Source organism: Novosphingobium sp. GV079 (genome assembly GCF_003058045.1).
Taxonomy (GTDB): domain Bacteria; phylum Pseudomonadota; class Alphaproteobacteria; order Sphingomonadales; family Sphingomonadaceae; genus Novosphingobium; species Novosphingobium capsulatum.
In genome coordinates this window covers 1-57,671 of the sequence record NZ_QBUE01000011.1, presented here as the reverse complement: position 1 = coordinate 57,671, position 57,671 = coordinate 1, and the positions used below count along the sequence as shown (strand labels likewise).

Here is a 57,671-nt window from a genome sequence, read left to right as displayed (position 1 = left end):
GTGGCAAGGCCCCAGGCCTGGGCTTCGCGCAGCGAGGCGGGGGTGGCGAGGAGGTTGAGGTCTTCGGGCAGCGTCAGCTTGCCGGTATTGGCGATCATGGCCGCGGCAAGCATCGCGCGATCGCGCGCGGTGGCGCCGATCCAGCGTTTGCGCAGGCCCCATTCGTGCGCCAGGTCGCCGCGCAGGTTGGGCTCCACCGTGGCCGAGGCCATGCACAGCATCGTCGCGGCCAGGCGCAGGCGTTCGCGCCGGTCGGGCCCGTCGGTCTGCACCACGCCGGCGGTCCAGCCGGCCACCATGCTGGCGGTGTTGGGTGAAATGCCATGTTCCTGGGCAAAGGCAGAGGCGCCGGCGACCAGCGGTTCCTGCCCGCGCACGGCATCGGGCATCGCTTCCCACAGCACGCCTTCGCGCAGGCCCCAAGCCGAAAATACCAGCCGTTCAGGCTTTAGCCGGGCGATCAGCACGGCGAGCAGCGCGGCAGTATCGGGCAGGCTGGCAAGGCGCCCGCCGGAAACCCCGGCAATCGGCGCCACCGCCTCTCCCTTGCGCCGCGCCAGGGCCTTGGCCAGCTTGAGCGCCAGCGCAGGATCGGCGACATAGCCGTGCGGATCATCGATCGGAAAGCGCGTTTCCACCATCATGTGGCGGGCAAAGGCGCGCAACGAACCGCCAACGAGATAGAGCGTCTGCCCCGGCGTGGCTTTCCATTCCGCCTTGGCCAGCGCCTTGGTGATCTTCTGCCCGAACGCGCGCTGCCCTTCGGCGCGCAGCGCGGGCAGGCGCAGCGTGCCCAGCGGCAGGCTGACCCCATGGGTGCAGCGCTGCCCGTCCACATCGACCAGTTCCAGGCTGCCGCCGCCCAGATCGCCGACTACGCCCTTGGCTTTGGGGAAGGCGCCCAGCACGCCGTGCGCGCTGGTGATCGCCTCTTCCTCGCCCGAGAGCAGGCGCGGGGCAAAGCCCAGCTTGGCGATGGCATCCAGAAAGGCCGGACCATTGCGCGCGTCGCGGCTGGCGGCGGTGGCCACCACGTCGAGTTCGGTCACCCCCTGCAGTGCCAGGATCGCCTTGAACCGGGCGAGCGAGGCCAGCGCCAGGGCCATGGCCTTGGGTGAAAGATCGCCGCTTTCGGCCACGCCCTTGCCCAGGCGCGCGGTCACTTTCTCGTTGTGCAGCACCTTGGGCGCGCGCAGCGGCTGGCCATAGATGACCAGGCGCACGGTGTTGGAGCCGATATCGATAATGGCGCGCTTGGGCGCTTCTTTGCCACGGGACAGGCCAAATGCCATCGCGCCGTCAATCGACCGTTGCGCCACCGCGCCGCAGCGCCAGCTTGGGCACCTTGCGCCCCTTGGTAAGGGCCGCGCCGCGGCCCGAAAGCGAAGGATTGGTCATGAAATAGCGGTGCACATTAAACGGTTTCTCGCCCGCGTCGGATCGACACGAAACCCGCTGATAATCGCCATCGGCGTGCAAAGTCCAGCTTTGCTCGGTATCGATGAGGTTGGCCAGCATCACCTGGTCGAGGATCTGGTCGTGCACCGTGCGGTTGCGGATCGGCACCAGCACTTCCACCCGGCGATCCAGGTTGCGGCTCATCCCGTCGGCCGAAGAGATGAACACCCGCGCGCGCCGGTTGGGCAGGGCGCCGCCGTTGCCGAACGCCCAGATGCGGCTGTGCTCCAGAAAGCGGCCGATGATCGATTTCACCGTGATCCGTTCCGAAAGCCCGGGCACGCCGGGCCGCAGGCAGCAGATGCCGCGCACCACCAGCGAAATGTCCACGCCAGCCTGCGCTGCGGCATAGAGCCGCTCGATCAGGCGGCTGTCGGTCAGCGCATTGAGCTTGGCCCAGATCGCGGCGCGCTTGCCCGCGCGGGCAAAGGCGATCTCGCGCTCGATGCAATCATACAGCGTGCGGCGCAGGCCGATTGGCGAGATGGAAAGAAACTCGGTGTTCTTGGGCTCGACATAGCCGGTGATGAAATTGAACAGCTGCCCGGCATCGCGCCCCGCCTTGGGATCGGCGGTGAAGAACGACAGGTCGGTATAGATGCGCGCGGTCACCGGGTGATAGTTGCCGGTGCCAAAGTGGCAGTATGTGCGATAGCCATCGCCCTCGCGCCGCACCACCATCGAAACCTTGGCGTGGGTCTTCCAGTCGACGAAGCCATAGATCACCTGGACCCCGGCGCGCTCCAACTGGCTCGCCCAGTGCAGGTTCTGCTCCTCGTCAAACCGCGCCTTGAGTTCGACCACGGCCGTGACCGACTTGCCCGCCTCGGCCGCCGCGATCAGCGCGGCGATCACTGCCGATTGCTTGCCGGCGCGATAGAGTGTCTGCTTGATCGCCACCACATCGGGATCTTCGGCGGCCTGGCGCAGGAAATCGACCACCACGTCGAAACTTTCGAACGGGTGGTGGATCACCAGATCCTTTTCGCGGATCGCGGCAAAGCAATCGCCATCGTGTTCCAGCACGCGTTCGGGATAGCGCGGGTTATAGGGCTCGAACTTCAGTTCCGGGCGCGGCATGTCGACGATCTGCGACAGGCCGTTCATCGCCAGCAGGCCGCGCGATTTCACCACCAGCGCATAGTCCAGGCGCAGCTTGTCGCGCAGCAATTGCTCGGCCGTGGGATCGAAATCATCCTGCAACTGCAGCATGATCACTTTACCGCGCCGCCGCCGCTGGATCGCCGTGCGGAAATAGCGCACCAGGTCTTCGGCGTCTTCCTCGATCTCCATGTCGCTGTCGCGCAGCACGCGGAACGTGCCCGAACCCTGGATGCGAAAGCCGGGAAACACCGTGGCGGCGTTGCGGCGCACCAGTTCCTCGATGCTGATCCAGCCGCCATCGTCGGGCAGCTTGACAAAGCGCGGCAGCGCCGGCGGCACCAGGATCATCTCGGTGACCGGGTCATTATCGGCCACCCGCACCATCGAGAACAGGATGCCGGTGCCCTGGTTGGCGATGAACGGGAACGGGTGCGCCGGATCGATCGCCTGGGGGGTAAGCACCGGCATGACATGCTCGGTGAAATAGCGCGCCAGCCAATCGGCCTGGTGGCGGGGCAGGGGCTTGTCGCCCACCAGGTGGATGCCGGCGTCGGCCAACAGGTCTGACAGTTCGCCCAGCACCACGCGCTGCGCGCTGACCAGGTCTTCCACGGCGCCGTGAATCTGCTGCAACTGCTGGGCCGGGCTGAACCCGTCGATCGAAACCTCGTCGATCCCGCGCCGCACCTGGCCGGCGATCCCGGCCACGCGCACCATCATGAACTCATCGAGGTTGCTGCCCGAGATCGACAGGAAGCGCAGCCGCTCCAGCAGCGGATAATTGGTGTTCTGCGCCTCGGCCAGAACGCGGCGGTTGAACATCAGCCAGCTCAACTCGCGGTTGAAATAGCGCATCGGCGGTGGACCCTCGGTCAACGCGGATAGGGCCTGCATCGGCAGCACGCCACCCGGCGCTGCGCTGGTTTCTGCCACGATTGCTGTCCTGCTTGGTGTTGTTGCGGTCCCGCGCGCCATCGTTCCGCTTTGCTACTCTTGTATGACAAGCACGATGTTAGAAACGGGCAGCGGCGCCTTGGCAAGTGCAAAGCGGCCCTGTCAGGAAACGTTACAAGCCGTGCGTTAATCTCTACTCGTTTTGTCGAGAATCATGCCCGCTTCGCCGCCCGCCCGCTCGTCAGCGGGCGTCGTTACGCTAGATTGCGAGAATGGCCCCGGTGAGTCGCGTGCCCAGGCGCGCGCCCACGGCCGATCCGCAGCGGGCTGGCCGCGCATGCCCAAGCCCGCTGCGGACTCTGGTTGTTAATGCATATTATCAAATGCTTGGTCCGCGTTGCTGGGCCGGGCCTGCTGGTGTGCGGGTCAGGCGTAGCGCCGTTCATCGTGGCGAAAGTTTCGCTATCCGGCCTCCAACAACTCGTTTAATGTCTATCGTAAAAGTTGAGTATAAGAAGGTGGCAACAGGCACCTCGCCACGGCGGGGCCAAGACCCAAGCCTTTGCAAGAGAGAGCCGATGTCCATCACACCTGCCAATGCAGATCTGGCCGCCCGCGATCCGGAACAGGCCCGCCTGATCGAGCAATCGCTCGACAGCGTGCGCGAGGCCCTGGCCGGGCTGCGCTATGGCCATGTCGGCCTCACCGTTCACGAAGGCCGCGTCGTCCAGATCGACGTGACCGAGAAGCGCCGCTTCAACAATCACTGATCCGCCAGAATTTTCGATCACGCCAAGCAATCCATGGCGGCACCACGGCTCTGGGGAGGGCCGCCGGTCATGGCAAAAACCAACAACAGACCATGCCGCCACCCGCCACGGAACCCCTCCGCGCGCGTGATCCGGCATGTCGAAAGGGATATCAGCATGCTCGTTCGCGCCCATCTTGCCGCGTCGGTGGCTTCCGCCGGCCTGGCTCTCGCGCTCGCCGCCCCGGCCCATGCCGCCGATGCGCCTGCACCGGCCGACGCCGCCAGCAAATCTGTGCCAGCCGCTGCCCAGCCGCCGGTGGATGACAGCATCGTCGTCACCGCCCGCCGCCGCGCCGAAACCGTGCAGACCGTGCCTTTGGCTGTCACCGTGGTGGGCGGCGCGCATATCGATGCCGCCGGCGCGTTCAACGTTGGCCGCCTTACGCAGTTGACGCCCACGCTGCAGTTCTATTCGTCCAACCCGCGCAATACCTCGGTCAATATCCGCGGGCTGGGCGCGCCGCTGGGCCTGACCAACGACGGCATCGAGCAGGGCGTGGGCGTCTATATCGATGACGTATTCTATGCCCGTGCCGCGTCCTCCACGTTCGACTTCCTCGACGTGAGCCGCATCGAAGTGCTGCGCGGGCCGCAGGGCACGCTGTTCGGCAAGAACACCACCGCCGGCGCGCTCAACATCACCACCCGCGCTCCCACGTTCGAGCCCGAGGCCCGGCTGGAAGCGACCGCCGGCAACCTTGGCTTCGTCCAGCTCAAGGGCGCGGTGTCTGGCCCGCTCAGCGATACCCTGGCGGTGCGCCTGGCCGGCTCGTTTACCGAGCGCGATGGCACGATCTACAACGTCAAGCAGCGCCAGTGGATCAATTCGCAAGACAACAAGGGCGCGCGGCTGCAATTCCTGTGGCGCCCGTCGAGCACTGTCGAAGTGACGCTGGCGGGGGATTACAACAAGCAGAACCCCAATTGCTGCGCGCTGGTCTATGTGCGCACCGGCGCCACGCAGCGCCCGCTCAACCGCCAGTACGCCGCGCTCGCTGCCGCGCAGAACTATGCCGTGCCCAGCACCAATCCGTTCGATCGCGTGACCGACGAAGACGTGGCCCTGCGCGCCAAGAACGAGGTGGGCGGCGTGTCGCTGCGCGCCAAGATCCAGACCGGGCTGGGCACGATCACCTCGATCACCGCGTGGCGCTATTGGGATTGGGATCCGTCGAACGACCGCGACTATCTCGGCCTGCCGATCACGACCAAGTCCAACAATCCCTCGCACCAGGACCAATATACCCAGGAACTGCGCCTGACCGGCGAAACTGGCCGCTTCAACTATACCGTCGGCGCATTCGGCTTCTATCAGAAGATCCACACCACCGGCATTCAGCAGCAGGGTCCGGCGGCGAGCAAGTTCCTGATCGCGCCGAGCAATGCGCTGTCCAACGATCCCAGTGTGCTCAACGGCCTGACTTCTGCCAACGACATCACGCTCAAGAACACCAGCGCGGCGATCTATGGCAAGTTCGGCTACAAGCTGACCGACACGCTGTCGATCCAGCCGGGTGTGCGCCTCAACTATGACAAGAAGGACGGCATCTACAATTCCACCGTCACTGATGGAAACGGCGCTCTTGTCACGTTTGCCACCAACAACACCGCGCGGCAAAAGGCCCAGCTGGCCGTCCTCGCACCGCAGTATTTCGTCGCCAATTTCAGCGATTGGAACCTGTCGGGCGACGCGACGCTGGCCTGGGATCCCACCAGCGACGTCCACGTCTATGGCACCTATGCGCGCAGCTTCAAATCGGGCGGCATCAACCTCAACGGCGTGCCGGCCAACACCGATGGCACTCCGCTGCTGCAGTTTGCCACGATCAAGCCGGAACGCGTCAACCACTTTGAACTGGGCATCAAGACGCAGTTCTGGAACCGCAAGGGCACGTTCAACGTCGCCGCGTTCCGTACCGATATCAACGACTATCAGGCGCAGGTGACGAACTACACCGTGGGTGCGCTGCGCGGCTATCTCGCCAATGCCGAAAAGGTGCGTACCCAGGGTGTCGAAGTCGATTTCGCAGTGCGGCCGAGCGAGCGGATCAGCCTCTATTCCAACGCGGCCTACACCGATGCCAAGTATATCCGCTTCAAGAACGCGCCCTGCGCGCCCGAGCTTTCGGGCGGCACGCAGAATGTCGATGCCAATGGCAACCTGATCGGCACGCCGGCCGCGCCGGGCACGCCGGGGATCAGCCCGCTGTCGTGCGACATTTCCGGCCAGGTGCTGCCCGGCGTGTCGAAGTGGTCGTTCTCCTATGGCGGCGAAGTCAACCTGCCGGTCCAGGCGTTCGGCGGGGAAGGGCAGGTCTATCTCGGCGTCGATGGCAACTATCGCTCGCGCTTTTCGTCCAACCCCACCCCTTCGGCCTATACCTGGATCGAAGGCTATGCGCTCACCAACTTCCGCCTGGGCGTGCGCCGCGAGGGCCGCTTCGATATCTATGGTTGGCTGCGCAATGCCTTTGACACGCACTATTTCGAGCAGCTCGCGGTCGGTTCGGGCAACACCGGCCTGATCGTGGGTCAGGTGGGCGATCCGCGCACCTATGGCCTTACCGTGCGCACGCAGTTCTAAGCGGCGCGCGGGGGAGCGGGCTTCGACAAGCTCAGCCCGAACGGAAACCAAGGGAATTTCTCCAAGGTCCGTTCGCCCTGAGCCTGTCGAAGGGCCTATCCCGAAACCCTAGCGATTGCCGTCGATGAAATCACCCAGCGGGCCCAGCACCGAACCTTCGCCGCGGTTGCTGCCCCCGCCGGGTATGGCAGCGGCGACGACGCGGCCGGCCAGGCGGGCAAAGGGCAGGGACTGAATCCACACTTTGCCCGGCCCGGTCAGGCGCGCAAAGAACAGGCCTTCGCCGCCAAACAGCACGCTGCGCACGCCGCCCGCGCGCACCAGGTCGAAATCGATCGACGGGGTATAGGCGGCCAGGCACCCGGTATCGACATGAAGCTGTTCGCCCGGGCCAAGCTCGCGTTCCACCAGGGTGCCGCCCATCTGGACAAACACCCAGCCATCGCCATCCAGCCGCTGCATGACAAAGCCTTCGCCGCCAAACAGGCCGGTCATGATCCGGCGCTGGAACGCGATGCCGATCGATACGCCGCGCGCGGCCGCCAGAAAGCTGTCCTTCTGGCAGATCAGCGTGCCGCCCAGGTCTGACAGCTTGAGCGGCAGGATCGTGCCCGGCACAGGCGCTGCAAACGCAACGCGTGCCTTGCCATGGCCGTGGTGGGTGAACACGGTGGTGAACAGGCTGGCCCCCGTGACCAGGCGCTTGCCCGCCCCCAGCAGCTTGCCCATCAAGCCGCCGCCATCGCCGTCGCTGCCATCGCCAAACACCGTGGTCATCTCGATCGCGGCATCCTTCCAGACAAACGCGCCAGCCTCGGCCACGGCGCTCTCGCCGGGATCGAGTTCGATCTCGACGAACTGCAGGTCATTGCCGCGAATGGCAAAGTCCACGTCGTCGGCGACGCCGGCGCGGCGGCTGTGGCTCCAGGGGCTGCTGCTCATGGGAAATGCGGTCTCCTGATGGCGCGGGGCAGGGCGCCCACGCGCGGTGACGCAGCGAACCATGACATGGCTGCAACGCACGCTCCAGCCTGGTTCGTCGTGATGACGATGGCGGTCGATCGGCGACATGCACCGGTTGGATCGCACCTGATCCGGCATGGATCGGCTGGGCATATCAAAAGCCACAACCGCCTGTTATAGACAGCGCGGGTGGCCAAGAGGATGAGGAGATTTTCGCGGCATGAATGACACGTTTTCGCGGGGGCTGTCGCCAAAGCGCTATGCCCTGAGTGCGATCATCCTCCACTGGTCGATCGCGGCGTTGCTGCTGTTTCAGGTGTCGCTCGGCTGGCGGCTGGAAGACCTGCCCAAGGGCACGGCCAGCTTTGCCGGCTACCAGTTTCACAAGTCAGTCGGCTTCCTGATCCTGGCGCTCAGCCTCGCGCGCCTGGGCGTGCGTCTGGTGGCGCGGCGCCCGGCACCGGCCGAAGGCGCGCCGGCGGTAAAGCTGCTGGTCAAGGTCGTGCACGTCCTGCTCTATGCAGTGATGATCGTGGGCCCGCTGTCGGGCTGGATCATGGTGTCCACTTCCAAGATTCGCATGCAGACCATGGTGTTCGGTAAGCTGCCGATGCCCAATCTGCCGGTGGGCCATGCCTGGCACGAGCCGGCCGAAACCATTCACGGCGCGCTTGGCCTGGTGACGCTGGGCCTGTTCGCGCTGCACGTCGCTGGCGCGCTGCGCCATCACTTCATGGGCGATGATCTGCTGGGCCGGATGATCCCGGCCAATACCCGCCGCGGCCTGACCATCGGCGTGATCGTCGCGCTGATCGGTTCGGCAGGGGCCATGGCGCTTGCCAAGGTCTGGCCGTTTGGTGGCCCGGCGGTGGCGCCGGTTGCAGCCGCGTCGGCTGATCCCGATGGCGATGAGTCAGAAGCGGCCACCGATATGGCCAGCGATGCCGCAGTTCAGGCGCCGGCCAGCGCGGCGGCGCCCGTGGCCGATGCATCCGCCGGCGCTGAGGCTGCTGCCAAGGCGGTTGCCTGGCAACTCGCGCCCGGTGGCAAGCTTGGCTTCCACGCCACCTATTCGGGTGACGCGATCAACGGCAGCTTTGGCCGCTGGGACGCCAAGATCGTGTTCTCGCCCGATGATCTTGCCCATTCCACGCTGCGCGCCACGATCGATCTGGCTTCGGTCGGCACCGGCGATGCGCAGCGCGACGACATGCTCAAGGGCGACAATTTCTTCCGCGCCGCCGCACATCCCCAGGCGATCTATACTGCATCGCGTTTCCGCGCGCAGTCGCCCGGGCACTATGTCGCCGAAGGTACGCTGTCGCTGGCCGGCAAGATCCGCCCGGTGCCACTGGCCTTTGTGCTGACGATCGATGGCGATCGGGCGACCGCGCACGGCACCGCCACGTTGTCACGCACGGCGTTTGGCGTCGGCACCGGTGAATGGGGTGGCACCGATACGCTGCTCGATGGCGTGACGGTCGATTTCGCGCTCAAGGCCAAGCGCCAGTCCTGATCCGCGTTCCCGCCCGCGCCTGGCCGATACCGGGCGAGGGCGGGCGAGGGCGGGATGCGATCGGTCAGCGTGGCGGCGCGCCGGGCGATCCTTGCTGGCGCACCCCGGCAAAGAAGAAGCTGACATAGCGATCGGCCCAGCGCATGTGCTGCGCGCGATCATGCCCGCCTTCGGAACTGGCCATCTTGTAGTGGCCTAACAGGCCTTCGAGCCAGAACCGTGCGGCGTTCTCGCAATCGTCGATGACGATCTCGCCCCGCTGCTGCGCCATTTCGAACAGGCTGCGAATCTTGTCGACCGCGTTGCGATAGACCATCGCGCGATAGCCGCCCTGCGGGCTGCCGGCTTCGGTATCGAGCCAGTCGATCAGCCGTTCCATCAGCTTGCCATCGGGGGAATGGAGCAGTTCCAGCGTTTCCACGGCGCGCAGGCTAAACGTTTCTGCGAGTGAACGGTCGCTTTGCAGCGCGGCGATGGCATCGCGGCGCTTGGCCACGGCGTGATGCACCAGCGCTTCCAGCAGTTCGCGCTTGCCGGCAAAGCGGGAATAGATCGTGGCCTTGCCGATATGGGCATGGCGCGCAACGCGATCGAACGTGAAGGTATCCAGCCCGCTGTCCAGCAAAACCTCCCAACTGGCGTCGAGAATCTTGCCGTAAAGCTGTTCTGCCTCTGCCACCGAGGGGCGCCCCCGCCGCGGCGCGGCGGGCGATGCCATGCCGTCGGTGGCCGGCGCGTCAGTGGCGGGCGGTTGATCCGTGCTGGAATGCGGCGGCAGAGTCATCGGCCGCACTCCCGTTGCCCGAGGCCGTCGCCGCATCGATCTGCGCGACGAAGGTGTACGACGCCGAAAATTCCGCTGCCGTTCCGGGCAAGGCCGATGCACTGTCGCGTGCCGCAATCTGTCCCGGCCGCTTTACGCATTCGCGATGTGCGGGGCAGGTCATTTCCAGCCCTTCCTGATAGGCCAGCCAGACGCGGCGGCCGATATCCGAAAACCAATCCATCCTTCCCAACCCTCTGTCCGAGTGGCTCACGCCTTTGCGGCGTCTTGTGAAGGAAAATTGACACAGATTCGGGCGTTCGCAAAGCGCTATAAACGGAACGGATCTGGCTCATTTCAGCGGTCCTGGGCCGGTGCCTGCCACCCCAGGCCAAGCGCCTTTTCCACGGCGATGAAATCGGTGGTCAGCTCTGCAGCGGCCGCTGCAGTGGCTTGGGCTGCCTGCACCTGCTGGCGTTGCGCGCTCAAGGCGTCGCTGCGGGCCACGGTGCCGGCATCGGCCCGCTGTTGCTGCAGGGCTTGCGCCCGCGCGGCTTGCGCCTGGCTATCCAGCGCCTTGCCATAGACCTGGCGCTGGCTGCCAAAGCGGGTGAGGGAGCCTTCGGCATCCTGCAGCGCGGTCAGCACCGTGTTGCGATAATTGGCTTCCTGCTCGGCATAGGCCTGGCGCTTGCTGGCCACCTGTGCCTTGTTGCGCCCACCGTCGAACAGGCTCCAGCGGATTTGCGGCAGGGCCAGGCCGATGATCTTGGACGGATCGACCACATCGCCGATGCTGGTGCCACCCAGGCCCAGCAGGCCCATGAAGCTGATCTTGGGCAGGCCAGCCGCGATCTGTGCGCCGATGTCGGCATTGGCGGCGGCCAGCTGGCGCTCGGCCATGCGGATATCCGGGCGGTTGCGCAGCAGGCTGGCGGGGTCGCCCACGGCCACGCTGGCCGGCGGCAACGGCAGCGGCGCCGGCGTGGTCAGCGTGGCATCGAGCGCGCCCGGTTCCTGCCCGGTCAGCACGGCCAACTGATCGATCAGCACGGTGATATCGGCCCGCGTCTTGGCGCGGTCACCCTCGGTTTGCGAAGCCTGGCCACGGGCCTGGGCCAGCGGCTGCTCGGGCGCGGTGCCGCCTTGCAGCCGTTGCTGCGCCAAGTTGACCAGCTGGGCATCGATCGCCGCCTGCTGATCGAGCAGGGCCAGCACGGCCTGCTTGGCGCGCAGCGAAACATAGGCGCGGGCGATTTCGGCCGACAGCGTCACGCGGGCATCATCCGCGCCGGCCTCGGCCGCTTCGGCACGGGCGCCGGCAGCGGTGATCTTGCTGCGGGTGCCGCCGAACAGGTCCAGTTCCCAGCTCGAGTCAAAGCCCACGTTGTAGATCGTGGTGTCGGTGCGGCCGGTATCGTTGCCACCCAGGATGTTGGAGGGCACGTTGATATAGGGCACCGCGCCCGAAACATTGAGCGTGGGGATCAGCGCGGTCTTGTTGGCGGCAAGGCCGGCGCGGGCCTGGGCGATGCGGGCATTGGCCGCCGCGATATTGGGCGAATTGGCCAGGCCCTTGTCGATCAGGCTGCCCAGCACCGGGTCATTGAGCGCATCCCACCAACGCGCGGAGGATGCCGTGGCGGTGGTGGTGGCAGCGTCGCCCCGCAGGAACGCGCTGCGAGCCGCGGCGCCCGGCGCAGCATCGGGCGCGCCGGCATACTTTGGGCCAACCGTGGTGCACCCGGCAAGGGCGGCGGACGCGAGCAGGGCGATGGCCAGGGGGCGGAAAGCCATGGGGCGTGAAGAATGTTGCATCAGTGCATCGCCATGTTGTGGTGGCCCTTGGGCAGGGGCCGGAGAAGGAAAACGAGCGGCAGGACGACAGCAATGCCGACCATCAGCGCGATGAACTCATCGGTGTAGGCCATGACCAGCGCCTGCTTGAGCACCATGCCGTCGATCGATTGCAGCGCGGCAGAAAGGCCGTCGGGCCCGCCACCAAACGAGGCAGCCTGGCTCGATACCCAGTCCTGCACGCTGGGGCTGTTGGCCGGCAGGGTTTCGTGGATCGACCAGCGGTGGAATTCCTCGCGCCGTTCCTGCAGGGTGGCGAGCAGGGCCAGCGCGATCGAGCCACCGAGGTTGCGCGCCGCGTTGAACAGGCCCGATGCGTCACCGGCTTCGTCGGGCTTGACGCTGGCAATGGCTGCCTGGTTGAGGAACAGCATCGACAGGGCCTGGCCCAATCCGCGCATCAGCTGCGACACGACAAAGTCGGAGCCATCGGAACTGACTGTCAGCGTGGTATCGAGCCAGCACGAACCGGCCATGATCAGCATCCCGGTCAAGACCACGTAGCGCAGGTCGAACCGCTTCACGAGCAGCGGGAACAGCGGCATCATCATGGCTGCCGGAATGCCTGACAGGAACACGATCTGCCCTGATTGATAGGCATTGTAGCCAGCGATCGCGGCCAGGAACTGCGGGATCACATAGGCCGTGCCATAGAGCACCGAACCGATCAGCAGGCCAAGCACGAAGACCGCGGCAAAAGCACGGTTGCGCAATAGCGCCAACTTGATCACCGGCCGTTTGGCAAAGAGCTGCCCGATCGAGATGAGGATGAACCCAACGATGGTCACCCCGGTCAGTTGCCAGATCAGCGTGGATTGAAACCACTGTTCGCGGTTGCCTTCCTCCAGCACCACGGTCAATCCGCCCAGGCCCAGTGCCAGGCCAAGAATGCCCAGCCAATCGGCGTTCATCAGTTCATCAAGGCGCATCTTGGTGTTGGACAGGCCAACCATGAGGAACACCATCAGGATGATGCAGATCGGAATGTTGATGAAGAAGGCATAGTGCCACGAGAAATTCTCGGTCAGCCAGCCGCCGGCCAGTGGGCCCATCACTGGCCCAAGGATCAGCGTGGAGCCGAACAGCGCGGTACCTACCGGTTGCTGGTGGCGCGGCAGGCGCGTGGCGATGATGGTCATCCCGGTAGGAATCATTGCCCCGCCGGTGAAACCCTGGCCGACGCGGCCCACGATCATCATGGTCAGCGTGGTGGACAGGCCGCACACGATGGAAAAGCCGGTGAACAGCACCGAGGCGATCAGCAGGAACCGCTTGAGCCCGAACACGCGTTCCAGCCAGGCGGTGAGCGGGATGATGATGATCTCGGCCACCAGATAGCTGGTGGCGATCCACGTGCCTTCGGTGGAAGACGCGCCGATTTCGCCCTGGATGGTGGGCAGGGCCGAATTGACGATCGAGATGTCGAGCGTGGCCATCAGCGCGCCGATGGCCCCGGCCACCACGGCCAGCCAGGCGGTCAGATCGGCATTGCCAGAGCTGGAACCAGCCGCTGGCTTTGCCGCGCCACCCCCGTTGCCGGCCTCGGCCGGAAGGGTTGCGGCGGCCATTACTTGGCTCCCTGGTCCTGCTCGGCGCGGATCGCCTTGATGGCGCCCTTGGCGGCGCGGGTATCGACCTTGACCGTCAGCGACAGGCCAGGGACCAGCACCTTGCGCGATTCCTCGCCCGCGTTGATGCGGATGCGCACGGGCACGCGCTGGACGATCTTGGTGAAGTTGCCGGTCGCGTTCTGCGGCGGGATCAGCGAGAAGTTCGCACCCGTGCCCGGCGTGATCGAATCCACTACGCCATGGAAATCGACATCGGGCAGCGCGTCGACATGCATCGTCACCGGCTGGCCGGGGCGCATCAGGCCGATCTGGGTTTCCTTGAAATTGGCTTCCACATAAATCGCCTGCGTCGGCACGATGGTCAGCAGGCGCTGGCCGGGCTGCACGAACTGGCCCAGGCGCACGGCCGAGGAGCCGACCTTGCCGGCGATCGGCGCGACAATGCGCGTGGTGCCGACATCGTTGCGGGCGGCCTGGCGGCTGGCCTCGGCAGAGGCGATCTGCGCGCTGGCCTGCTGCACCTGGGCCTTGGTCGTGGCGATCTTGCTGGCGGCGGCCTCGACCATGGCCTGCTTGGCGCGCACATCGGCCGCGGCCTTGTCGCGCGCGCTGGTCAGCTGGTCGAGCTGGGTGCGCGGTTCGGCACCGCTGGCGGCGAGCGGGGCATAGCGCGCCACTTCGCTGCTGTAATAAGCCAGGTCGCGCTGCGAGGCGGCGAGGGCGGCCTTGGCCTGGTTGAGGCTGGCCTGCGCTTCGGCGATGCCGGCAGAGGTAGCCTGCTCGGCGGCGCGGGCCACGCTGACCTGGGCATCGGCCTGGTTCAGCTTGGCGCTGTAATCGGTTGGGTCGATCTGCACCAGGAAAGTGCCGGCAGGAACCTGCTGGTTATCGGCCACGCCGATCTGCCGCACATAGCCGGCCAGCTTGGAACTGACGGTCACGCCATCGGCCTTCACATAGGCATCGTCGGTCGACTGGATGTACTGGCCGTTGTTGCGATAATCGATGAAGGCATAAATGCCATAGACCAGGCCCACCGCCGCCACGCCCAGCGCGATGCGGCCGATCAGCTTCTTGCGGCCGCGGGTCGCGGGCGCGGTCTCTTCAGCAGGTTCGGTGGACGGGGTTGCGGCAGCGGTGTCGGGGGCGGGCATCGGAGGGCTTCCTGTCAGATCGGCAAAAATGGAACGAGACAGTTTAGTTCAATATTGGCGCAATTGGCGAGCGGTGCCTTGGGCTGCAAGTGAAAGTTTTCGAAGCGAGCTTGCGAAAATTGCAACCTGAAACGTCAACATGTTGGCTTTGAAAGATTTTTAAGGCAAGTCGTGTGCTGCCAGCGCCCAGGTGTGAGTTTTCAGGCGGGCGGGAACCAAGGCTTGCACGCGCTGCAATTCGCAGCTGCGCAATTGGTTCCCTGCGCCGGCGCTGTCCAAAGGGCATGTCGGGGCACGACGCATGGATGCGATGAGCGCTGGGAGCGTCTTATCGAAAGGATCAATCAATCTGGGCGGAATTGATCATTGGCAATCGCCGGCGCCCATGCCTAATTGCTGCCCTGCAACGAGGGGCGCTGATGCGCTGTGGCGTGTCTTGCCCCTCTTGCCAGCATTCATTTCAGCCACGACCAACCACAAGGAAGTCGAACCCATGTCGATCGTCGGAACCAAGCTCAAGCCGTTCCAGGCCACTGCCTATCTCCAGGGCAAGTTCGTCGATGTCAGCGATGCTGACGTCCTGGGCAAGTGGGCCGTGTTCTTCTTCTACCCGGCCGACTTCACCTTCGTGTGCCCGACCGAGCTGGAAGACCTCGCCGACAAGTATGAAGAGCTCAAGAGCCTGGGTGTGGAAGTCTATTCGGTGTCGACCGACACCCACTTCAGCCACAAGGCCTGGCACGACAGCTCGCCGGCCATCGGCAAGATCAACTACTACATGCTGGGCGACCAGAACCACACCATCTCCAACAACTTCGGCATCCTGCGCGAAGGCGTTGGCCTGGCCGACCGCGGCACCTTCGTGGTCGATCCCGATGGCGTGATCCAGCTGGTCGAAATCACCCCCGAAGGCGTGGGCCGCAATGCCACCGAACTGCTGCGCAAGATCAAGGCTGCCAAGTACTGGCGCGAAAACCCCGGCCAGGTCTGCCCGGCCAAGTGGGAAGAAGGCGCCGAAACGCTTGCTCCCTCGATCGATCTCGTCGGCAAGATCTGATTCTTGCTGCCTGAACCGGGGCGGGCCAGCGCGCCCGCCCCGGACCCGGGCACCCCGGCCCCTTGCGCGCGCCCACGCGGCGCCGACGCCTCTATCGGCCGGGAAAGCCCCCAAATGTCTGCCCGCTCCGCCCATCCCAGGCGTGAGGCCGTCCATGGCCCCACGCGGCACGCACCCTCCTGCCTGAGAGAAACACGCCATGCCTATTCTTGACGCCCCCACCACTGCCCAGCTCAAGGGCCTGCTTGGCAACCTGCGCCGCCCGATCGAACTGGTCGCGAGCCTGGACGATAGCGCCAAGTCTGCCGATACCCGCAGCCTGGTCGAGGAAATCGCCGCGCTGAGCGACAAGGTTTCGGTGCGCCTCGACGGGCAGGATGCCCGCCGCCCGAGCTTTGCCATTCGCGCGGATGAAGGGCGCGCGCAGGCGGTGTTTGCCGGCCTGCCGCTGGGCCACGAATTTACCTCGCTGATCCTGGCGCTGCTGCACGTGGGTGGTCACCCGCCCAAGGAAGATGCCGAACTGCTCGACGCGGTGCGCAACCTTGATGGGCCGCTGCATTTCGAGACGTTCTTCTCGCTCTCGTGCCAGAACTGCCCCGACGTGGTGCAGGCGCTCAACATCATGGCCGCGCTCAACCCCGATATCACCCACGTGGCGATCGATGGCGCGCTGTTCCAGGACGAGGTGGAGCGCCGCAAGGTGATGGCCGTGCCGACCGTCTACTTGAACGGCGAACAGTTCGGCCAGGGCCGCATGGATCTGGCGCAGATCGTGGCCAAGCTCGACACCGGATCGGTGGCCCGCGCGGCGGAAAAGATCGCCGCCAAGGATCCGTTCGACGTGCTGGTGGTCGGCGGTGGCCCGGCCGGCGCGGCAGCGGCGATCTACGCCGCGCGCAAGGGCATCCGCACCGGCGTGGTGGCCGAACGCTTTGGTGGCCAGGTGCTCGATACCATGGGCATCGAGAACTTCATTTCGGTGCCGCACACCGAAGGGCCCAAGCTGGTTGCCCAGCTGGAACAGCACGTGAAGGACTATGAAGTCGACGTCATGAACGTGCAGGCGGCGGTCAAGCTCAAGCCGGCCAACGGCGATGGATTGCACCACATCGAACTGGCCAGCGGCGCGAGCGTCAAGGCCAAGACGGTGATCCTGTCGACCGGGGCCCGCTGGCGCCAGATGGGCGTGCCCGGCGAAGAGGAATATCGCAACAAGGGCGTCGCCTATTGCCCGCACTGCGATGGGCCGCTGTTCAAGGGCAAGCGCACCGCCGTGATCGGCGGCGGCAATTCGGGCGTGGAAGCCGCGATCGACCTGGCTGGCCTTGTCCGCCATGTCACCCTGATCGAGTTCGACAGCCAGCTGCGCGCCGATGCCGTATTGCAGACCAAGCTGCGCAGCCTGCCCAACGTGACGATCATCACCTCGGCCATGACCACGCAAGTGCTGGGCGATGGCCACAAGGTGACGGCGCTGGTCTACAAGAACCGTGAGACCGGCGAGGAACACACCGTCGAACTGGAAGGTATCTTCGTGCAGATCGGCCTGGTGCCCAACACCGAATGGCTGGGCGGTAGCATCGCCATGACCAACCGTGGCGAGATCGAGGTGGACGCTCACAATGCCACCAGCCTCGACGGCGTGTTTGCTGCGGGTGACTGCACCACGGTGCCGTTCAAGCAGATCGTCATCGCCATGGGCGAGGGCGCCAAGGCCTCGCTGGCGGCGTTTGATTATCTGATCCGGCACTAAGGCCAGATAACATTCCCTCCCCCCGACCCCCTCCCGCCTGCGGGAGGGGGTGGGTAAAAGCCCCCTCTTCTTCAGAGGAGAGGGTTTGGGGGTGGTGGAAACCTGGCGCTAGGCATCGCACCACCCCCCGCCCCCCCCCTCCTCTGAAGAGGAGGGGGAGAATGTGGCCAAGCCCACCCCGCTTTCGACAACCTTTTCCCCCAATCCCCTTGCCGCCACGGCCCTGCGCGCTAAGAGCGAGGCGTGAGCGCAACCATCGTCATCGGCGCCGACGACCGGTCGGGCGCCTCCGTCCGCATCGATGTTGAGGAACTGCTGGCCACGCGCCTTCTGGTGCAGGGCAACAGTGGCTCGGGCAAGTCGCACCTGCTGCGCCGGATCCTGGAGCAGAGCGCCAGCGTGGTGCAGCAGGTGGTGATCGATCCGGAAGGCGATTTCGTCAGCCTGGCCGAACCGTTTGGCCATGTCGTGGTCGATGGATCGGCCTATGACGGCACCGAGATCGTCAAGCTGGCCGCACGCATCCGCCAGCATCGCGCCTCGGTCATCCTGGCGCTCGACGGGCTGGAGCTGGAAGCGCAGATGCGCTGCGCCGCCGTGTTCATGAACACCCTGTTCGATGCCCCGCGCGACCAGTGGTATCCCGCGCTGGTGGTGGTGGACGAGGCGCAGATGTTTGCGCCTGCCGCCGCCGGTGATGTGGCCGACGATGTGCGCCGCCTCTCGCTGGCGGCGATGACCAACCTGATGTGCCGTGGCCGCAAGCGCGGGCTGGCGGGGATCATCGCCACGCAGCGCCTGGCCAAGCTGGCCAAGAACGTGGCGGCCGAAGCATCCAACTTCCTGATGGGGCGCACTTTCCTCGATATCGACATGGCCCGCGCCGCCGATCTCCTCGGCATGGAGCGGCGCCAGGCCGAACAGATCCGCGACTTGGAGCGCGGCCATTTCCTGGCGCTGGGCCCGGCGATCTGCCGCCGCCCGGTGGGGGTGAAGATCGCCGACGTGGAAACGCGCGCGCGCAACGTGGTGCATGGCCTTATGCCGATGCCCAACGCCGCGGGTGAGGAGATGGAGGCGCTGCTGATGGCAGAGCCGCTGATGTTCGACCCGCTGCCCGCACCGCCAGAGCCGGAAGAGACCGCACCCGAAAGCGGCGAGCTGCTGGAGCAGATCGAAAGCAGCGTGCCCGCCGCCGAGCAGGTGGAACCACCGGTCGAGCCCAGCCTGTTTGCCGCCGAGGAAACCGCTGCCGATATTGCCGCGATCCTGGCGGAAATGGCGGCCGAGCCGGATTGCACGTTCCAGCCTGCGGCGCAGCTCTATCAGGATTTCACCGTGCGCTGCCGGATGCAGCGGCTGGGCCAGGTGGGCATCGACCTGGCCGCGTTCCGCCGCCGCTTTGCCATGGCGGTGGCCGGCATCCCGGACGATCGCGAGCCGCGCTGGCAGGCCGCACTCAAGCTGGCCGAAGGCGTGGCCGACGATCTGGTGGCGCCGTTCCTGGTGCTGGCCGTGGCGGCCGTCGAAGGGCTGCCGTGCCCGGACGACGAGCGCATGGCCGAGATCTATGGCACGCGCAGCCCGGGGCGCATCCGCCGCCTGCTCGATCACCTCGAAAAGAGCGGGCTGATCGTGGTGCGCACCGATTACGGCGGGCGCCGGTCCATCGGTATTCCCGGTCTGGGCATGACGACGGCACCGGTCGAAGCCTGACCTTTGGTGGGCTTCGGCGCTGTTGCGCCGCAAAACATTTGCGCAAAAACGGTTCGTATGCCTAATGGACTTGATGCGGTAACATTCTGTGCCGCAGTGTGTCTTGAAAGGTTGCGCTTTGGCGTCCGAAGTTCTTACCCGTCAATCAGTTACGCCCGAACTGGCGCTGGATGGGCTGGATTCGGTCCTGGGCCTGCACATCGGCACAACGAATACGCTGTTCGTCTCGCGGCTGGAACGCCAGCTTGAACCGCTCAGCGTCACGCCCAAGCAGGTGGCGATCCTGTGGCTGGTCAACGCCAATCCCGGCGTGAAGCAAACCGACCTTTCGCGCTTTTTCAAGATCGAGCGCCCGACCGTGCACCAGTTCGTGCGCCAGTTGATGCGCAACGGCTATCTCGTCAACGAGCCGTCGAAGCTCGATCGCCGCGCTGGCGGGCTGTGGGTCACCGAAAGCGGCTTGATCACCCTGGCCGAGGCGCGGCGCGTGATCGTGGCGCATGAAGACGAATTGACCGCATGCCTGACCGTGCGCGAGCGGTCCGAACTGTTCCGCATCCTGATGAAAGTCTATCTTTCCGCCCCTTCCAAGGAAGGGTGACGGCCGGGTTGCCGGCGGCTTGTGCGCCACGGCCCGTTCAGCACCTTGTCAGCCAGCGTGTGACATGGTCTGAAATCACGCGGGCCGGAATGTGGCCCGCCCGGGAGACCGTGATGAAGCTTGCTCGTTTTTCTGTTGTGGCGCTGGGCGCCTTGGGGCTGGCAATCGGGGTTGCCGGAGCGGTGGCACCGGCTGCGGCGGCCGAAGGCGGTGATCCCGCGCATGGCCGCACCGTGGCGGCGCGCTGCCTGGCGTGCCACGATCTCAACACCGGGGCGACGCGGCTTGGCCCTTCGCTCAAGGGCGTGATCGGGCGGAAGGCTGGCTCGCTGCCGGGCTATGCCTATTCCGATGCGATGAAGAGCAGCGGCGTGACGTGGACGCCCGATACGCTCGACACCTATCTCAAGAGCCCGACCACCTATGTGAAGGGCACCAAGATGGCCTTTGCCGGTCTGCCCGATGCCAAAGACCGCGCAGACGTGATCGCCTATCTGCAACAGGCGACCAAGTAACACCGGTCTATTCGGCAATCACCAGTTGCACGCCGGCGTCGCGGATCGCGGCGGCGGCGGCGGCGGCGGCGGAAATGCCGGCGTCGGTGATGAGGGTATCGACCTCGTCCAGCCCGCACACGATCGTGCCCGAACGGGTGGTGAACTTGCTGCTGTCGACCAGCAGGATCACCTGTTCGGCGCGGTCGATCAGGCGGCGTTCTGCTGCCACCAGCACGACATCGGCCTGCATGACGCCGGCCGCGCCCACCGACGCTGCGCCCATGAACAGCTTGGGCGCATGAAAGCGTGGCATCGATTCCTCGCCCGCCGCGGCCAGGATGATGTTCTGTTCGCGAAACACCGCGCCCGATGGCACCAGGATGCGCGTGCCGGGCTGCGGCAGCAGCGCGTTGACGATATAGAGCGAGTTGGTCAGCACCTGGAGATCAAGCCCGGCCAGATGCGGGCACATCTGCAAGGTGGTGGTGCCGCCATCGAGCATGATGCCTTCGCCGGGCTGGCATAGCGCCGCGGCCGCCCGGCCGATCGCCTGCTTGGCGGCAAGGTTTTCGGTGATCGCCTGTTCGAACGGCGTGCCCGACAGGTGAAAGCCGACCGGGCGGGCAGGCGCTTCGGCGCCATCGGCCAGCCTTGCGCCGCCATGCACGCGCACGATGCGCCCCTCGCTTTCCAGGCGCGACAGGTCACGCCGGATCGTGGCGGGAGAGGCATCGAGCATCGCCTCGAGATCGCGATAGCTCACGAAACCCGTGGGGCCGATCGCTTCGACGATCAACCGTTCGCGTTCCGCTGCATGCATGGCCTTGGCTCGTCCCTTTTCATTCCGGCAAGCGCCGGCTTATGCCCGGATGCGCGCTCAAAAGCCATCATCTTCGCGCATGGCTGGCTTCAGGCGGCGGCCTGCAGCATGTTGCCCGCGCCGATCACCACGGTGGCGCCGACCAGCAGGGCGATGCCGCTCCACACGATGGTGCGGGTGCGTGCACTGGTGCCCTGCCATTCCTTGAGGGCAAAGCCCCATAGCGTGGAAAAGAGGATGATCGAGGCCATGTGCAGGGTCCAAGACGAGAAGCCGTACTTGCCCATCTGGCTTTCGCCCATGGTGTAGAAGAAGAACTGGCCATACCACAGCGTGCCGCCCAGCGCGGCGAGGGCATAGTTGCGCAACAGCGGTGCGCGCCCGGTGCCGTCACTGGCCGCGCCCAGGAACTGCCCGGCGCTGCGGTTGCGCGCGATCAGGATCAGGCACCACATCAGGTTGGTGGTCAGCCCGCCAGCGAGCACGACACACAGCACTGGCAGCCCCTGGCTGAGCGGATCGGTGCCAGCGGCCAGGGTCAGATCGCGGATCGGCTGTCCGGCATCCAAGCCCCAGGCAAAGCAGCCGGACATGACGCCGGAAAAGATCGCGATCAGGATGCCCTTCCTGAGGTTGAACTCTGCCACGCCCACGCTGGCCGTGCCGCCCAGGTCACGCTGCTTGGCGCTGCCCGCGCGGGCGACGACGATGATGCCGACAAGCGTGATGGCAATGCCCAGCAGCGTCAGCTTGCCGCTGGTGGTGGCCGCGATATCGCCCAGCGTGCCATGGAAGATCGGCGGGCCCATCGTGCCGATCACGGTGGTGAGGCCCAGCGCCACGGCCATGCCCAGCGACAGGCCAAGATAGCGCATGGTCAGGCCGAAGGTCAGCCCGCCAAAGCCCCACATCGCTCCCCAGAACCAGCACCACAGCAAGGTCTGGCGCGGCGCGGCGGCGAGCACGCCAAGTAGGTCGTTCGTGCGCAGCGAGGCAAACAGCCACGGGGCGATGGCCCACGAGAACAGCCCGCCGGCCAGCCAGAACACCTCCCACGACCAGCGGCTGATCCGCTTGTACGGCACATAGAAACTGGCCGAGGAGAAGCCCCCCAGCCAGTGAAACAGCACGCCCAGTGCCGGATTTCCGCCCATCGTCGTTGCTTCCTCTCGTGTTTTTTATCGTGGTGTCAGGCCGGTAGGGAAATGGCGGCGTGCCAGGCGGCGCGATAGGCGGCGATATCGCCTTCCAGTGGCGCGACTGGGACCAGTTCACCCTGTGGCTTGAGCGTGGGATCGATCAGGCGCAGCGCGCCGAACGACACGTCGTTGTGGGCATTGGCGGTATAGACCGCCAGGTCTGGGCGCAGTGTCGCCAGCGCGCGGACGAATACCTCTGCCTCGGCAAAGCGGCCTTCGACCAGAAGGTGGCCCCTGGCGCCGATCAGGCCGAGCGAGATATCGGCAACCAGTGCAGCATAGAGGCACGCGGCAGCGCGGCGGCCGTACCAGTCGCGCGGCTGGCCGATCCAGCCAAACGTGCCATGGGGCAGCGGGCCAAAGCCACGGCACAGCGTGGGCAGGATCATCGTGCCGTCGCGCAGGATATCGGGCACGGCGGCGAGCAGCGCGGGCTGATCGGGTTTGATATCGACCCGGCGCGTGTCGATCTCGATCAGGCTTTCGATCTCGCGCCCCCCCATGAACCGGGCAGAGGGCACGGGTTGGCCAAACACGTCGACATTGACCAGGCAATCGCGCGCTTCGGGCAGGGCGGCAAGATCAAATGCCCCGCGCGCCAGGCGCATGGCGATGAACCAGGTGCCGGTGGACAGGATCGTGGCATCCTGTCCGGCCAACTGGTCAAAGCCGCGCGCGGCCATCAGCGCGGCATTGGAATCGTGCAGCCCGGCAAGCACCCGCGTGGTGGCAGGCAGCCCGGTCGCGCGTGCCAGGCGCGGAGAGAGCAAGCCGACTTGCGCCGATGCGGGCACCACCGGGGCAAACTGATCGGCCCAGCCGCGCCGCGCCGCCATGGGCGCGAACGTGCCTTGGGCGGGGCTCCAAACATCGGAATGGCAGCCCAGGCTCGACACTTCGCTCGTGGCCGTACCGGTCAGGAACCACGCCCAATATTGCGCCCATGGCATCAGCGTGGCGCGGGTGGGGCCATCGGCAGCAAAGGCGGCGGGATAGAGCTGTTCGAGCCAGAACAACTGGCTGCCAAGGTTGAGGCCATCGGGCAGGGCGGGGGAGCCGGTGATGGCAAAGGCATCGCGCTGCGCTCGATAGGCGGCCATCACATCGTCGGGGATCGGCTGTTCGTAATCGAGCGGCGGAAACGCCAGCGCCCCTTGTGCCACGCCAACCACGCCCGCGCCATGGCCCACCGGAACGATCGTGTCGATCGGCGCATCGAGCGGGACGGCGGCAAATTCGCGCAAGGCGCCGATCAGCCATTCGCCGATGCCTTGCGCATCGAGCCGGCGTAGCCCGTCGATCTCGATCGGGGCGTTGGGCCGCACCTTGCGATCGAGCAGCGTGCCATCCGGGCGCCACAGGCTGACCTTGCTGAGCGTCTTGCCCAGATCGATGACGATGATGCTGCCCCGTGCCAAGCCACTCGCTCTCCGTTTGGTGGCGCCCGATGGGAGAATCTCCGCCGCCGACGCCTTGTGTGGAAATGATCAATATCAATCATTCTTGATCAATTCCACCAAAAATGTTAGCAGCCCTGCGACGCGATGCAATCATCCTGGTTGTGCCGCCCCACGTTCACCGGCCAATCGGGCAGCGACTCGATGGCCCAATCCACGCAGGATGCCATGACCGTCGAAACGCTTGTTGCCGCAGACGCCGCCATTCCTTTTGCCGTGCCGACCAGCCGCTGGGACGATGCCCACGCCGCCACGCTGTCGCCGGCAGAGCTGCTGCTCTATCGCTCCAACCTGCTGGGTTCCGATCTGACGGTGACCAATTTTGGCGGGGGCAACACCTCGGCCAAGCTCACCGAAACCGATCCGTTGAGCGGCGCTGCGGTCGAGGTGCTGTGGGTCAAGGGGTCGGGCGGTGACATCGGCTCGATGAAGCTCGATGGCTTTGCCACGCTTTATCAGGACAAGCTGCTGGGCCTGGAAGCGCACTATGCCGGGCCGGACGATGACGACAAGATGGTCGGCTATCTGCCGCATTGCACGTTCAACCTGAATGGGCGCGCGGCCAGCATCGATACGCCGCTGCACTCGCTGCTGCCGTTCGCCCATGTCGACCATGTGCATCCCGATGCGATCATCGCGCTGGCGGCCTCTTCGGGCGGCGAAGCGGCGACGCAGGAAATCTGGGGCGGCAAGATCGGCTGGCTGCCGTGGAAGCGTCCCGGCTATACCCTGGGCGTGATGCTGCGCGATTACGTCCAGGCCAATCCGCAGGTCGAAGGCGTGATGCTGGCCGGGCACGGCATCATCTGCTGGGCTGATAGCGCCAAGGCCTGTTACGAGCACACCGTGCAGCTGATTGCCGATGCCGCGAACTATCTCAACGCCAAGCTGGCAGCCAAGCCGGCGTTCGGCGGGCAGAAGGTGGCACCGAACCCCAATCGCGCGGCCATCGCGGCAGACCTGATGCCGCGCCTGCGTGGTTTCATGACCGGTGCGCGCCGCAAGTTGGGTCACTGGTCCGACGATGCCGAGGCGCTGGAATTTGCCGGGTCGGTTCAGTTCGAACGCCTTGCTGCGCTCGGCACCTCGTGCCCCGATCACTTCCTGCGCACCAAAATCGCGCCGTTGACGCTCGACCCGGCCCGTCTTCAGGACGATGCCTATCTGGCCGGAAAGATCGCCGATTACCGCGCGATGTATGCGGCCTATTATGAACGTTGCAAGCGCGCCAACAGCCCGGCGATGCGCGATTCCAACCCCGTCGTCGTGCTCGTGCCCGGCGTGGGCCGCATCACGTTCGCGACCGACAAGACGACTGCGCGCCTGGCCGGTGAATTCTATGGCAATGCCATCAACGTGATGCGCGGGGCCGAGGCGATTGGCGAATATATCGCGCTCGACGAGCAGGAAGCGTTCGACATCGAATACTGGCTGCTCGAAGAAGCCAAGCTGCAGCGCATGCCCGCGCCCAAGCCCATGGTTGGCAAGATCGCGCTGGTTACCGGCGGTGCGGGTGGCATTGGTGCGGCCACGGCCGCCCGCTTCCTGCGCGAAGGCGCCTGCGTTGTCCTGGCTGACCGGGATGCCACTGCTGCCGAGGACGTGCGCGCCGGCTTTGCCAAGCAGTTTGGCAAGGACGTGGTTCGCGCCGTGGCTTGCGACGTGACCGATGAAGCGCAGGTGCAGGCGGCCTTCGCCTATGCCGCGCGCGAGTTCGGCGGGCTCGATATCCTTGTTGCCAACGCGGGCATCGCTTCGTCCGCGCCGATCGAGCAGACCACGCTGGAGCTGTGGGACCGCAACTTCGACGTGCTTGCCCAGGGCTATTTTCTTACCGCCAAGCACGCCTGGGGCTTGCTTAAGCGGATGAAGGAGCAGGGCGGCACTTCGGTCGTGTTCATCGGGTCGAAGAACGCGGTGGCCGCTGCCGCCGGGGCTTCTGCCTATGCCAGCGCCAAGGCTGCGGCCAACCACCTGGCCCGCTGTCTGGCGCTGGAAGGCGCGCCCGAAGGCATTCGCGTCAACGTCGTGAACCCCGATGCGGTGATCAAGGGCAGCAAGATCTGGGACGGCGACTGGCGCAAGGAACGCGCGGCCTCGAACAAGATCGACGCTGGCGAGGAACTGGAAGCGCACTATCGCAACCGCTCGATGCTCAAGCGCGACGTGCTGCCCGAAGACATCGCCGAGGCGGCCTATTGGCTGGGTTCGGAAGCATCGGCCAAGTCGACCGGCAACATGATCAATGTGGACGCCGGCAACGTTCAGGCTTTCACGCGCTGAGCATTCGGGAGAGAACAAGACAATGACACAGTTGCCCCTGTCGGCCGATCTCATCGCCGAAGCCAATGCTCGCCATGCCGATGCGCTGGACGAAGACTATGATGCGCTGGGCCGCAAGCTGGCCCGCACCGGCATCGATATAGATGCCGTGCTGGGCCGCGTCGCCAGCTTTTCCGTGGCGGTGCCCAGCTGGGGCGCGGGCCGGGGCGGCACGCGCTTTGCCAAGTTTCCCATTCCCGGGGAGCCGACCAATATCCATGAAAAGCTGGAAGATTGCGCCGTCATCAACCAGCTTTCGCGGGTGACGCCGCGCGTTTCACCGCACTTTCCGTGGGACAAGGTCAGCGACTTTGCTGCGCTGCGCGAAGAAGCCGCCACGCTGGGCCTGGGCTGGGACGCGGTGAATTCCAACACGTTCCAGGATCAGCCCGGCCAGGTGCACACCTATGCCAACGGCTCCCTCTCGGCGCAGGATGCCGCCACGCGCCAGCAGGCGGTGGAACACAACATCGAATGCATCGAGATCGGCAAGCAGCTCGGCTCAACCGATCTTACGGTGTGGGTGGGCGATGGCACGAACTTCCCCGGCCAGCAGGACTTTGCCCGCAGCCTGGATCGCTATCTCGATGCCGCTTCGCAAGTCTATGCCGCGCTGCCCGATGATTGGCGCATGCTGCTGGAACACAAGATGTTCGAGCCGGCGTTCTATTCCACGGTGATTTCCGATTGGGGCAGCTCGATCCTGGCGGCGCAGGAACTGGGCCCCAAGGCCAAGTGCCTGGTCGACCTGGGCCACCATGCGCCCAACGTGAACATCGAGCAGATCGTGGCGCGGCTGCACCGCTTCGGCAAGCTGGGTGGTTTCCACTTCAACGACAGCAAGTATGGCGATGACGATCTCGATTCCGGGTCGATCAATCCGCATCAGCTGTTCCTGGTGTTCAACGAGCTGGTCGAGGCCGAGCTGAACCCGCGCGACGGGTTCAACCCGAGCTACATGATCGACCAGTCGCACAACGTGACCGACCCGATCGAATCCATGCTGTCTTCGGCCGAAGCGATCACCGGCTGCTTTGCCAAGGCTTTGCTGGTCGATCGCGATGCACTGCATGCGGCGCAAGAGAGCAACGACACGATGATGGCGTTCCAGGCGCTGCGCCGCGCCTATTCGATCGACGTGGCGCCGATCCTGGCCAAGGCGCGTGTGGCCGCTGGCGGGGCGATCGACGTGTTGGAAGCCTATCGCCTGAGCCAGTATCGCGCGCGCAAGGCGCAGGAGCGCAAGGCGGTGGGGCTGGGCGCCGGCATCGTCTGACGCAGCGCCGTGCATGATGGCGGGGCACGACCGGGGCAGGGGGCGAAGCGCGCCAACCCCTTGCCCTGAAGAGCCAAATGGCCAAAACCGAAAACTGATTTCCCAGGAGAGAATTGCATGATCGAGCCGGCGCTTTGCCGCATCCGCACCGCCCTGCTGCTGGCCAGCGCACTTGCCGGCGTGGGTGCTGGCATTGGCAGCGGCAGCGTGGCCATGGCGGCACCCGATCCGGCGCCGCCAGTGCCGGGCGTGGCGGCGGTGCATGCCGGCACGGCCGTGCCGCTCGATCTGCAGTTCCGCGATCCGCCTGCCTCGGCCCGGCCGCGCGTGTGGTGGCACTGGATGAATGGCAATGTCACCAAGGATGGCATCGCCAAGGACATCGACTGGATGAGCCGCATGGGCATTGGCGGCCTCCAAGCGTTCGATGCCGGGTTGATGACGCCGCAGGTGGTCGATCACCGCCTGGTCTTCATGTCGCCGGAATGGAAGGACGCGTTCCGCTTTGCCGCCTATACTGCCGACGCGCGCGGGCTTGAACTGGCCATTGCCTCCTCGCCCGGCTGGTCGGAAACCGGCGGCCCGTGGGTGCAGCCGGCCGATGCGCTCAAGAAAGTGGTGTGGAGCGAAACCGTGGTGCCCGGTGGCGCCGCGCTGACCGCGCCGCTGCCAGCGCCGCCGCACGTGACCGGCACGTTCCAGGATATGGAGCTGAATGACCCGCTGGCGGCGCTGACCAAGGAAGGCCCGGAACAGGCGCACGAATTCTATGCCGACGTGGCCGTGCTGGCGGTGCCGGTGGATGCTGGCCAGGTTGATTTGCCCGTGCCGGCCATCACTGGCCCGGATGGCAAGTCGCTCGATGCCGCAGCACTGACCGGCGACAGCTTTGCCAAGCGGCAGATGGTCGCCCATGGCAGTGCCGAGCAGCCGTCGATCTTGCTGGCGCGGTTTGCCCGGCCGCAGACCGTGCGGGGTGTCAGCCTGTTCATGGCCGGGGCCAAGGCGATGTTTGCTGGTGCCGTGGTGGCGCCGCGCCTGGAAGCGAGCAGCGACGGCACGACCTGGACCAAGGTGGCCGATATTCCGGTGTCGAATGCGCCAACCTCGGTGAGCTTTGCCCCGGTTACCGCCAGCCAGTTCCGCGTGGTCCTGGCGCCGCTGCCGTTCAAGGGCTCGAACCTGGGCGATCCGGCGCCGGGTGCCGCCACCGACGTGGGCTTCATGAAGATGATGTCCGCTGGCGCCACCGCGCCGTTCGATCTGCGCCACTTCCGCCTCTATGCCCAGCCGCGGGTTGACCGGTTCGAGGCCAAGGCCGGCTTTGCCGTGGAGCAGGACTATTACGCGCTGGGCACGCCCGATGCTGCCGCCACTGGGACCGATGCGGCCAAGGTGGTGAACCTGACCGGCAAGCTGCGCCCCGATGGCACGCTCGATTGGACACCGCCGGCCGGCAGCGCCTGGCGCATTCTGCGCTTTGGCACCAGCCTGCTGGGCACGACCAACCACCCGGCCGCGCCCGAGGCCACCGGGCTGGAAGTGGACAAGTTCGATGGCGCGGCAGTGCGGCGCTATCTGACGCATTATCTGGGCATGTATCGCGATGCCGCCGGGGCAGACCTGATCGGGCGGCGCGGGGTTACCGCGCTGTTGACCGACTCCATCGAAGTGGGGGCGGCCAACTGGACGCCCAAGATGATCGACCAGTTCAAGCGCCTGCGCGGCTATGATCCCACGCCCTGGCTGCCGACGCTGGCCGGCGTATTGATCGGAAGCCGTGCCGATGCTGATCGCTTTCTTTACGACTGGCGCCGCACCCTGGCGGATCTGCTCGCCTCGGAACACTATGGCATGGTCGCCCAGGTGGCGCACGAAAACGGCCTCAAGGTCTATGGCGAGGCGCTGGAAGACAACCGCCCGATGCTGGGCGACGACATGGCGATGCGCGCCCGCGCCGATGTGCCGATGGCCGCGCTGTGGACCTTTTCGCGCCAGGCTGGCCCCAACCCCAGCTATCTGGCCGACATGAAGGGAGCGGCTTCTGTCGCGCATGTCTATGGCCAGAACCTGGTGGCGGCTGAATCCATGACCTCGGCACTGGCGCCCTGGGCCTATACACCCAAGGACTTGCGCCGCATCATCGACCTGGAATTCGTCAGCGGGATCAACCGCCCGGTGGTGCACACCTCGGTCCATCAGCCCACCGATGACAAGGTGCCAGGCCTTTCGCTGATGATCTTTGGCCAGTTCTTCAACCGCCACGAAAGCTGGGCGGAAATGGCCCGGCCCTGGGTGGATTACATGGCGCGCAATTCGCTACTGTTGCAGCAGGGGCGCAACGTGGCCGATGTCGCCTATTTCTATGGCGAGGAAGCGCCGCTGACCGGCCTTTATGGCAAGGCGCCGGTGGCCGATGCGCCCAAGGCCAACGCCTATGACTTCGTCAATGCCGATGCGCTGGGCGGCGTGCTGCTCAACCAGGGCAACGAACTCGTCAGCCAGGGTGGGGCACGCTATCGCGCGGTCTATCTGGGTGGCTCATCGCGGATGATGACGCTCAAGACCCTGCGCCGCCTGGCCGAACTGGTCGATGGCGGGGCCAGCGTGATCGGCCTGGCGCCGCAGGGATCGCCCGCGCTCGATGATGCGCAAGGCGCCAATGCGGCGCAGTGGCAGCAACTGGTGGCGCGGTTGTGGCCCGGCAGTGGCGATGCCATGGTGGGCAAGGGTCGGGTAATCGCGCTCGCCGACATCGATGCGGGCCTGGCGCGGCTGGGCGTGGCGCCCGATTTCCGCCTGGTCGGCGCGAGCGACGCGCAAGTGCCGTTCGTCCATCGCCAGCTGGCCGATGGCGACGCGTGGTTCCTGGTCAACCGGCTTGACCGCAACGAGACGTTCGAGGCGCATTTCCGTGTGACCGGCAAGCAGCCTGAACTGTGGCATGCCGACAGCGGCAAGGTAGAGCCGGTTTCCTGGCGCAGCGAGAATGGCGAAACCATCGTGCCACTGACCCTGGCGGCAGAGGAATCGGTGTTCGTCGTGTTCCGCAAGGCGACCACCGCCACCCATGGCGAGGTACGCGCCAGCCATGATGTGCCGCTCGGGCCCCTGGCCGGCAAGCCCGGCACCGGCTGGACCGTGGCGTTCCAGGCGGGACGCGGCGCGCCGGCCACCCTGGCCATGCCCACGCTGGCGCGGCTGGACCAGAATGCCGACGCTGGGGTGCGCTATTTCTCGGGCATGGCCACCTATGCCCGCACGTTCCGCCTGCCCAAGGGCTGGAAGAAGGGCCAGGCACTGTGGCTCGATCTGGGGGAGGTGCACGACATTGCCGAGGTCACGGTCAACGGCCAGACGCTGGGCACGCAATGGCACGCGCCCTATCGCTTTGACGTGGGCGGCGCGGTGCACAGCGGCAACAACACGATCGCCGTGCGTGTCGCCAACAGCTGGGTCAACCGCCTGATCGGCGATGCCCAGCCCGGCGCAACGAAGGTAACCTGGACGGCGATCCCGACCTACAATGCCGATGCGCCGCTGCGCCCATCGGGCCTGGTGGGGCCGGTGGTGCTGGGCACTACGCACTGACGCGGGGGCACTGAACCCCGTTTCAGGCCTCGGGCAGGGGCGGGGCGATCGAGTCCCGCTCCACCAGGTGATAGGGCAGCAGGCGCAGCGCGGGCGCCGCATCACCCTCGCGGTCCATCAGCAGGCTGGCGGCGGCATAGCTCATTTCCTGGATCGGCTGGTAAACCGTGGTGAGGTAGGGCCAGACCGACCGCGCCACCCAGCTATCGTCAAACCCGCAGATCGACACATCGCGCGGCACGGCAAGGCCGGCCCGCGAACAGGCAACCAGCGCGCCGGCCGCCGAATCGTCGTTGGTGGCAAAGATGGCGGTGGGGCGCGGGGTGTGTGCCAGCAGATCGGCCCCGGCGCTGATGCCGCCTTCAAACGAAAACCCGCCGTTGGCTTCCACCACCGGGCCGGTGTGGCCGAGGTCGGCCAGGGCGGCAAGAAAGCCAAGGCGGCGGCGCGCGGCGGCGCCATGGTTGGGCGGCCCGGTCAGCACGCCAAAGCGGCGATGCCCGGCTTGCCACAGCATCTGCGCCACGGCCGCCCCGGCGGCCGTATCGTCCATGCCGATGCCCGGCGCCTCCAGGCTGGGCTTTTCCGGTGCGACGCGCACATGGCGCACGCCCTGTTCGCGCAGGAAATCGAGCACCACTGGCAGATCGGCCAGCGGCGGGGTCAACACAAAGCCATCGCAGCGTCCGTTGCGCAGCAATGCGGCAAGATCAGCCACGATCTCGGCATCGGGACGGGCCGAATCGATACGGTCGATGCGCAGGTGATACTGGTTGTCGACACAGGCCTGATAGGCGCCGGCCTGGATTTTCATCGTGTAGTTGGGGCTGGGATTGTCGAACAGCACGCTGATGATGAACGAGCGCGCCCCGGCCAGGGAGCGCGCCGCCAGATCGGGGACATAGTCCAGATCGGCAATCGCCTTTTCCACCTTGATACGCAGCGTATCAGATACATGCGGCTCGCGGTTGATCACACGCGACACGCTCTTGAGCGACACCCCGGCATGCCGCGCCACATCGTTCATCGTGATGTTACCCGTCGCGCGGCCGGCTGTGGTGGGTGCCGCATCGTTGTCGTCGTCGGCGCTACTGGCGGTTGCAGAGGGGCGGTGGCTTTGCGCGGGATCGGGCATGGGCCAAGCTATGAACGCAATTGTCCGGCAAGCCAACCTGAACAGGTAATTGACAACGCTGACAAGCGGCGGCACGATAACGCGGAACAAGCAGGTGGCGCTGTAGCCATCAACGGGAAGGGTGCATGAAGATGGGCAGGAGATTTCTTTCGGCCGTGGCGCTGGCTGCGGTCGGAGCAGGGCTGGCGCAGGGTTCGGCCCAGGCGCAGGCGCCAAGCAGCGCGCCGGTCGACATGACCGCGGCGCAGGCACGGGCCGATCAGACCGTCAAGGCAATGCAGCCGGACGAGCGCACCACGTTGACCCACGGCATCATGGCCATCCAGCTGTTTCCCGGTGCCCCGCCGATCCCGGCTGACGCGGTGCCAGGCGCCGGTTACATCGCCGGGTTGCCACGCCTGGGTGTGCCTGCGCTCAAGGAAACCGACGCAAGCCTTGGTGTCGCGTGGGTTTCGGGTGCGCGCAAGCGGGGCGCGACAGCGTTGCCATCGGGCATTGCCCAGGCGGCGAGCTGGGACCCGGCAGTGATGCAGGCCGGCGGCGCGATGATTGGCGCCGAGGCGCGCGCCAGCGGCTTCAACGTGCTGCTGGCGGGCGGCGTCAATCTGACGCGCGATCCCCGCAACGGGCGCACGTTCGAATACCTGTCGGAAGACCCGCTGCTGTCGGGCGTGCTGGTAGGTGCGGCGATCCGGGGCATCCAGTCCAACAATATCATTTCCACGATCAAGCACTTCGCGCTCAATGGCCAGGAAACCGGGCGCCAGTTCGTGGACATCCAGATCGGCAACGCCGCGGCGCGTGAAAGCGATCTGCTGGCTTTCCAGATCGGCATCGAGCAGGGCCAGCCCGGCTCTGTCATGTGCGCCTATAACCGCGTCAACGGTAATCGCGCGTGCGACAACAGCTGGCTGCTCAACACCGTGCTCAAGCGCGATTGGGGCTACAAGGGCTTTGTCATGTCTGACTGGGGCGCGGTGCCTGGGCTCGATGCAGCGATGGCCGGGCTCGATCAGCAATCGGGCGAACAGCTCGACAAGGCGGTCTATTTCGGCAGCAAGCTGGCGGAAAAGGCGGCGACCGACAAGGCCTGGGCCGCGCGCCTGGCCGACATGAACCGCCGCGTGCTGACCGCGATCTATGCCACCGGCGTCGACAAGAACCCGGTAACCCCGGGCGGCGAGTGGGATGCCGCGGCGCATGCGGCCGTGGCCGAACAGACGGCGATTGCCGGCATGGTCTTGCTGCGCAACCAGAACAATGCCCTGCCGCTGCTGCGCGATGCCAAGAGCGTGGCGGTGATCGGCGGCTATGCCGATGGCGGTGTGCTGTCGGGCGGCGGGTCGAGCCAGGTGCAGGGCGATGGCGGGCCGGTGGTGTCACGCCCGGTGCTGGCTGGCGGCATGTTTGCCGGGATCATGCAGCAGCAGTTCCACCGCTCCAGCCCGCTCGATGCGATCAAGGCGCGGGTGCCGCAGGCGGCTATCCATTTCCGCGACGGGCGGTATATCGCCGATGCGGTAGAGGCGGCGCGCCGGTCTGACGTGGCGATCGTGTTCGCCACCGAATGGCGCACCGAAGGGCTCGATCAGCCCGATCTGTCCTTGCCCGATGGCCAGGATGCGCTGATCGCCGCCGTGGCCGCCGCCAATCCGCGCACGATCGTGGTGTTGGAAACCGGTGGCCCGGTGACGATGCCGTGGCTGGACAAGACCGCGGCCGTGCTAGAGGCTTGGTATCCCGGCGCGCGCGGGGGCGAGGCGATTGCCAAGGTGCTGTTCGGCGAGGCCAACCCCGGCGGGCGCCTGCCGGTCACGTTCCCCGCCAGCGTGGCGCAACTGCCCCGGCCCAAGCTCGATGGCAGCGATACGCTCGATCCTGATTTCATGGGCAACCCGCCCACGCCAACCACCACGCTCAAGGCCGATTACAATATCGAAGGGTCCGACGTGGGCTATCGCTGGTTCGCCCGCACCGGGGCCAAGCCGCTGTTCCCGTTCGGCTATGGCCTGAGCTATACCAGCTTTGCCCAGGATGGCCTGAGCGTGGATGGCAAGACCGCACGCTTTACCCTGCACAACACCGGCAAGGTGGCGGGCGACGATGTCGGCCAGGTCTATCTGGTCGATCGTGCCGGCACGGCCAAGCGCCGCCTCGTCGGCTTTGCCCGCGTGCATCTCGCGCCCGGCGAAAGCAAGACTGTCAGCGTGACGATCGACCAGCGCCTGCTCGCTGATTGGCGGGACGATGGCAAGGGCAGCGGCGGCTGGACGCTGCCGGCGGGCAACTATGGCTTTGCCCTGGGCAGCGATGCGCAGACGCTGGGCCAGGTGGTGACGGTGCGCCTGGCGGCGCGCAACTGGAAGGATTGAAGATCATGACCTTTCGCAAAACGCTGATGCTGTCAGGATTGATGCTTGCTGGCGCGCTGTCGCTGCCGGGCGCTACGCTTGCCAAGGCTGCGCCAGCAGCGCCTGCCGCACCGACGGTAACGGTGGCCCAGGGCACCCTGGTGGGGGCGGTGGAAGGCACCGTCGCCAGCTTCAAGGGCATTCCCTATGCCGCGCCGCCGGTGGGCGATCTGCGCTGGCGTGCGCCACAGCCGGCTGCGGCATGGAGTGCGCCGCGCGATGCCACGCACTATGGCCACGATTGCGCGCAGGCGCCGTTCCCGCCCGATGCCGCGCCGATCCGCACGCAGCCGGCCGAGGATTGCCTCTATCTCAACGTGTGGAAGCCGGCCGGCGCGGCCGCCAATGCGCGGCTGCCGGTGATGGTGTGGGTGCATGGCGGCGGCTTCGTCAACGGCGGCACGTCGCCGGCGGTCTATTCCGGCGCAGCCTTTGCGCGTGATGGCGTGGTCCTGGTCAGCCTCAACTACCGGCTCGGCCGCTTTGGCTTCTTCGCCCATCCCGCGCTCAAGGATGAAGGGCTGGGCGGCAACTTCGGCTTCCTCGATCAGATCGCTGCGCTCAAATGGGTGCAGGCCAATGTCGCCGCATTCGGTGGCGATCCCGCCAACGTGACCGTGTTCGGCGAAAGCGCGGGCGGCATGAGCATGCACATGCTGCTGCAATCACCGCTGGCACGCGGGCTGTTTGCCCGCGCGATCATCGAATCCGGCGGTGGGCGCGATGGCACCTTGCCGATGCCGACGATGGCCCGCGCGGCCAAGATCGGCGCCGATTTTGCCCCCGGCCTCGATGCCGCCGCCCTGCGCGCGCTGCCCGAGGAAAAGGTGACCGGCAACCTCAGCATGATGACCATGGCGCAGACCGGCTATTCCGGGCCGATGGTGGATGGGCAAACGATCGTGGGCGCGTCCAACGATGCCGCCGCCGCCGGTATCGATGCGCCGGTGCCGGTGATGATCGGCGCCAATTCGGCCGATGGTTTCCCGATGACGACCGACAAGGCCGCTATCTTTGCCACCTACGGCGCCGATGCCGACAAGGCGCGCGCACTTTATGATCCCCAGGGCACGGCCACGGGCCTGGTCGTGGGGACGATGACCAGCGCCGATCGCATGTTCATCGAGCCGGCGCGCACCATCGCGCGCACGCTGGCCCCGCGTCAGCCGGTCTATCTCTATCGCTTTGCCTATGCCCATCCCGAGCCGCTCGAAAAGATGGGCGGCGCGCCGCATGCCTCGGAACTGCCCTATGTGTTTGACAGCCTGGCCGGGCGCACCACGCCCAAGGCCATCGCCGCCGAACAGCCCGTGGCCGATCTGACGCACAAGATGTGGGTGGCGTTTGCCAAGACCGGGCGCCCCGATGGCCTGCCCGGCCTGGCGCCCTGGCCCAAGGTGACGCCCACCGACACGACCGTGCACCTGATCACTGCAGCAGGCGCCACGCAGGTGGAAGATCCCTATCGCGCGCGGATCGATTTCGTGGAGCAGCGGATCAAGCCATAAGATACCGATCCCGGTGCAATGCTGCGGGCAATCGCCGCATTGCACCGGGATATTCAAGCGTTGGCGTTGACATTCGCGCGCAACCGGCTTTTTGTATTTCCCATGCTCTCGCAAAAAACGCGTTATACGATCCGTGCCCTGCAGCATCTGTCCGACACGTTTGGACAAGGCCCGGTGCGGCTTGACGCGATTGCCGAGGCGCAGAACATCCCGCGCAAGTTCCTGACCGTGATCCTGTCGGAAATGGCCCGCGAAGGCGTGGTGGTGTCGCAGCGCGGGCGCGACGGCGGCTATGAACTGGCGCTGCCCCCGGTGGACATCCGCTATGGCGACATCATCCGCCTGACGCGCGGCAGCCTGGCCCTGGTGCCCTGCGCCAGCCGCAACGCCCACGAACACTGCGCCAACTGCCTGCCCGAGGCCGATTGCCGCCTGCGCGGGCTGATGATCCGCCTGCGCGATGAAATGGCCGACATGCTCGACAAGGTCACCCTGGCCGACGCGATCACGCTGGTGCCCCCGTTCGAAGAGACCGCGGTCTAATCCTTCCCCGCTTCTCGTCACCCCGGACGTGATCCGGGGTCCCGCTGCCTGTGCACCTGTCCAGAAAAAGCAGGTTTCCGGGTCCAGCTCAGGATGACGAACGATCGGGGCATCACCGGAAAAATGCAATCAACCGCAACTTTTGCGGGGCCCGCGCAACCTTCGCTTGGCGAGTGCCAAGCCGCTGGCTATAGGACGGCGCATGACCCTTCCTGCTTCTGGCCGCAGCCCGCTGCGCATCGCCGTTCTTGCCGCCGCCACTGTTGCCATGGGCCTGACCGCTGGGTGTGCGGGTGGGGGCAAGGCCAAGAAGGACGTGGCCTATGTCGCCCGCGACGTGGACACGCTCTACATGACGGCCAAGGACCGGCTGGACAAGGGCGACGCCAAGCAGGCCGCCGCGCTGTTCGACGAAGTGGAGCGCCAGCACCCCTATTCGCCCTGGGCCCGCCGCGCGCAGCTGATGGGTGCGTTCAGCTATTACGTGGCGCGCGACTATGCCAAGTCGGTGCAGACCGCGCAGCGCTTCCTGTCGATCCACCCCGGCAACAAGGACGCGCCCTATGCCTATTACCTGGTGGCGCTGTGCTATTACGAGCAGATCAGCGACGTCACGCGCGACCAGAAAATCACCCAGCAGGCGCTGACCGCGCTGACCGAAGTGATCCGCCGCTATCCCAACACCGACTATGCCACCGACGCCCGCCTCAAGCTTGACCTGGTGAACGACCACCTGGCCGGCAAGGAAATGGAAGTGGGCCGCTTTTACGAAAAGAGCGGCAAGTGGCTGGCCGGCACGCTGCGCTTCCGCGTGGTGATCGACAAGTACCAGACCACCAGCCACACGCCCGAGGCACTGTTCCGCCTGGTCGAATGCTACCTGGCCCTGGGCATCCGCGACGAAGCCCAGAAGACCGCCGCCGTGCTGGGCGCCAACTATCCCGGCAGCGAATGGTACAAGCGCGCCTTCAAGCTGATGAACGCCAAGGGCGACGATATCAGCGCGGTGTGATTGGGGGCGCTGATTGCGAAGTTAAGAGAGGGCGCCTGCGGGGCGCCCTTTTTTGTGGTGGGATTGGGCTTCAAGGCAGCTCAACTTGAGGTTCGTTCGTCGGTTCAAAGCGATCTAAATTGACCGAACCAAATTTTTTAGGCATTTGGTGGTGTAGATACTGCGATCAATTGGGGGTCATGGTTATGCCTAATATGTTCAAAAAACGCAAAATATATAACGGCTAAAAACTATCGGGGCAGACCATGTTGCCAAGATTTCCCAATTTTCGCTCATCTTTACTGCGTATGCATCGAGATTTGATATATATTGATCAATGTTCCTACAGCGTAAACATACATAGCTCTTTAAATAAATTAGAAATTTTTATTCTAATTCTTGAAGACCGGAATTTTTTCAATCACTCTGGATTTAGTATAAAATCGCTTGGACGAGAATTTTGGAGATATATTTCCGGAAGACGTCATGGGGGTGCAAGTACAATAGAAATGCAGTTGTTTAGGACTGCTTCTGGTCGATATGAGCGCACTTTAAGGCGTAAAATTCGTGAAATTGTTGGATCTGTTATTTTGCAGTTTAGATTAAGCAAAATAGCAATATTGCGCATATATCTTGGTATTGCATATTTTGGAACGGGTTTAAGCGGCGCAGAGATTGCTGCCAATAGTATGTTCTCTGGGAAAGCTGAGGTCGGAAAATCATTTGATTTTTCGAAATTATCTCTTCGTGAAGCAGCCGAATTGGCTTCTTTACTCGTGTATCCCAAGCCGCGCCTCTTCAGCGCTGACTGGCATACCAAAGTTAGTAGGAGAGCAGATTACGCGCTTATGCTCTACACTAGATTTGAAAAGCAAATTAATCAAAGTTCCAGTCGACATATTTTCTAAATACATCAAGTTATATTCTAGTGAAACGCCAAAATGCATTTGCCGGTGCAATTTGCTGGCTTCTCTATACATTTCTCTGATAAAGCAAAAATATTCAGACCTTATCAATTGTAAATTCTTGATCATTATTTGATTTTGACGCTTGTCAAAAGTGGAATTTTTATTATTTAATATTCTAATGTAATGCGCCATCTTGTTTTGTAGATCTTCAAAATCTTTTTGCTTGCTATTTTCAAAAAGAGATCTGACGGCCATATCCATTTCTAAAAGGTTATTGTTCCACTCTAAATTTGCAGATTTCAGTTGAAACTTGGCCTCGTTGTAAGATTCGTCACTTGAACTCATAAGTGAAAGTCGTTGGGCGGCGTAAATTCTTTTGCCGCTTAGGGTGGTTATTTTGTTGGCCGCTGAAATCATATCGGTATACATGCTTCGGGACGCTTCGAAAAATCGGTTTTCTTTTGCCGCTCTATCCTGAAATTTATACGCAATCCGAGTGCCGACGAGAGCTGTTAGAAGAACAGGAATTGCAGCATCAAGCAGGCTCATGAATAACATCCAGTTTCACGCGAGTGGGTAATAGGGTGCCTTTCCCACGATATGATGTATCAGAATTAACTTCAACTGCCACTCGGGCTGCCTCACAAGCTGTGTGAATGATTTATCCTGCCGTTGCCATCACGCCATGGCCTGCACAGGATCTTAGTTAACTTTTCGCCAATGGTCCGCCCAGCAGCGTTCTTGCTTGCTTGCATGACTTGCAGGGGGCGTGGGTTCTGGTGTCGTTAAAGCGAGATTAGCACGTGTCGCAGCTGTCGCGATAGTCGGTGCGGATTCTTGCGGATTTTCCCAAGCATCATGGTAATTAATCACCGCCCATCCGTCATCATCCCCATCGTCCACTCCTGGTCATAATCCACCTCACCCGCCACCGCATGCCCGGCGGCGTCGCGGGCCGGACGGAAGCGGAAGCGTTGTAGGACGAGGGCGCAGGTGGTGGTGTCGAGCGCGGCGTTGTGGCTCGATTGGGTGATGTGGCAGGCGCTGGGGCGGCCTTGTGGGGTTACCGCGATAGTGACGGAAGTGGTACCCTGGGCGTGCGCTTCGCGCGCCGCGAGGGGATAGTCTGATGATTTGATCTTGCCGCCGGTCCATTCCGGGTCGCTGCCGCCAGCGCCGTCACCGTTTCCGCTGGCGCCCGAGCCTGTGCCATTGCCGCTGCCGCCAGCGCCGCTGCCGGGGCCGGGCGTTGGTGCGGCACCGTTGTGGCTTTGCGTGCCGAGCGCCACTTGCGGGGCGACGGGGATAGGTGGCGGTGGGGCGTGGATGACCAGCGGGGCATAGACCGGCGCTGCCTTGGCGCGCAGGGCAGGGGGGGCGGACTTGCCGCTGGGCCGATGATGATGACTGGGTGGTGGTGGCGGGGGCGGCGTGGCAGGTGGCGGCGGGGCGAGCCGGACTGCCGTCAGCCAGTCGCGGGTTGCCTGGCGCAGGCCCGCCGGCTGGGCGAGGCCGAGCCATAGGGCAATGGCGAGGCCCACTTCGATGCTGGCGGCGATGCCGGCAGAGACGAGCCGGGATGATCGGGGCTGCGTGGCGGAAAAGGCCATGGTTGGCACGCTAGGCCACGCAGCCCCAGATCGGTTAGCGGCAGCGCTTCTTGGCGGTGAGCGTGCGGTCGATCGCGCGGCCACCCAAGGCGCCGCCTACCGCACCCGCGACGATGCCCACCGGGCCACCGATCAGGGCATGGCCGAGCAGCGCGCCACCAGCGCCACCGGCCACCAAGCCGGTCGTGCCGCTGGAGTGACGGCACCAGCGATAGTGCGCCCGCGACGAATAGTGGTGGCGGGCAAACGCCGGCGTCGCGTCGATCGCGGTGAGGCCGAACGCCGCGACAATCGCGGGGGCCAGCGCGAGCTTGCGGTTGAATGAGCGCATGATTGTGTCCTTCCCGTTGTTACAATCCAGCAATAATGCCAGGGGTAACGACCGAAGTGGCAGTTGGTTCACGCCACAGGCGATGAAATCTCTGTAATGATCGCAAGCCTTTGTAATAGCGTGTAAAGCGCTGGTTCAGGCAGCGTCCTGGCGCACCCATACGCTGACACTGCCGCCCTCGCACCGCACGGCCAGCGCCCCCTGGTCATCCGCCACGCATTCACCCTGGGCGTGGCCCAACCAATCGACGAACGTGGCGCCGGCGTGATCGGGGCCAAGCTCTGCCGTGAGCGTGGCGGGTTCGCCATTGCTGAGGATCACCACGCAGCCCGGGGCATCCGCGGTGCCATGGCGGATGAAGCCGATGCAGGTGGGGCTGTCGAACAGGTCGGTCTGGGCGCCATGGGCAAAGCGCTGGCGCGCCTGGGTCAACCGGGCAAGGCAGGCAACCGGGGCAAGGGTAATGTCGTAGTTCTCCCCGTCGCCGCCGGTGTCTGAATAGCTGGCGCCGTAGAGATCGGGATGGAACAGGCAGGGCACGCCGCCTTCGCGCAGCAGGATCAGGGCATAGGCCAGCGGCTTGAACCAGTCTTCCACCGGTGCCTCGAGCGCCTGAAGCGGCTGGGTATCGTGGTTGGCAACCAGGGTAACGGCGTGTTCGGGCAGGCTTTGCACCAGCGTGTCGTCAAAGATCGTGCGCAGATCGTAATCGGCGCCAGCGTGCGATGCGTCGGAAAAATGGTGGACGAGCGCGGCATCGAACAGCGACAGCTGGTGATCGACGCGATCGAGATAGGTGTGCAGCGCCGCCAGATCGGGTTGCCAGTATTCGGCCACCACGAACAGATCGGGGCTGATGGCCTCGCGGCAATGGCCCACCCAATCGCGGAAGAACCAGGCGGGAATGTGCTTGGCCGCGTCCAGGCGGAAACCATCGACTGCCACCTGGTCTGCCAGCCAGCGCCCCCAGAACTTGAGCTCCTCATAGACCGCGCGATTGCGGAATTCGACGTCGGCACCCATCAGGAAATCGAAGTTGCCGAGTTCCTCGTCCACCTCTTCGTTCCATTCGCCATCGCCATACTGGTTGACGAGGCGAAACACGCCGTCTTCCTGCGGGTCTTCGATGCGGTCCACTCCGCTGAAGCACTTGTGATCCCATATGAAGCGGGAGTGCGCACCAGCGCGACCGGGAAAGGTGAAGCGGGTGTGGGTGGTGGCGTCGAACGCCTCGTCCTCGATCTGCGTGCGATCGTCGGGATTGGTGCGACGCACGCTGACGCGCTCGGTCTCGTCCGCGCCCATCTTGTGGTCGAACACCACATCGTGGATCACGCGCAGGCCATGCTCGCGCAGGGCGGCGCAGGCTGCTTCCAGCGCGGCGCGGGTGCCGTATTTGGTGGGCACGGTGCCCTTCTGGTCAAACTCGCCCAGATCGAACAGGTCGTAGGTATCGTAGCCTACCGAACTGGTGCCGCTGGCGCCCTTGTAGGCGGGCGGCAGCCACACGTCGGTCACGCCCATCTCGGCCAGGCCCGGCGCGGCGCGGGCGGTATCGTCCCATAGGGCGCCTTCGGGAAGATACCAATGGAACATCTGAATCAGGGTGCGCTGCGACATGGGAAGCTCCGATGGGAGAAAGCTTCCCGGCAAATGCCCCAGCGCGGGATTGGTTGCAGTGCATCATCGGGCAAGTCGTACTTGGCGATGATCGTGCCTCAGGCGGCGCAGGCGATCCGCTCCACGGCGCTGGCTAGCGCGGTTTCGAACTGGTCGGTGGCCGCTTCCCAGGAATAGCTGGCGCCATAGGCAGCGGCATCGGCCCGGCGGCAGGCCAGTGCCTGGGCAATCGCGGTGGCGAGGTCTTCGTGGCAGGCGCCCACCGGGTGGGGCAGGTTGCCTTGCGCGCCGCGGCCATCCACGCCGATCACATCGCGCGGGCCGGCCACCGGGAAGGCGGCCACCGGCACGCCGCAGGCCATCGCCTCGATCATTACCAGGCCAAACGTGTCGGTACGGCTGGGAAAGACGAAGCAATCGGCGGCGCGATAGGCCTGGGCCAGCGCTGTGCCCGAAAGCGCGCCGGTGAAATGCGCCTGGGGGTAGCGGCTTTTGAGCATGGCCAGGTCTGGTCCGTCGCCCACCACCACCTTGCTGCCGGGCACCGCGCAATCGAGAAACGCGCCAAGGTTCTTTTCCACGGCCACGCGGCCGACATAGAGCAGCACCGGTCCGGGCAGCGCTGCAAGCTGGGGCAGCGGGGCGTGGCCGGGATGGAACAGCCCGGCATCGATCCCGCGCGACCACAGCCGGGTCTGCACGATCCCGTGCCCGGCCAGTTCGCGCGCTAGGCTCGGGGTGGATACCAGCACCGCGGCGCTTTGCGCGTGAAAGCGGCGCATCACCGGCCAGAACACATCGGGACTCAACCCCGTGCGCATCGCGGCGTAATCGGGAAAGCGCGTGTGAAACGCGCTGGTAAACGGCACGCCCACCGATTTGCACCAACTGCGCGCGGCCCAGCCGATCGGCCCTTCGGTGGCGATATGCACGATATCGGGCGCAAAATCGCGCAAGGTGCGCCGTGTGCCAAAGCGGGGCGCCATGGCCAGGCGGATCTCGCCATACCCGGGCAGGGCACACGTGCGGAACTGCTGGGGGGTGAGCAGTTCCACCACGTGGCCCCGCGCGCGCAGGTGCGCAACGGTGGTGGTCAGCGTACGCACCACGCCGTTGACTTGCGGCGTCCAGGCATCGGTAGCGAGGGCAATGCGCATCAGGCAGTTTCCGTTTCGGCCGGGCTGGGCAGGCCGGGCACGGCGGCGGGCGTGAAGGGCGCCTGCTTGCGCTGTTCCTCCACCCAGTCGACAATGCTCATCGCGCCGGTGAAATCCTCGACCAGGGCGGTGCAGCTTTCCACCCAATCGCCATCGTTGTAATAGGTGACATCGCCGATCTGGCGGATTTCGGCGCAGTGGATGTGGCCGCACACTACCCCGTCCACGCCCATGTCACGCGCAGCGTGGGCCACGGCCTCTTCAAAGTCGCAGATGAACTGCACCGCGTTCTTCACGCGCTTTTTCATATAGGCCGAGAGCGACCAATAGGGCAGCTTGAACTGGCGCCGCACCAGGTTGACCCAGCGATTGGCGCGCAGCAGCACGGCGTAGGCGGCATCGCCCAGAAACGCGAGCCAGCGGGCATAGAGCACCACGCCATCGAAACCATCGCCATGGGTGATCAGCAGGCGCCGCCCATCGGCGGTGCGGTGAATGGTGTCGAGCGCCAGTTCCACGCCGCCAAAGGTCATCCCGGCATAGGGGCGCAGCATCTCGTCATGGTTGCCGGCGATCAGCACCACGCGGGTGCCGCGATGCGCCATCTTCAGCACGCGGCGGACCACTTCATTGTGCGCATCGGGCCAATACCACCCGCGCGACAGGCGCCAGCCATCGACGATGTCGCCCACCAGGTAGAGCGTTTCGCATTCGATCGAGGCCAGGAAATCGAGCAGCATTTCGGCATTGCAGCCGCGCGTGCCGAGATGAAGATCGGAGATCCACACCGTGCGTACCCGCCGCTTGGGGCGAAAGCCGCGCGGTTCGGGCAAGTCGAGCCAATCGGGCGCGCCCTTTAGCCATTCGCTGACGGGGGCAAAGTTGCGGTCGCTTGGGCGGTCCATGACCCAGTCCCTTCATATGCTGCCGTTGTCTTGCGAATCTCATGGCACCGTCACATTGCGCGCTGGCGACACCGTGTCACCGTTGTGAAACAAGAGGGGAACAAATGGAGGGTGACGCCGGACGTGCAACCCGCTAGGAAGGAAAGCGATGCTGACCGGGCTTTCCATCCGCAATGTCGTCCTGATCGAGGCGCTGGACCTCGTGTTTCCGGGCGGTTTGGGCGTTCTGACCGGGGAAACCGGTGCGGGCAAATCGATCCTGCTGGATTCGCTGGGGCTGGTGTTGGGCGACCGCGCCGACAGCGGCCTGGTGCGTGCCGGAGAAGACGTGGCGAGCGTGACCGCCACATTTGAATTCGCGCGGCGGCCCGATGGCGTGGAAGCGATCCTGGCCGAAGCGGCGATCGATTGGGAGCCGGGCGAGCCGCTGCTGGTCCGCCGCCGGCTGCGGGCCGATGGCGGCAGCCGTGCCTATATCAATGACCAGCCGGTGGGCGTGGCGCTGCTGCGTGAACTGGCGCGGTTTCTGGTGGAACTGCATGGGCAGCATGACGATCGCGGGCTGGTCAATGCACGCGGTCACCGGGCATTGCTCGATCGCTATGCCCGCGCCGACGCGGCCGAGGTGGCGCGCGCATGGGATAGCTGGCGCGCGGCCGAACAGGCCCTGGCGCAGGCGCGCGCGCGCGTGGCGAGCGCGGCGGCCGAGCAGGACCTGATCGAGGCGCACCTGGCCGAACTTGACGCGTTGAAGCCGGTGGCGGGCGAGGAGGAAGAACTCGCCCTGCAGCGTGCCGAGATGCAGAAGGGGGAGCGACTCTCGGGCGATCTCAACGAATTGCAGCACCTGTGGAGCGGATCGGACGCGCCCCTGGTGCAGTTGCGCGGCGCGGCGCGGCGGCTCGATCGCATCGCGGCAGAGCATCCGCTTTTGGCCGAGGCGCTGGAAGCACTGGACCGCGCGGTGATCGAGGCGGGCGAGGCGGAAGACAAGCTCTCGGCCGCCGCCGAGGCCTTGGCGCACGATCCCGCGCTGCTCGACCGGATCGAAACGCGGCTGTTCGATCTGCGCGCCGCTGCGCGCAAGCATGGCTGCACGGTGGACGACCTGCCCGCCCGGCGCGAGGCATTGCAGGCCGCGTTGCAATCGATCGAGGGTGGCGAGGCGCAGATCGCAGGCCTGGCGCGCGTGGCGATGGAAGCGGGCCTGGACTATCGCGCCAAGGCAGAGGCGCTGTCGGTCCAGCGGGCCGAGGCCGCCCGCAAGCTGGACAAGGCGGTGGCCGCCGAACTGGCGCCGCTGCGCTTGGATGCGGCACGCTTTCACACCGCCGTGGTGCGCCTGCCCGAGGATCGCTGGAGCGGCCAGGGCATGGACGCGGTGGAGTTCCTCATCTCCACCAACCCCGGCAGCGATTTTGCGCCGCTGGGCAAGATCGCTTCGGGCGGTGAATTGTCGCGCTTTATCCTGGCGCTGAAGGTGGCGCTGGCCGAACAGGGCGGGGCAGCGACCGTGATCTTCGACGAGATCGATCGCGGCGTAGGCGGCGCTGTGGCCAGTGCCATTGGCGAGCGCCTGGCGCGCCTGGCGCACGGTGGGCAGTTGCTGGCCGTGACGCACAGCCCGCAAGTGGCGGCGCGGGGTGACGCGCATTATCTGATCGCCAAGTCGAGCGAGGGCACAGTCACGCGCACCTCGGTGAGCAAGCTGGACGCGGCCGGCCGCCAGGAGGAAATCGCGCGGATGCTGTCTGGCGCGGAAGTGACCGCCGAGGCGCGCGCGCAGGCCAGCCGCCTGCTCGAACAGGCTTGAACCCTTTTGCCCGGGTGGGCAGGCGGTTCCTCCACAGCTATGCCTTGCCCGGACCGGCGATAGCGCTTTACGAATTGCCGTGATGGCGTATCGCGCCGGTGACTGGCGCAATTGTTTGGTGAAAGTGGCGTATAATGAGTGATCCGGCAGGCATCGATCCGTCAGCAATGGGCGAGGCAGCCGCCGCGAACGAGCTGATGCGGCTGGCGCGCCAGATCGCCTATCACAACCGGCGCTATCACGCCGAAGACGCCCCGGAAATTTCCGACGCAGAATATGATGCCCTGGTGCGGCGCAATGCCGAACTGGAAACAGCGTTTCCGCATCTGATCCGCGCTGACAGCCCCTCGCGCGCCGTGGGTCACGAGGTTTCTGCTTCTCCCCTGCGCAAGGTGACGCACGAGGTTCGCATGATGAGCCTCGACAATGCCTTCACCGACGAGGAGGTCGAGGAATTCGTCGCGCGTGTGCGCCGCTTCCTGGCGCTGCCGGCCGATGCACCGGTGGTGATGACGGCGGAAGACAAGATCGACGGGCTGTCATGCTCGCTGCGCTATGAAGACGGCCGCCTGGTGCGCGCGGCGACGCGTGGTGATGGCCAGGTGGGTGAGGATGTGACCGCCAACGTAGCCCATATCAAGGATATACCGCAGGAACTTCGCAGCGATTCTGGCGTGGTGCCGCCCGCCGTGTTCGAGATTCGCGGCGAGGTCTATATGGCCAAGGCCGATTTCCTCGCGCTCAATGCCGCGCAGGAGGAAAAGGGCGACAAGGTCTTTGCCAACCCGCGCAACGCTGCCGCCGGATCGCTGCGCCAGAAGGACGCGAGCGTGACGGCTGCGCGGCCCTTGCGCTTCCTGGCGCATGGCTGGGGTGCGGCCAGCGCCGTGCCGGCCGACACACAGTGGGCGATGATGCAACAGATCGCCGCCTGGGGCGTGCCAGTGTCGCCCCTGCTGACGCGTTGCGATGATACCGCGCAGATGCTGGCGCATTATCGCAGCATTCAGGCGCAACGTGCTGATTTGCCGTATGATATCGATGGCGTGGTGTACAAGGTAGATAGCCTGGAATGGCAGCGCCGCCTTGGCTTTGTCGCCAAGGCGCCGCGCTGGGGCATGGCCCACAAGTTTCCTGCCGAGCAGGCGGAGACCACGGTAGAGGCGATCGATATCCAGGTCGGCCGCACCGGCAAGCTGACCCCGGTGGGCCGCCTGCGTCCCGTGCTGGTGGGCGGGGTGACCGTCACCAATGTCACACTTCACAACCGTGATGAGATCGGCCGGCTAGGCGTTCGCGTGGGTGATCGCGTGGTCTTGCAACGCGCTGGCGATGTCATCCCGCAAGTGGTTGAAAACCTGACACGCGAAGAAGACCGTCCGGCCTATGTCTTTCCCGATCACTGCCCGGAATGCAGCAGCGAGGCGGTGGCAGAAGAGGGCGAGGTCGACGTGCGCTGCACCGGCGGGCTGGTGTGCCCGGCGCAGCGGACCGAGCGGCTCAAGCATTTTGTCAGCCGCGCCGCGCTCGATATCGAAGGGCTGGGAGAAAAGACCATCGCTGAGTTCTTTGCGCTGGGCTGGCTGGAAAGCCCGGCCGATATCTTCCGCCTGCGCAAGCGGCGCGATGATATCGTCGGCCGCGAGGGCTGGAAGGATAAGTCGGTCGACAATCTGCTCGCCGCGATCGAGGCCAAGCGCCAGCCCGATGCCGCGCGCCTGCTGTTCGGGCTGGGCATTCGCCACGTTGGCGCGGTCACCGCGCGCGACCTGTTGAAGCGCTTCGTCACGCTGCCCGCGCTGCGCGCCGTGGCCGAACGCGCCCATGGCGGCGATGAAGAGGCCAAGGCCGAACTGCTGGGCATCGACGGCGTTGGCCCGGTGGTGGTGGAAGCGCTGGGCGATTTCTTTCACGAGCCGCACAACATCGCTGTGTGGGACGATCTACTGGGTGAAGTGAGCCCGCCCGATTTCATCGTCGAAACCCGCGCCAGCGCCGTCGCGGGCAAGACCGTGGTGTTTACCGGCAAGCTGGAAACGATGAGCCGCGACGAGGCCAAGGCCCAGGCCGAGGCGCTGGGCGCACGGGCCGCCGGCAGTGTTTCGCCCAAGACCGATCTGGTCGTTGCCGGGCCGGGTGCGGGCAGCAAGCTGAAAAAGGCAGCCGAACTGGGCATCGAGGTCATCGACGAAGCGGCCTGGGCGGAAATCTTCAAGGCAGCGGGATAGGCGATCATGGCCCTTCACACCTGGTGGCTGTTTGTCGTCACTGTCTTTTTCATCTCGATCTCGCCCGGCCCCAACATGCTGCACGTGATGACGCGCAGCGTGACACTGGGCTTTGGCCGGGCGATGCTGGCGATGAGCGGCTGCTTTCTCGCCGTGCTCACGCTGCTCAGCCTCTCGGCCGCGGGACTTTCGGCGGTCCTGGTGGCCATGCCGCAGGTGTTTACCGCGCTCAAGATCGTCGGTGCGGCCTATCTGCTCTACCTGGGGTACAAATCCTGGACCGCCAAGGCATCTCCGGTTGACATGGTGGGCGATCGGCCCGTGGCCCTGCCATCGCCGCTCGGCCTGTTCCGCACGGGATTTCTGATCGGCATCAGCAATCCCAAGGCATTGCTGTTTGCCGGGGCATTCCTGCCGCAGTTCATCGATCCGGCCCGGCCCAAGGCGGCGCAGTTTGCCATCATGGTCGCCACCTTTGGCGTGATCGAGATGACCTCGTATCTGCTCTATGCGCTGGGCGGCCGCTCGGTGGCGCGCTGGCTGGAAAAGCCATCGCCGCGCAAGATCTTCAACCGCGTGACCGGCGCGATCTTCGTGGCGTTTGGCGTGGCGATGGTGGGTAGCCGGGTTTAGGCGTTGGTGCTTGGGTTTGCACCACCCCCCGACCCCCTCCTCTGAAGAGGAGGGGGAGTTAAAGATCTGATTTTATAGCCCCATCCTTTTTAGAGGAGGGGGTTGGGGGTGGTGGATGTCGTGCGCTGTCCTACCACTTCTGCGACCACGCCGGCAGCGCACCGGGTTTGCTGGCATGGATGCGCGCGGTGGCACGGCGGCGCAGCCACAGGATCGACCAGTCGCCGCGCACCTGGCGGGCGGCCAGGCGCAGGCCGGCGCGGGCATAGGCGGCACGCACGGCCTTTTCCTGCGTGGCGAGCAGGCCAGCGAGGAGGATATGGCCACCTGGCTTGACTGCCGCGGCAAATTCCGGCGCCAGTTCGATCAGCGGACCTGCCAGGATATTGGCAATCAGCAGGTCATAGGGCGCCGACAGGCGCAACAGCGGATGGTCCATGCCCGGCGCGATGACCATGGCCAGCTTGCCCGGCCCATCGCCTAGCGGCACGCCGTTGGCATCGGCATTGGTTGCGACCACCGGGCCGCAGACGGCGTCAATGTCGCTGGCGATCGCGCGCGCGCCGGGCCACAGATGCAGCCCGGCAAAAGCAAGCAAGCCGGTGCCCGTGCCGATATCGGCCAGGTTGCGCACCACCGCGCCATTGGCCTTCATGTGCGCCAGCATGGCCAGGCACCCGGCGGTGGTGGCATGCTGGCCGGTGCCAAAGGCCTGGCTGGTGGGGATCAGGAAATTGCGGATGCCCGGCATGTTCACTGCCGGATATTCCGGGGTGTGGACGTGGAACGGCCCTTCGTGGATCGGCTCCACCCCGTGCTGGCTGAGCGTGACCCAGTCTTCTTCGGGCAGTTGTTCGATCACCATCGGCGGCGCGCCGTCGGCAAACAGCGCGGCGATCGCGGCGCGTTCGTCTTCGCCTGGTTCGTCGGCCAGCCAGGCTTCCAGCTGCCAGTCTTCGGGCTTGTCCTCGGCAATCTCGCTGCCGGCGATGACGATGTCGGCGTCCCAGTCGAACACGTCTTCGTGGGCGATCAGCGCGGCCTGGACGATGGGGCGCGGCGCAAGGATGGTGATTTTCCAGCTCATGGCGCGGGTCTTTGCGGCGGCGCGGCCTCCTTGGCAAGCGTCTCGTCAAGCCGGGCGCGGCCATTGGCGGCATAGGTGCGGCAGGCACCCGGCACCGGCCGGGGCGCCCCATGCGCAAGGCGCTCGAACAGGTCGCTGGCGCCGGGATGAGGCGTGATCAGCACGGTGCAGGGCAGGGCGGCAATGCGATCGAGCGAGGCGCGAAACGCCGCGACATAGGCGGGATGATCGGCAAAGCGCCAACCCGGCGCGGCCATCGCGGTGACGCTGTCGACATAGGCCATGGCGCGGCAATCGCGGCCCTGGCAGCTGGTCCAGGTCCAGCTGGTGGAGCCGGGGGCGTGGCCTGGCGTGGCATGGGCGACAAGGCGCAGCGGCCCGGCCACCAGCGTTTCGCCATCATGCAGCACGCGATCGACGGCAACGGCCGGGAACGGCTTGAGCCAGGCGGACTGGGGATCGTCTGCCGGAACCTGACCGGTGGTGAGCACGCGCGCGGCGGCGGGCATGGCCGCCAGGCGGGCGCCGGTCCTCCGCTTGAGCCCAGCCAGGCCGCCAGCGTGATCGGAATGTTCGTGGCTGAGCACGATCCAGCGCACGTCATGCAGGCGAAAACCGGCGGCAACGATGTTGCGCGCGACGCTGTCGGCGGCCTGCGCCACGCCGGCATCGATCAGCACATGCCCTTGCGGCGAGGTGACGAGAACCGCGCTGATCCCGCAGGTGCCGACGTACCACGTATTGGCAAAGATGCGTTGCGGCGGCGCGGGATCGGCCCAGCCATCGCGGTTGTGGCAGGCCTCGGCCAGGGTGGGGCGCGCCGGAATGCGCGGCGGCTGCGATCGGGCAAGCGCTGGCGTGGCCATGGCAACAAGCCCGGCGAGCGCGGCTGCGAAGATAGGAATGGTGCGCATCGCCTGTGGTTTGCGCGTCATCTTGCCGCATGACAACATACGAATTCGGCTTGGCCCTTTCGGCGGCTTGCACCCCGGGGCTTTTCGACTAATAGCGACTCGTCCCGACCGGAAACCTCATCCCGGTCGCCTTTGCGATAATAAGGGGAAGTTCCATGGCGCTGGCGCACAGCAACCGGCCACTTTCGCCGCACCTCCAGATCTGGCGCTGGGGTCCGGCCATGCTGGTCTCGATCCTCCACCGTGTTACGGGCAATGGCCTGGCCTTTGTCGGCCTGTCGCTGCTGCTGTGGTGGCTGGGTTCGATCGCCAGCGGTCCTGAAGCCTATGCGACGTTCATGACCTATGTGTGGACCGGCGCCGATGGCGGCCTTTCCGCCATTACCGCGATCCTCGGCAAGATCGTGCTGGTCGGCCTGTCGTGGGCGTTCTTCCAGCATGCCGCCACCGGCATCCGTCACCTCGTGCTCGACATCGGCGTGGGCTACGAACTTTCGGTCAATGCCCGTTGGTCGGTCTTCACGATGATCGCTTCGGTCGGTCTTACGGCTCTGTTCTGGGGCTTCGTGCTGCTGCGCTGAGCGCCGGCACTCCTTACCTGATTTCTCGGAGGTACCATGGGTAACGGAACTTCGATCGGTCGCGTGCGCGGGCTGGGCTCCAGCCACGCCGGCACGCACCACTGGCTGGCCCAGCGCCTTACGGCGGTGGGCAACCTGATCGTCATCCCCTTCCTCGGCATCAGCCTGGCGCTGCTGCCCGCGCACGACTACGTCACCGTGCATGGCTGGGCGGCCAAGCCGCTTTCGGCCACCATGCTGGTGCTGCTGGTGGTCAACACGCTGTACCACGCGCGCCTGGGCGTGCAGGTCATGCTCGAAGACTATATCCACGAAGAAGGTGGCAAGGTCGCATCCTGGATGCTGATCAACTTCGTGCCCGCCGCCGCTGCCGTGTTCGGCATCGTCTCGATCATCCGCATCGCACTGGGGGCCGCGTAAGCCATGTCTGCTGCCTACAAGATCATCGACCATACCTATGACACCGTCGTTGTCGGCGCGGGCGGTTCGGGCCTGCGCGCCACGATGGGTTCGGCCCAGGCCGGTCTGCGCACGGCCTGCATCACCAAGGTGTTCCCCACCCGCTCGCACACCGTGGCGGCGCAGGGTGGTATCGCGGCTTCGCTGCAGAACAACACGCCCGATCACTGGACCTGGCACATGTACGACACCGTCAAGGGGTCTGACTGGCTGGGCGACCAGGACGCGATCGAATACATGGTGCGCGAAGCCCCGGCGGCGGTTTACGAACTGGAGCACGCCGGCGTGCCGTTCAGCCGCAACGCCGATGGCACGATCTATCAGCGCCCGTTCGGCGGCCACATGCAGAACATGGGCGAAGGCCCGCCGGTGCAGCGCACTTGCGCCGCGGCCGACCGCACCGGCCACGCCATGCTTCACGCGCTCTATCAGCAGAGCCTGAAGTATGATGCCGACTTCTTCATCGAATACTTCGCCATCGACCTGATCATGGAAAACGGCGAATGCCGTGGCGTGATCGCGCTGTGCATGGACGATGGCTCGATCCACCGCTTCCGTGGCCATGCCGTGGTGCTGGCCACCGGCGGCTATGGCCGCTGCTATTTCACCGCGACTTCGGCCCACACCTGCACCGGCGACGGTGGCGGCATGGTGTTGCGCGCGGGCCTGCCGTTGCAGGACATGGAATTCGTCCAGTTCCACCCGACCGGCATCTATGGTGCGGGCGTGCTGATCACCGAAGGCGCGCGCGGGGAAGGTGGTTATCTCACCAACTCCGAAGGCGAGCGTTTCATGGAACGCTATGCCCCCTCGGCCAAGGACCTCGCCAGCCGCGACGTGGTGTCGCGTTCGATGGCGCTGGAAATCCGCGAAGGCCGTGGCGTTGGTCCGCACAAGGACCATATCTACCTGCACCTTGACCATATCGATGCCAAGGTGCTGGCCGAGCGCCTGCCCGGGATCACCGAAAGCGGCAAGATCTTTGCCGGCGTTGACCTGACGCGCCAGCCGCTGCCGGTGGTGCCGACGGTGCACTACAACATGGGTGGCATCCCCACCAACTACCACGGCGAAGTGATGACCATCGGTGCCGATGGCAATCCAGAAACCGTGGTGCCGGGCCTGTTCGCCGTGGGCGAAGCGGCCTGCGTTTCGGTGCACGGCGCCAACCGCCTAGGCTCCAACTCGCTGATCGACCTTGTCGTGTTCGGCCGTGCCACCGGCCTGCGCCTCAAGGAACTGATCAAGCCGGGCACGGCGCACCAGTCGCTGCCCAAGGACAGCGCGGACCTTGCGCTGTCGCGCCTGGATCACTTCCGCAACGCCAAGGGCGGTTCGCCCACGGCCAAGATCCGCACCGAGATGCAGCGCGCGATGAGCCAGCACGCGGCGGTGTTCCGCACCGACGAGCTGATGGCCGAAGGTAAGCACAAGCTGGCCGAAATCTATGCCTCAATGCAGGATATCGGCGTGTCGGACCGCTCGCTGATCTGGAACTCGGATCTGGTGGAAACGCTGGAGCTGGACAACCTGATCAGCCAGGCTTCCGTGACGATGCATTCGGCCTACAACCGCAAGGAAAGCCGCGGCGCCCATGCGCACGAGGATTTCCCCAACCGCGATGACGCCACCTGGATGAAGCATACCGTGGGCTGGTTCGACGGCTGGGGCGGCAAGAGCGGCGACATCAAGCTCGATTACCGCCCGGTGCACGAATACACGCTCACCGACGACGTGCAGTACATCAAGCCCAAGGCGCGCGTCTATTGATCCGCGCCTGACGGCAAGAGACCAAGCAAAGGCCGGGGTTGGCAAGACCCCGGCCTTTTTCGTTGATCCAAACTGGGGCTTGTTTCCATGGGTGGAAGCCATGCGTTGCAATAGGTTGTGAACCATCGCGCTCTCGTTGGCCGGGGCGGAGATGGGAGATATCATGACCTATTATCGCGATGGAGCGGAAGTAACGCTGGACCAGACGCAGGCGCAAAGGCGTACCCCGTTTGCGACGTTCCTGGCCAACGGCAACATTCTGGTCATGAACGAGGACACCGCGCATCCCAATTCGGGTGACTATATCTATTCCGTGTTCACGGCCGATGGCGTGGCCAGCGGGGTAACTGCCACGGTGCGCGACTATGAGGTTTTCACGCTCGCCGACGGCAATGCGATCACTGTCAAGGAGGCCGAGGGCGCCGGTAGCCCTGTCACCCTGTCGCTGTTGGACACCGATCCACGCGATGGCACGATCAGCGGGACGATCACGGTGCCGGTGCCGTCCCCCTCGGCCACCTACACTGGCACCTCGGTGCTGGCGCTGAAGGGCGCGGATCAGGGCAAAGTGGCCGTTGTCAGCAACGTCGATTTCGGGGGGAGTGCGGCGCGGGCGGTGGTCAACATCGTTGACCTGGCAACGATGAGCGTCGTTGCGCGCTTCACGGCCTCCTCCTCGGATCGGGATTTGCCGCCCAGCGTGACGCAGTTGGCCGATGGTTCACTGCTTACGCTGGCGCTGGACAATGGGGTGTCGAGCGGCAACGTCGGCTACACCTATGCGATCCATGCCGTGGACGGCACCGAGATCAAGGCGGCGACGCTGCTGGCGCTGCCGACGCGCGATGGCGATGCAGTGGAAGTGCAGATGGTCGCGCTTGCGACGGGTGGCTTTGCCATGACCTGGGCCGAAAACCATTCCAGTGGCGGTTTCGTGTCGCTGGGGGCGCTGCATATGCAGGTGTTCGACAGCAGCGGTGCCGTGGTGCAGGCCGATACGATCGTCAGCGAGGATGGTCCGCGCTTCGTCGGCTCAACCGACGTGGTTGCCCTGGCGAATGGCGGTTTCGCGATCGCCTGGGCCAGCGCTAACCCGGCGGGCGGCGCGAACGGCGCCAGCGAGATTGCGTTGCGGACCTATGATCATTCCGGCGGCGAAATCGGCCAGGAGCAGATCGTCAACACAACCACGGCGGGAACCCAGGATGCCGCGCAACTGCTGGCGCTGGCCGATGGTGGTTTTGCCGTGATGTGGCGCGACGGCAACGGCACCTTGCACTCGCAGACCTACACCGATCACCACGGGCAAACGGTGGAAGGCACAGCGGCGGCCGACAAGCTGGTGGGCACCGACAAGGACGATCTGTTTCTCGGCCATGGCGGCAACGACACGTTTGCGGGCGGCGCCGGGAACGACACGATCAGCTTTGCCGATGCGCAGCAGGGCATCTACTTGACGCTGGCGACGACCAAGCCGATCGACACCATCGGGGCGGGAACGGTGCAGATCAAGAGTATCGAAAACGCCATCGGCTCGCAATTCGATGACACGATCCTTGGCAACAAGGATGCCAACCGCCTGGAAGGCGGCGCGGGCAATGATCGCTTGAAGGGCGGGGCGGGGGATGACCACCTGCTCGGCGGCGCCGGCAACGACGCGCTGTTTGGCCAGGCGGGAGCCGACCGCATGGAGGGCGGCACCGGCAATGACGTCTATTATGTCGATGACGCCGGCGACCGGGTGGTGGAACGCAGCGATGATGCCGGGATCGACAAGGTTTTCTGCACCATCAGCTATCGTCTCGATGCCAACGTGGAGCGGCTCACGCTGGTGAGCGGCGCGGGCAACATCAATGGTGCGGGCAACAACGCCAACAACACGATCGTAGGGAACGAGGGCGACAACGTGTTGAGCGGGGGCGGCGGCATAGACAGCCTGACCGGCGGGGCGGGGCACGATACCTTCGTGTTCGATGCCGGCCCCTTGGCCGTCGGGCGCACGGTGATCCGCGATTTTGTGAGCGGCGAGGACAAGATTGCCCTATCACTCGATGCGTTTGGCGCAGGTTTCTATGCACAGCCGCCCGGCGCCATTGCCGACACCGAATTCGGCTATGGAACGCGTGCGACCACAGCCGAACAAAGCCTGATCTATGACCAGGCCAGCGGAAACCTCTATTACGACGTGGATGGTACCGGGCCGGAGAAGGCGGTGCGCATCGGGGTGTTGATGGGCGCGCCCGATCTGCACCTTGCCGATATCATACTGGTCTAAGTGACCTATCCCCGGCACCTGCACCGCATGACAGCGGGCGGGCGCCGGGGATAGGGTGAAGGATCAGCGGTTGCGCTTTTCCTGCTTGGCCTGTTCCTTGGCCGCATCGGCAGCGGCGGCCTCACGCGCGCGGTTGGCCGCGACGGCGCTGGCATCACGCGCAGTGGCGCCACGCGCCGGATAGGGACAGCCGCGCGACTGGCCAACGCCTTTGAGGAACGAACGGCGGGCCGTGCCGGCGAACAGGGCCACCTGCCAACGGCGCTGTGCTTCGTTCGCGCCAGAGATTTCGCGGATGATGCCGCCGAACGGGATCAGCGAGCCGACGATCGACTTGGCGGTGTTGCCCACCTTGAGGCCGCCCTTGGTGTAATCGGCAATGTCGATGTCATCGCCGAGCACGGCATCGAGCCGGCGGATTTCGGACGAGATCGCCGGGCAGCTGCGCAAGCCAGCCAGCGTATAGGGCGTTTCCTGGGCGCGCTGCAGGATCGGCGGAATATCTTCCTTCTTGAGGTTCACCGTTTCGAGCGGCGTGGCGACGACATCGCCGACCTTGGCATCCTTGGGAGCCACGGCAGTCTGCGCGTGGGCGGCGAGGCTGCCAAGCGCGAGCGGGAGCATCGCGCCGAGCAGGGCGGCGCGGGCGGCATTTCGGTGTGCGAACATAATCGGTAAAACTCCCCGGTTTCCCGCATTACGCTGCAAACCGGCCTAGGTTCCACACGATCTGCCGATCACACCGCGCCCGGCGCAAAGGTGTTGCACTGCGCAGGGTTACCGCTGTCGAGCCCCTTGCGCAGCCAGGCCATGCGCTGTTCAGAGCTGCCGTGGGTAAACGCCGCCTCGACCGGGGTGCGGCCGGCGGCTTTCATCAGCGTGTCATCGCCGATCTGGTGCGCGGCGCGCATGCCTTCCTCGACATCGCCGGGTTCGATCCGTGCGCGGTTCTGCGCGGCCCACACCCCCGCGTAGCAATCGGCCTGGAGTTCGAGGCGCACCGACAGGGCGTTGGCCGCATCGGGATTGGCGCGCTGCGCCTGTGTTACCTTGTCTGACGTGCCGACCAGCTTCTGGATATGGTGGCCATATTCATGGGCCATGACATAGACGCGCGCGAAATCACCCCCTGCGCCGAGCTTCTTGTCCAGCTCGGTATAGAAATCGGTGTCGATGTAGATGCCCTGGTCACTGGGGCAATAGAACGGCCCCATCGCGCTTTGCGCCGCGCCGCAGCCGGACGAACCCTGGCTGGAATAGAACACCAGCTTGGGTGCGCGAAACGCGATGTTCTCGCTGGCCAGCAAAGGCTTCCAGGTCTTGTTGAGCGAGGACAGCGCATTGCAGCTCTCGTGGCTGAACGCGTTGACGTCACACGCCTGGGCGAGGGTTTCGCCGCCGGGCTGGCCGACCTGCTGCGAAGGCGTTTCACCCACCGGCCCGGCCAACTGGCGCGGTAAGCCACCGAACAGGAACGATGCGCCGACCACCACGAGGATGCCGAGGATGCCGAAGCGCGAACCAACCAGACTGAGGATCAGCCCGAACGGAAAACCGCCGCCACCGCCGCCCAACGAAAATCCGCCGCCCCGGCCGCGCTGATCTTCCACGTCGATGTTGTTGTCGTAATCGTCGAGCCGCATCGCTTGCCTGTTGTCTGTGTGCCGTACGTGCCACGGCCTATAGCGTAAATGGCAAGCCGTGGCGCGCGACAATGTTCCGCGTCCTGCTGTCAACGGCGGAGCAAAAACCGGCCACTGTGGCGGAGTAAAAGTAGGCCACTGACGTTGCGGCAGATTCAAAGCACAGGGGCCCCGATCGGGGC

44 protein-coding genes (1 of these 44 running past the window's edge) are annotated in these 57,671 nt (G+C 65.2%); 23 read left to right on the top strand and 21 right to left on the bottom strand.

What is annotated here, in order from left to right; genetic code table 11:
- Positions 1-1,292 carry the 5' portion of an exopolyphosphatase gene (locus C8K14_RS14625; RefSeq protein ID WP_054131040.1) on the bottom strand. The gene continues 190 nt to the left of window position 1, outside the view, so the window shows 1,292 of its 1,482 coding nt (coding positions 1-1,292); its start codon is at positions 1,290-1,292; its stop codon lies off the left edge, out of view.
- 7 nt (positions 1,293-1,299) lie between these two features.
- Positions 1,300-3,456 carry an RNA degradosome polyphosphate kinase gene (locus C8K14_RS14620; protein WP_179563347.1) on the bottom strand — a complete coding sequence of 719 codons (2,157 nt, stop codon included), beginning with the start codon at positions 3,454-3,456 and terminating at the stop codon, positions 1,300-1,302.
- A 578-nt stretch (positions 3,457-4,034) separates the two neighbouring features.
- On the opposite strand from C8K14_RS14620, the gene C8K14_RS14615 reads away from it, so the two are divergent.
- Positions 4,035-4,226, top strand: coding sequence for a YezD family protein (locus C8K14_RS14615; RefSeq protein WP_062782575.1), 192 nt, complete (start codon positions 4,035-4,037; stop codon positions 4,224-4,226).
- 156 nt (positions 4,227-4,382) lie between these two features.
- Entirely contained in the window at positions 4,383-6,851 is a 2,469-nt protein-coding gene (locus C8K14_RS14610) for a TonB-dependent receptor (RefSeq protein ID WP_107717195.1), read from the top strand.
- 108 nt (positions 6,852-6,959) lie between these two features.
- On the opposite strand, the gene C8K14_RS14605 is transcribed toward C8K14_RS14610, so the two are convergent.
- Positions 6,960-7,793: an AIM24 family protein gene (locus C8K14_RS14605; protein WP_062782581.1), complete on the bottom strand. Its 834-nt coding sequence runs from the start codon at positions 7,791-7,793 to the stop codon at positions 6,960-6,962.
- A gap of 241 nt (positions 7,794-8,034) precedes the next feature.
- Here C8K14_RS14605 and C8K14_RS14600 point away from each other — a divergent pair, with 241 nt between their 5' ends.
- Positions 8,035-9,330, top strand: coding sequence for a cytochrome b/b6 domain-containing protein (locus C8K14_RS14600; RefSeq protein WP_062782584.1), 1,296 nt, complete (start codon positions 8,035-8,037; stop codon positions 9,328-9,330).
- Positions 9,331-9,394: 64 nt separating this feature from the next.
- Here the strand turns inward: C8K14_RS14600 and C8K14_RS14595 are convergent, their stop codons facing one another.
- From C8K14_RS14595 to C8K14_RS14575, 5 genes are all read right to left on the bottom strand, one after another.
- On the bottom strand, positions 9,395-10,114 hold the full coding sequence (locus C8K14_RS14595) for a TetR/AcrR family transcriptional regulator (RefSeq protein ID WP_233251100.1): 720 nt from the start codon (positions 10,112-10,114) through the stop codon (positions 9,395-9,397).
- Complete coding sequence (locus tag C8K14_RS14590; protein ID WP_062782587.1) at positions 10,068-10,337, bottom strand: hypothetical protein; 270 nt, start codon at positions 10,335-10,337, stop codon at positions 10,068-10,070. The genes C8K14_RS14595 and C8K14_RS14590 overlap by 47 nt, the downstream gene beginning before the upstream one ends.
- 113 nt (positions 10,338-10,450) lie before the next feature.
- A complete protein-coding gene (locus tag C8K14_RS14585; protein ID WP_107717194.1) occupies positions 10,451-11,890 on the bottom strand; it encodes an efflux transporter outer membrane subunit in 1,440 nt (479 codons plus the stop codon).
- A gap of 20 nt (positions 11,891-11,910) precedes the next feature.
- On the bottom strand, positions 11,911-13,518 hold the full coding sequence (locus C8K14_RS14580; RefSeq protein WP_107717193.1) for an MDR family MFS transporter: 1,608 nt from the start codon (positions 13,516-13,518) through the stop codon (positions 11,911-11,913).
- Positions 13,518-14,675 carry an HlyD family secretion protein gene (locus C8K14_RS14575; RefSeq protein WP_107717192.1) on the bottom strand — a complete coding sequence of 386 codons (1,158 nt, stop codon included), beginning with the start codon at positions 14,673-14,675 and terminating at the stop codon, positions 13,518-13,520. The genes C8K14_RS14580 and C8K14_RS14575 overlap by 1 nt, the downstream gene beginning before the upstream one ends.
- A 493-nt stretch (positions 14,676-15,168) precedes the next feature.
- On the opposite strand from C8K14_RS14575, the gene ahpC reads away from it, so the two are divergent.
- The 5 genes from ahpC (at position 15,169) to C8K14_RS14550 (ending at position 20,320) form a co-directional block, all read left to right on the top strand.
- A complete protein-coding gene (gene ahpC / locus C8K14_RS14570; protein WP_062782590.1) occupies positions 15,169-15,732 on the top strand; it encodes an alkyl hydroperoxide reductase subunit C in 564 nt (187 codons plus the stop codon).
- A gap of 205 nt (positions 15,733-15,937) precedes the next feature.
- Entirely contained in the window at positions 15,938-17,488 is a 1,551-nt protein-coding gene (ahpF, locus tag C8K14_RS14565; protein WP_199223742.1) for an alkyl hydroperoxide reductase subunit F, read from the top strand.
- 243 nt (positions 17,489-17,731) lie between these two features.
- Positions 17,732-19,204: an ATP-binding protein gene (locus tag C8K14_RS14560; RefSeq protein ID WP_107717190.1), complete on the top strand. Its 1,473-nt coding sequence runs from the start codon at positions 17,732-17,734 to the stop codon at positions 19,202-19,204.
- 118 nt (positions 19,205-19,322) lie between these two features.
- On the top strand, positions 19,323-19,805 hold the full coding sequence (locus C8K14_RS14555; protein ID WP_022677022.1) for a MarR family winged helix-turn-helix transcriptional regulator: 483 nt from the start codon (positions 19,323-19,325) through the stop codon (positions 19,803-19,805).
- Positions 19,806-19,918: 113 nt separating this feature from the next.
- Positions 19,919-20,320 (top strand): cytochrome c family protein, encoded by a 402-nt coding sequence (locus C8K14_RS14550; protein ID WP_107717189.1) that lies wholly within the window; start codon positions 19,919-19,921, stop codon positions 20,318-20,320.
- Between the two features lie 7 nt (positions 20,321-20,327).
- On the opposite strand, the gene C8K14_RS14545 is transcribed toward C8K14_RS14550, so the two are convergent.
- The 3 genes from C8K14_RS14545 to C8K14_RS14535 all read right to left on the bottom strand — a co-directional run bounded on the left by C8K14_RS14545 (position 20,328) and on the right by C8K14_RS14535 (position 23,739).
- Positions 20,328-21,122: a DeoR/GlpR family DNA-binding transcription regulator gene (locus tag C8K14_RS14545; protein ID WP_107717188.1), complete on the bottom strand. Its 795-nt coding sequence runs from the start codon at positions 21,120-21,122 to the stop codon at positions 20,328-20,330.
- 89 nt (positions 21,123-21,211) lie between these two features.
- Positions 21,212-22,276, bottom strand: coding sequence for an L-rhamnose/proton symporter RhaT (gene rhaT, locus C8K14_RS14540; RefSeq protein WP_107717187.1), 1,065 nt, complete (start codon positions 22,274-22,276; stop codon positions 21,212-21,214).
- Positions 22,277-22,311: 35 nt separating this feature from the next.
- The gene (locus C8K14_RS14535; protein ID WP_107717186.1) at positions 22,312-23,739 is read right to left on the bottom strand and encodes an FGGY-family carbohydrate kinase; all 1,428 of its coding nucleotides are present in this window, start codon (positions 23,737-23,739) and stop codon (positions 22,312-22,314) included.
- A gap of 207 nt (positions 23,740-23,946) precedes the next feature.
- Between C8K14_RS14535 and C8K14_RS14530 the strand changes: the two genes are divergently transcribed.
- The 3 genes from C8K14_RS14530 (at position 23,947) to C8K14_RS14520 (ending at position 30,967) form a co-directional block, all read left to right on the top strand.
- Positions 23,947-26,061 carry a bifunctional rhamnulose-1-phosphate aldolase/short-chain dehydrogenase gene (locus C8K14_RS14530; protein ID WP_107717185.1) on the top strand — a complete coding sequence of 705 codons (2,115 nt, stop codon included), beginning with the start codon at positions 23,947-23,949 and terminating at the stop codon, positions 26,059-26,061.
- 22 nt (positions 26,062-26,083) lie between these two features.
- Complete coding sequence (gene rhaI / locus C8K14_RS14525) at positions 26,084-27,376, top strand: L-rhamnose catabolism isomerase (protein WP_107717184.1); 1,293 nt, start codon at positions 26,084-26,086, stop codon at positions 27,374-27,376.
- 117 nt (positions 27,377-27,493) lie between these two features.
- Positions 27,494-30,967 carry a glycosyl hydrolase gene (locus tag C8K14_RS14520; protein WP_233251099.1) on the top strand — a complete coding sequence of 1,158 codons (3,474 nt, stop codon included), beginning with the start codon at positions 27,494-27,496 and terminating at the stop codon, positions 30,965-30,967.
- A 22-nt stretch (positions 30,968-30,989) separates the two neighbouring features.
- On the opposite strand, the gene C8K14_RS14515 is transcribed toward C8K14_RS14520, so the two are convergent.
- Positions 30,990-32,102 carry a LacI family DNA-binding transcriptional regulator gene (locus tag C8K14_RS14515; RefSeq protein ID WP_054131051.1) on the bottom strand — a complete coding sequence of 371 codons (1,113 nt, stop codon included), beginning with the start codon at positions 32,100-32,102 and terminating at the stop codon, positions 30,990-30,992.
- 131 nt (positions 32,103-32,233) lie between these two features.
- Here C8K14_RS14515 and C8K14_RS14510 point away from each other — a divergent pair, with 131 nt between their 5' ends.
- From C8K14_RS14510 to C8K14_RS23230, 5 genes are all read left to right on the top strand, one after another.
- A complete protein-coding gene (locus tag C8K14_RS14510) occupies positions 32,234-34,474 on the top strand; it encodes a beta-glucosidase (RefSeq protein WP_369974059.1) in 2,241 nt (746 codons plus the stop codon).
- Between the two features lie 5 nt (positions 34,475-34,479).
- Positions 34,480-36,021 (top strand): carboxylesterase/lipase family protein, encoded by a 1,542-nt coding sequence (locus tag C8K14_RS14505; protein WP_233251098.1) that lies wholly within the window; start codon positions 34,480-34,482, stop codon positions 36,019-36,021.
- A gap of 102 nt (positions 36,022-36,123) precedes the next feature.
- A complete protein-coding gene (locus tag C8K14_RS14500; RefSeq protein ID WP_022677031.1) occupies positions 36,124-36,564 on the top strand; it encodes an Rrf2 family transcriptional regulator in 441 nt (146 codons plus the stop codon).
- Positions 36,565-36,766: 202 nt separating this feature from the next.
- Positions 36,767-37,576, top strand: coding sequence for an outer membrane protein assembly factor BamD (locus C8K14_RS14495; protein WP_022677032.1), 810 nt, complete (start codon positions 36,767-36,769; stop codon positions 37,574-37,576).
- A gap of 245 nt (positions 37,577-37,821) precedes the next feature.
- Positions 37,822-38,463, top strand: coding sequence for a biosynthetic peptidoglycan transglycosylase (locus tag C8K14_RS23230; RefSeq protein WP_107717182.1), 642 nt, complete (start codon positions 37,822-37,824; stop codon positions 38,461-38,463).
- A gap of 869 nt (positions 38,464-39,332) precedes the next feature.
- Here the strand turns inward: C8K14_RS23230 and C8K14_RS14485 are convergent.
- From C8K14_RS14485 to C8K14_RS14465, 5 genes are all read right to left on the bottom strand, one after another.
- Positions 39,333-40,073: a TonB family protein gene (locus C8K14_RS14485; RefSeq protein WP_107717181.1), complete on the bottom strand. Its 741-nt coding sequence runs from the start codon at positions 40,071-40,073 to the stop codon at positions 39,333-39,335.
- 34 nt (positions 40,074-40,107) lie between these two features.
- Positions 40,108-40,404: a hypothetical protein gene (locus tag C8K14_RS14480; protein WP_054131054.1), complete on the bottom strand. Its 297-nt coding sequence runs from the start codon at positions 40,402-40,404 to the stop codon at positions 40,108-40,110.
- Between the two features lie 135 nt (positions 40,405-40,539).
- Positions 40,540-42,024, bottom strand: a complete 1,485-nt coding sequence (gene amyA, locus C8K14_RS14475) for an alpha-amylase (protein WP_107717180.1) — start codon at positions 42,022-42,024, stop codon at positions 40,540-40,542.
- A gap of 98 nt (positions 42,025-42,122) precedes the next feature.
- Positions 42,123-43,181: a glycosyltransferase family 1 protein gene (locus tag C8K14_RS14470; protein ID WP_107717179.1), complete on the bottom strand. Its 1,059-nt coding sequence runs from the start codon at positions 43,179-43,181 to the stop codon at positions 42,123-42,125.
- Positions 43,181-44,086, bottom strand: a complete 906-nt coding sequence (locus C8K14_RS14465) for a UDP-2,3-diacylglucosamine diphosphatase (RefSeq protein ID WP_233251096.1) — start codon at positions 44,084-44,086, stop codon at positions 43,181-43,183. Before C8K14_RS14465 ends, C8K14_RS14470 begins: the two co-directional genes overlap by 1 nt.
- A gap of 148 nt (positions 44,087-44,234) precedes the next feature.
- Between C8K14_RS14465 and recN the strand changes: the two genes are divergently transcribed.
- From recN to C8K14_RS14450, 3 genes are all read left to right on the top strand, one after another.
- Complete coding sequence (recN, locus tag C8K14_RS14460) at positions 44,235-45,899, top strand: DNA repair protein RecN (protein WP_054131056.1); 1,665 nt, start codon at positions 44,235-44,237, stop codon at positions 45,897-45,899.
- Between the two features lie 134 nt (positions 45,900-46,033).
- On the top strand, positions 46,034-48,127 hold the full coding sequence (gene ligA, locus C8K14_RS14455; RefSeq protein WP_199223738.1) for an NAD-dependent DNA ligase LigA: 2,094 nt from the start codon (positions 46,034-46,036) through the stop codon (positions 48,125-48,127).
- Positions 48,128-48,133: 6 nt separating this feature from the next.
- Positions 48,134-48,760, top strand: coding sequence for a LysE family translocator (locus tag C8K14_RS14450; protein WP_107717178.1), 627 nt, complete (start codon positions 48,134-48,136; stop codon positions 48,758-48,760).
- 130 nt (positions 48,761-48,890) lie between these two features.
- Here the strand turns inward: C8K14_RS14450 and C8K14_RS14445 are convergent, their stop codons facing one another.
- Both C8K14_RS14445 and bla read right to left on the bottom strand, forming a co-directional pair.
- Positions 48,891-49,847 carry a 50S ribosomal protein L11 methyltransferase gene (locus tag C8K14_RS14445; protein ID WP_107717177.1) on the bottom strand — a complete coding sequence of 319 codons (957 nt, stop codon included), beginning with the start codon at positions 49,845-49,847 and terminating at the stop codon, positions 48,891-48,893.
- Positions 49,844-50,761 (bottom strand): subclass B3 metallo-beta-lactamase, encoded by a 918-nt coding sequence (bla, locus tag C8K14_RS14440; RefSeq protein ID WP_233251095.1) that lies wholly within the window; start codon positions 50,759-50,761, stop codon positions 49,844-49,846. Before bla ends, C8K14_RS14445 begins: the two co-directional genes overlap by 4 nt.
- A gap of 155 nt (positions 50,762-50,916) precedes the next feature.
- Between bla and sdhC the strand changes: the two genes are divergently transcribed.
- The 4 genes from sdhC (at position 50,917) to C8K14_RS14420 (ending at position 55,846) form a co-directional block, all read left to right on the top strand.
- Positions 50,917-51,342, top strand: coding sequence for a succinate dehydrogenase, cytochrome b556 subunit (gene sdhC / locus C8K14_RS14435; protein ID WP_022675379.1), 426 nt, complete (start codon positions 50,917-50,919; stop codon positions 51,340-51,342).
- Between the two features lie 36 nt (positions 51,343-51,378).
- Positions 51,379-51,762: a succinate dehydrogenase, hydrophobic membrane anchor protein gene (gene sdhD, locus C8K14_RS14430; protein WP_107717176.1), complete on the top strand. Its 384-nt coding sequence runs from the start codon at positions 51,379-51,381 to the stop codon at positions 51,760-51,762.
- A 3-nt stretch (positions 51,763-51,765) separates the two neighbouring features.
- Positions 51,766-53,571, top strand: coding sequence for a succinate dehydrogenase flavoprotein subunit (gene sdhA / locus C8K14_RS14425; protein WP_022675381.1), 1,806 nt, complete (start codon positions 51,766-51,768; stop codon positions 53,569-53,571).
- Positions 53,572-53,734: 163 nt separating this feature from the next.
- A complete protein-coding gene (locus C8K14_RS14420; RefSeq protein ID WP_158271920.1) occupies positions 53,735-55,846 on the top strand; it encodes a calcium-binding protein in 2,112 nt (703 codons plus the stop codon).
- Between the two features lie 63 nt (positions 55,847-55,909).
- Here C8K14_RS14420 and C8K14_RS14415 read toward each other — a convergent pair whose 3' ends face one another.
- Both C8K14_RS14415 and C8K14_RS14410 read right to left on the bottom strand, forming a co-directional pair.
- The gene (locus C8K14_RS14415; protein WP_062782648.1) at positions 55,910-56,515 is read right to left on the bottom strand and encodes a hypothetical protein; all 606 of its coding nucleotides are present in this window, start codon (positions 56,513-56,515) and stop codon (positions 55,910-55,912) included.
- A gap of 68 nt (positions 56,516-56,583) precedes the next feature.
- Positions 56,584-57,489 (bottom strand): neutral zinc metallopeptidase, encoded by a 906-nt coding sequence (locus C8K14_RS14410; protein WP_107717174.1) that lies wholly within the window; start codon positions 57,487-57,489, stop codon positions 56,584-56,586.
- Positions 57,490-57,671: the final 182 nt, after the last annotated feature.

Excerpts from the sequence above, each read along its gene's own strand:
- C8K14_RS14620 (WP_179563347.1), bottom strand. The coding sequence starts at position 3,456 with ATGCAGGCCCTATCCGCGTTGACCGAGGGTCCACCGCCGATGCGCTAT.
- C8K14_RS14615 (WP_062782575.1), top strand. The coding sequence starts at position 4,035 with ATGTCCATCACACCTGCCAATGCAGATCTGGCCGCCCGCGATCCGGAA.
- C8K14_RS14610 (WP_107717195.1), top strand. The coding sequence starts at position 4,383 with ATGCTCGTTCGCGCCCATCTTGCCGCGTCGGTGGCTTCCGCCGGCCTG.
- C8K14_RS14605 (WP_062782581.1), bottom strand. The coding sequence starts at position 7,793 with ATGAGCAGCAGCCCCTGGAGCCACAGCCGCCGCGCCGGCGTCGCCGAC.
- C8K14_RS14600 (WP_062782584.1), top strand. The coding sequence starts at position 8,035 with ATGAATGACACGTTTTCGCGGGGGCTGTCGCCAAAGCGCTATGCCCTG.
- C8K14_RS14595 (WP_233251100.1), bottom strand. The coding sequence starts at position 10,114 with ATGACTCTGCCGCCGCATTCCAGCACGGATCAACCGCCCGCCACTGAC.
- C8K14_RS14590 (WP_062782587.1), bottom strand. The coding sequence starts at position 10,337 with ATGGATTGGTTTTCGGATATCGGCCGCCGCGTCTGGCTGGCCTATCAG.
- C8K14_RS14585 (WP_107717194.1), bottom strand. The coding sequence starts at position 11,890 with ATGGCTTTCCGCCCCCTGGCCATCGCCCTGCTCGCGTCCGCCGCCCTT.
- C8K14_RS14580 (WP_107717193.1), bottom strand. The coding sequence starts at position 13,518 with ATGGCCGCCGCAACCCTTCCGGCCGAGGCCGGCAACGGGGGTGGCGCG.
- C8K14_RS14575 (WP_107717192.1), bottom strand. The coding sequence starts at position 14,675 with ATGCCCGCCCCCGACACCGCTGCCGCAACCCCGTCCACCGAACCTGCT.
- ahpC (WP_062782590.1), top strand. The coding sequence starts at position 15,169 with ATGTCGATCGTCGGAACCAAGCTCAAGCCGTTCCAGGCCACTGCCTAT.
- C8K14_RS14550 (WP_107717189.1), top strand. The coding sequence starts at position 19,919 with ATGAAGCTTGCTCGTTTTTCTGTTGTGGCGCTGGGCGCCTTGGGGCTG.
- C8K14_RS14545 (WP_107717188.1), bottom strand. The coding sequence starts at position 21,122 with ATGCATGCAGCGGAACGCGAACGGTTGATCGTCGAAGCGATCGGCCCC.
- rhaT (WP_107717187.1), bottom strand. The coding sequence starts at position 22,276 with ATGGGCGGAAATCCGGCACTGGGCGTGCTGTTTCACTGGCTGGGGGGC.
- C8K14_RS14530 (WP_107717185.1), top strand. The coding sequence starts at position 23,947 with ATGACCGTCGAAACGCTTGTTGCCGCAGACGCCGCCATTCCTTTTGCC.
- rhaI (WP_107717184.1), top strand. The coding sequence starts at position 26,084 with ATGACACAGTTGCCCCTGTCGGCCGATCTCATCGCCGAAGCCAATGCT.
- C8K14_RS14520 (WP_233251099.1), top strand. The coding sequence starts at position 27,494 with ATGATCGAGCCGGCGCTTTGCCGCATCCGCACCGCCCTGCTGCTGGCC.
- C8K14_RS14515 (WP_054131051.1), bottom strand. The coding sequence starts at position 32,102 with ATGCCCGATCCCGCGCAAAGCCACCGCCCCTCTGCAACCGCCAGTAGC.
- C8K14_RS14510 (WP_369974059.1), top strand. The coding sequence starts at position 32,234 with ATGGGCAGGAGATTTCTTTCGGCCGTGGCGCTGGCTGCGGTCGGAGCA.
- C8K14_RS14505 (WP_233251098.1), top strand. The coding sequence starts at position 34,480 with ATGACCTTTCGCAAAACGCTGATGCTGTCAGGATTGATGCTTGCTGGC.
- C8K14_RS14500 (WP_022677031.1), top strand. The coding sequence starts at position 36,124 with ATGCTCTCGCAAAAAACGCGTTATACGATCCGTGCCCTGCAGCATCTG.
- C8K14_RS14495 (WP_022677032.1), top strand. The coding sequence starts at position 36,767 with ATGACCCTTCCTGCTTCTGGCCGCAGCCCGCTGCGCATCGCCGTTCTT.
- C8K14_RS23230 (WP_107717182.1), top strand. The coding sequence starts at position 37,822 with ATGTTGCCAAGATTTCCCAATTTTCGCTCATCTTTACTGCGTATGCAT.
- C8K14_RS14485 (WP_107717181.1), bottom strand. The coding sequence starts at position 40,073 with ATGGCCTTTTCCGCCACGCAGCCCCGATCATCCCGGCTCGTCTCTGCC.
- C8K14_RS14480 (WP_054131054.1), bottom strand. The coding sequence starts at position 40,404 with ATGCGCTCATTCAACCGCAAGCTCGCGCTGGCCCCCGCGATTGTCGCG.
- amyA (WP_107717180.1), bottom strand. The coding sequence starts at position 42,024 with ATGTCGCAGCGCACCCTGATTCAGATGTTCCATTGGTATCTTCCCGAA.
- C8K14_RS14470 (WP_107717179.1), bottom strand. The coding sequence starts at position 43,181 with ATGCGCATTGCCCTCGCTACCGATGCCTGGACGCCGCAAGTCAACGGC.
- C8K14_RS14465 (WP_233251096.1), bottom strand. The coding sequence starts at position 44,086 with ATGGACCGCCCAAGCGACCGCAACTTTGCCCCCGTCAGCGAATGGCTA.
- recN (WP_054131056.1), top strand. The coding sequence starts at position 44,235 with ATGCTGACCGGGCTTTCCATCCGCAATGTCGTCCTGATCGAGGCGCTG.
- ligA (WP_199223738.1), top strand. The coding sequence starts at position 46,034 with ATGAGTGATCCGGCAGGCATCGATCCGTCAGCAATGGGCGAGGCAGCC.
- C8K14_RS14450 (WP_107717178.1), top strand. The coding sequence starts at position 48,134 with ATGGCCCTTCACACCTGGTGGCTGTTTGTCGTCACTGTCTTTTTCATC.
- C8K14_RS14445 (WP_107717177.1), bottom strand. The coding sequence starts at position 49,847 with ATGAGCTGGAAAATCACCATCCTTGCGCCGCGCCCCATCGTCCAGGCC.
- bla (WP_233251095.1), bottom strand. The coding sequence starts at position 50,761 with ATGCGCACCATTCCTATCTTCGCAGCCGCGCTCGCCGGGCTTGTTGCC.
- sdhC (WP_022675379.1), top strand. The coding sequence starts at position 50,917 with ATGGCGCTGGCGCACAGCAACCGGCCACTTTCGCCGCACCTCCAGATC.
- sdhD (WP_107717176.1), top strand. The coding sequence starts at position 51,379 with ATGGGTAACGGAACTTCGATCGGTCGCGTGCGCGGGCTGGGCTCCAGC.
- sdhA (WP_022675381.1), top strand. The coding sequence starts at position 51,766 with ATGTCTGCTGCCTACAAGATCATCGACCATACCTATGACACCGTCGTT.
- C8K14_RS14420 (WP_158271920.1), top strand. The coding sequence starts at position 53,735 with ATGACCTATTATCGCGATGGAGCGGAAGTAACGCTGGACCAGACGCAG.
- C8K14_RS14415 (WP_062782648.1), bottom strand. The coding sequence starts at position 56,515 with ATGTTCGCACACCGAAATGCCGCCCGCGCCGCCCTGCTCGGCGCGATG.
- C8K14_RS14410 (WP_107717174.1), bottom strand. The coding sequence starts at position 57,489 with ATGCGGCTCGACGATTACGACAACAACATCGACGTGGAAGATCAGCGC.